The organism is Saccharothrix algeriensis, from assembly GCF_016907655.1.
Classification (GTDB): domain Bacteria; phylum Actinomycetota; class Actinomycetes; order Mycobacteriales; family Pseudonocardiaceae; genus Actinosynnema; species Actinosynnema algeriense.
Map to the genome: position 1 here is coordinate 5,808,607 of NZ_JAFBCL010000001.1, position 57,671 is coordinate 5,866,277.

Below are 57,671 nucleotides of genomic sequence, written 5' to 3' on the forward strand. Positions count from 1 at the left end.
GATCTCCTCCCGGTTCAGCTCGGTCACCCCGTACCGCGCCTCGCGCAGCAGTTCGGGATCGGCGTGCTCCGCGCCGTAGACCCGCCGGTAGCCGGACGGATCGGCGAACCGGAAGTCCGCGCCGAGGTCCACCACCCGCACCCCGCGGTCGACGTAGTGCCGGGCCCGGCGCATCGCCTCGCCGGACGGGGTGCAGAAGAAGACCACGTCCAACTCCTCGGCGCGGTCGGCCAACTGCTCCGCGGACCGGAAGTCCAGCCCGCTGCCGGCCAGGTTCGGGTGCACCTCCGCGAACGCGGCCCCGGAGCGCGCGGTGGGCAGGATCGTGCGGACCGCGGGGTGGCCGAGCAGCAGTCGGCACACCTCGCCGCCGGTGTGCCCGGTCCCGCCGACCACGCCCACGACCAACCCCTCGGAGCGCGTCATCGCTCTCCCCCTTCGCCTGCGCAGTGCAGCATGACCTTGCCGACGACACCCGGCCCGCGGTCGAGCACCCGCATCGCCTCGGCCGCGCGGGTCAGCGGGAACCGGTGCGTGATCAGCGGGACCGGGTCGATCGCACCCGAGGCCAACCGGCTGATGACCGCGGCGAAGTCGCTCGCGGTGGACAGCGCCGAGAACCGCACGGTCAGCTCGGCGGAGACCATCGGGTTCACCGAGCAGGTCTGCGGACCGGAGAAGTAGCTCACCACGACCACTTCGCCTCCCGGCCGGGTGACCGCGCACGCCTCGTCGAGCACCCCGGGGTGCCCGGACGCCACGAACGTGACGTCGGCGCCGCCGGGCAGGTGCGACAGCACACCGCGCACCGCACCACCGCCCGCCGCGTCCACGTACCCGTCCGCGCCCGCGTGCGCGGCGAGCACCGCCTTGCCCGGCCCCAGGTCCGTGCACACCACCCGGCGCGCGGAGCGCTGCCGGGCGACGAGCGCGCAGGACAGCCCGATGGAGCCCGAACCGAGCACCGCGACGGAGCGCCCGCGCAGGTCGCCCGGCAGGCAGGCGGCGTGCCAGGCGATCGACAGCGGCTCCACCATGGCGCCGGCCTCGGGGTCGATGTCGTCGGGTAGCGCGAAGACCATGTTGCGGCGCAGGACGACGTACTCGGCGAACGAGCCGTCCCAGCCCCGGTGGCACAGGTTCGCCTTGTCCCGGCACAGGTTCACCGCGCCCGTGCGGCACGCGGCGCAGGCGCCGCACGGGGAGAACGCGGCCGAGCACACGCGCTGACCCGGGCGCAGGTCCGTGACGCCCTGGCCGACCGCCTCGACGACCCCGCACAGCTCGTGCCCGAGCACGATCGGCGCCGTCTTGTACGGGTGCGTGCCGTGGAAGGTCGCGAGGTCGGAGCCGCAGATACCGGTGGTGAGCACCCGGACGAGCAGGTCGGTCGGCCCGATGCCCGGGCCGGTGACCGTGCGGACCTCGATGGTGCGCACGGCGTCGAGGACGGCCGCCACGTGGTTCCGCATGGTCAGCACACCCGGTTCGGCACGTCGCCGCCGTCGAGCGCGAGGACGAGCGAGTCGACCACGACGTGCCCGATCGCGCGCTGGGCGTCGGCGGACATGGCCCCGATGTGCGGGGTCAGCACCACGTTGTCGAGCCGGGTCAGCGGGCTGGTGCTGCCCTCGTCCACGTGGACGTCGAGCGCGGCGCCCCGGATGACACCGCCTCGCAGCGCGGCGAGCAGCGCGGTTTCGTCCACGACCCCGCCGCGCGAGACGTTCACCAGGTAGGCGGTCGGCTTCATGGCGCCGAGCTGGGCCGCGCCGATCATCGAGCGCGTCCGGTCGGTCAGCGGGACGGCTGCGCACACCACGTCCGAGTCCGCCAGCAGCCGGGGCAGGTCGACCAGCTCCACGCCCCGGTCGGCGAGCTCGGTGCGACGGGACTCCGAGAGGCGCCGCGCGGTGGCGAGGATCCTCGGCGAGAAGCCGGAGGCGATCCGGGCGATCCGCGAGCCGATGTTGCCGAACCCGATGATGCCCAGGGTCTTGCCGGCCAGGCCGTCGCCCTCCAGCGCGTGCTTGTTCCACACGTCCGCGCGGACCTGGCGGTCCGCCAACGAGATCCGGCGCATCACGTTGAGCGCCAAGCCGATGGCCAGCTCGGCGACGGCGCCGGCCGACCCGCCGGGGACGTTGAAGACCTGCACCCCGGCTCGCCGGGCGGCGTCCTGGTCGATGTTGTCGACCCCGGAACCGGCCCGGGCCACCACCTTCAGCCGGCGGGCGCGCTCGAACACCTCGGCCGGCAGCCGCGCCCCGCTGCGCAACACCACCGCGTCCACGTCGGACACCAGGTCCGGCAGGAGGTCCGGTGGGGGCTGGAGCCGGATGACGACGTCGAAGTCGGCGCGCATCCGGTCGACCGCCTCCGCGTGGATCGGGTCGAGCACGAGCACCTTAGGTCTGGCACGCCTGGCGCGGTCCACAGTCTCCCCTCGGGCCGTGAATCGAAGGCGCGGCAGGATTCCCCGGTGTCCGGGTCCGCGCCGCCCGGTGGCGATGTTAACCGACGTTCTCGGGCGTGTCACCATTTGCGCGTGCTTGCCGGAGGGGCTGGCAGGGAATTGGCCGGAGCTCGCGCGGATCTTACTGGAGGAACCCCGCGCGGCTTCCCCTCCGGTGTTCGATCAATGCGGTTCCACGAGCCTCCGTTGATCGTCTCGGGTGGTGGACGCCCTGGTCACGGTGCTCTGTTGACGCTTCATTGGTCCCTGCGTAACCTCGGATTCACGGCCGATGGGCCCGGCTGGTAGCCGTAGGGCAATGGGCCGGGACATTGGGGGACGTGGTGCTTGGGATTCTTCTTGTCCGGTCGCGGTACCGGTCGCGACCCTTTGTCCAAGTGACGATTTCGGGTGCGTTCGAGCCCGCCGGCTGCCGCCTTGGTGGGCTCGCTGGCCGATGACAACTTTGGGATGCCGATGCAGAAAGCAAGCTATCCTTCGTTTCGTTCGGTGCTCGCCGGGAGCGGGGTCGTCCGCATCGCCGGGGCGCACGACGCACTCGGTGGCGTGCTGGCCCAGGAGTCGGGCTTCCAGGGCGTGTGGTCGTCGAGCCTGGAGGTGTCGGCGGCCCGGTGCCTGCCCGACGCGAGCCTGTTGACGATGACCGAGTACCTGCAGGCCGCCGCGAACATGCAGAAGGCGCTGAGCATCCCCGTGGTGGCGGACTGCGACACCGGCTACGGCAACGCGATGAACGTGGCCCACATGGTGCACGAGTACCAGGCCGCCGGGATCACCGCCGTGAGCATGGAGGACAAGCTGTTCCCCAAGATGAACAGCTTCGTCGCCGGTGGCCAGGCGCTGCTGCCGGCCGAGGACTTCGCGCACAAGATCGAGACCGCGAAGAACTCCCAGCAGGGCGACGACTTCTTCGTCATCGCGCGGACCGAGGCGCTGATCAGCGGGCAGACCGTGGCGGAGGCGCTGGAGCGCTGCCACCGCTACGTCGACGCCGGCGCCGACGCGGTGCTGATCCACTCCAAGGCGCGCACCAACGAGCAGGTCCTGGAGTTCCTGGCGGCTTGGCGGGGGCGCAGGCCCGTCGTGATCGTGCCCACCACGTACCCGGGTTGGCACTTCGAGGACGCCGCCCGCGCGGGGGTCTCCGTGGTGATCTACGCGAACCAGGGGCTGCGCGCCGTGATCGCGTCGCTGCGCGCCACGTTCCGGTCGATCTACGAGCACGGCGAGTCGACGGCGCTGGAGGACGGCATCGCGTCGGTCTCCGACATCTTCTCGCTGCAACGGTTGTCCGACTGGCGCAAGCTCGAGGTCTGAGGTGGCGCGGGCCGGCGAGGGGCGGGTCGGCGCGGCGCCCGGAGCCGGGGGATCGGGATCGCCCGGAGAGGTCGGCGAGCGGGCGCCGGTCGGGGCACCGGACCCCGGGCCGTGCCGGTGCGGCCCTGGGCACGCCTCCCGGTCGCCACGTCGCTCCCCGCCGACCCGCCGCGGAGTGGCGGGGGACGGCGGCCGCGTCCGGGCGCCGGCCGAGGTCGGGAACCGGCTGCCGGTGATCGTCGTCAGCGGGCGACGCGCCGGGTGATCGACTCAGCGGGCGACGCGCCGGGTGATCGACGGGGTGCGCCGGCTGCGCGCCGCCGCAGGGCGCGATGACGCGCACGCCGGCGCGCTGCCGTTCGCGGGCGGGGCGGCGACGAGGACGCCTTCGCCGCGCCGTCCGGCTGAACGCCGGGCTTCGGGAACCACCATCCCAAGTGGACTGACAGGCGGCGGGCGCACGTGCCGGCCGTGACGCCGATCCGCTACCGGCGCCCCGATCGGCGCCTCCGCCACGCCGGCCGACCGCCGCCACCCCGTCCGCACCGGGCGCCGACCGCTCGGCGCACCGAACACGGGCGCCGGGTTCCCGAAGTCCACGACCGGACCGGCCGCGCGGCGCCGGGCCGGTGTGCAACCCGGGAAATTCCTCGGTTGCACAGTGCTCCCACGCCCGCCCCGGCCGGGCGGCACCGCCCTGCGGGCTGCCTTCGCGGGCCGCTTCCCGGATCGTCCGCCACAGCGCCGCAGCTGCTCGGGAGAACGGGCCGCCGCGGATCCTACGGCTGCTCCTCCGAGGTGTCCACCTCGTGGCGCGGGGCAGGTGAACCCCGTTCAACGGCAGGGTGTCGGTGACGTTGACGTGCGGATTCGGGCGGTGCTAAGAAGATTGCGGGCCTGGGTTCGACCGGGGGAGCGCGGCATCGCCGGAGCCCGCGCTCCCATCGTGGCGGTGCCGTCGGTGGCGGTTCGACGCAATCGTTTCCGGCGCCGACCGCGCTATCGGAATCCGAGGACAGACATGGCCGATCTCGGTGTGCTGGAACACTGGCGATTGTTGGAGCTCGCGAGCGTCAGCGACGAGGTCCTCGGTGGGAGCGGGGACCACGACGACCTCGACCTGGACGACCTCGTCGCCGGGGTGGACTGGGACCAGGCGGTGCAAGCGGCGCTGAAGCACCGCCTGGTGCCGAGGCTGGCGGACTTCCTCATCCGCTCCGGGCGCCTGTCGGCGGTGCCGAAGCAACTGCGCCGGGTGCTGGTGCAAGCCCTGCACGACAACAGGTACAAGACCTCGCTGGCCTCGCGGGAGGCCGCCCGGGTCGTCGCCGCGCTGGTCGCGGAGGGCGTCGTGGTGGCGTGCACCAAGGGCATCACCTTCCAGTCCACTTTGTACGGGGGGTTCGGCGGCCGGACGTTCGACGACATCGACCTCATGGTCCACGAGGAGAGCCGGGGCAAGGTGTCCGAGGTGCTCCAGGGGCTCGGCTACCTCCCGAACATGGCGCACGACCTGGACACCGACCGGCTCGTCCCGCGCGACCGCCGGGAAGTGGCGATGTACCGCGTGTACCCGGACCACCTCCCGCACTTCATGCGGCCGTTGACCGGGCAGGCCGTCCCGTACTTCGTGGTCGACGTCTGCTTCAACATCACCTGGTACGGCGCGAAGTGGCAGGTCCCGATGGGAGAAGTGCTCGCCGAGCTGGGCCGCGTCCGGGTCCCGGTGGTGATCGACGGGGTGGAGGGCGCGGTGGAGCTGCCCGCGCTCACCACCCCCTACGACTTCGTCTTCACGGCCATGCACCTGTTCCGGGAGGGCTGGTTCGAGCGGACCGAGGCGTTCGAGCACCTGCGGTTGGGGCAGTTCGCCGACCTCCTGAGGCAGTGGCGGCGCCTCGGCCCGGCGGACGGGGCGGCGTTGACCGAGGTCATCCGCAGGCACGAGATCGGTCCTCCGATCGCCTGGGCGTGCCACCACGTCGACCAGGTCTTCACGAGCTCGATCACCGAGGGGCTGGGGCTCGAGGAGTTCCGCGACGACGCGTGGCTGCACAGCGCGAGCGGGGTGGACGGCTCGTACCTCTCGTGGTCCGGTGGGATGCGGGACCGCCTCCGGCTTGGCCGGCGGCCACAGGTCGAACCGGCGCCGGCGCCCCCGTTCGCCGCCGACGCGCGAGTCGGTCGGCGATGAGCGGGACCGCGCCCCGGCACACGTCCCCCGCACCGGACCTGGGCGGGCTGCCGGCCGCCCTGGCGACCGGCTCACCGGACAAAGTCGTGCTGGCGGACCCGGCCGGCCCGGTGAGCCGCGCCGGGCTGGCCCGGCTGACCGCCGCCGCGGCGGGGTGGCTGGCGGACCGGGGCGTGCGGCGCGGGGACCGGGTGCTCGTGCGGGCGAGCGCCGACCGGGTGACGGTGGCGACCCTGTTCGGCTGCCTGCGGATCGGCGCGGTGTTCGTCCCGTACGGCACGGACACGACGCCCTACCAGCTGGACCACCTCCTGGCCGACGCCGACCCGGCGCTCCTGCTCACCGGCGACCCGAGCGACCTGGACCGGGCCCCGGACGTGCGCGGCGCCACGCACGAGGAGGTGGCGGCCGAGGCCGCGACGGCGCCCGACGCGCCCGACGCGCGGGTCGAACCGGACGACCTGGCGCTCCTGCTCTACACCTCCGGGAGCACCGCCCGGCCCAAGGCGGTGATGTGCACCCACGCCCAGGTCTCGTTCGCTGCGCGGGCGGTGGCGTCCGCGGTGCGCTACGACGCCGACGACGTGGTGTTCTGCCGGCTCCCGCTGTCCTTCGACTACGGCCTGTACCAGACGTTCCTGACCCTCCTGGCGGGCGGCACGCTGGTGCTGTCGGACGCCTCCCGCGACTCCCGGTTGCTGGTCGACCTCGCGGCGCACGGGGTGACGGTGGTGCCCGTCGTGCCGTCGCTCGCGATGATGCTCCTCCGGCTCGCCCGGCGCCGGGCGGGTGCGCCCGCGCTGCCGCGGCTGCGCTTGTTCACCAACACCGGTGAGCACCTGTCGCCGGGCACGGCGGCGGAGTTGCGCCGGGTCTTCCCGGGCGCCGGGGTGCAGCTGATGTTCGGCACCACCGAGTGCAAGCGCACCACCGTGCTGGAGGTCGACGGCGACCTGGACCGCCCCGGCTCGGTGGGCCGGCCGCTCCCCGGCACCGGCGTGCGCGTCGTGGACCGCGACGGCCGCGAGCTCCCGCCGGGCCGGACCGGGGAGATCACCGTGCGGGGGCCGCACCTGATGGCGGGCTACTGGCGGGCGCCCGAGCTCACCGCGCAGCGCTACCGGGTGGACGCCGCCGGCGAGCGGTTCCTGCTCACCGGTGACTACGGCCACCTGGACGCGGACGGGTACCTGTACTTCGAGGGCAGGCGGGACCACCTGTTCAAGTCCCGGGGCGTGCGGACCTCCGCGGTGGAGATCGAGGAGGCCGCCGCCACCCTGTCCGCGGTGACCCAGGCGGCCGTCCTGCCGCCGACCCCCGAACGGGGCGCGGTGCTGTGCGCGGTCGCCTCCACCACACCCGAGGACGTGCTGACCGGGCTGAGGCAGCGCCTCGGGCCCGCCAAGACGCCGGCCGACTGCCGCGTGGTCGACTCCCTGCCCCTGACCGGGAACGGCAAGGTGGACCGGCGCGCGCTGCGCCTGCTCGTGGACGGCGGTGCGGAGTGAGCGACCTGGTCGGCGCGGAGGGCGCCCGGAGCCTCGCGGAGCGGTACGGCACCCCGCTCTACCTGTACGAGCTGGACGAGGTCGACGCGGCCGTCGCGGAGCTGCGGCGCGCGCTGCCCGACCCGGCGGTGCTCTACTACTCGCTCAAGGCCAACCCGCACCCGCTGCTCGCCCGCGTGCTCCGGGACGCCGGGTGCCAGGCGGAGATCAGCTCCACCGGCGAGCTCGCCGCCGCGCGCGAGGCGGGGTTCGCCGGCGCCGACTGCCTGTACACCGGACCCGCCAAGACCGAGCAGGAGGTCGCTGCGGCGCTCGCCGCCGGGGTGCGCCGGTTCTCCGTGGAGTCGGAGACCGACTACCACCGGGTCGCCGCGCTCGCCGCCCGGGCCGGTGTGCGGGCGGACTGCCTGGTGCGGGTCAACACGATGCGGGCGAACGGCGCGAGCAGCCTGCGGATGAGCGGCGCGGCGACGCAGTTCGGGGTGGACGTCGCGGACTTGGCCGAGCGGCCCGCCGCGTTCGCGGCCCGACCGGGGGCACGGGTGGTCGGCCTGCACTTCTTCGCGGTCAGCAACGCCTCCGGCGAGGAGGTCGTCGCGGAGGAGGTGTCGGCGGGCATCGCCGCCGCCGCCCGGCTGCGCGACGAGGCCGGGATCGACCTGCGGGTGCTGGACCTCGGTGGCGGGTTCGCCGCGCCGTACGCGCGGGAGGGCGACCGGCCGGGCTACGGCGGGCTGCGCGCCGCGGTCGAGCGCGGGCTCGACGAGCACCTGCCGGGTTGGCGTGCCGGTGAACCCGCCGTCGCCTTCGAGTCGGGGCGCTTCCTCGTCGGGTCGTGCGGCCGGCTGCTGGTCCGCGTGGCCGACGTCAAGCGCGGCCGGGGTCGCACCTTCGTCGTGCTGGACGGCGGGATCAACCACCTCGGCGGGCTGTCCGGCCTCGGCAGGCTGCTGCCGGTGGCCGCCCGCGTGCTGCCGACCGGGGAAGCGGGGGCCGGGGCCGCCGTCGAGGAGCGGGCGACCGTGGTGGGACCGCTGTGCACCCCGGCCGACGTGCTCGCGCGGGACGCCGCGCTCAGCTCGCCGACCGGCGGCGACCTCCTGGTGATCCCCAACGTCGGCGCCTACGGCCTGACCGCGAGCCTGATCGGTTTCCTCAGCCGGCCGGTCGCCGCCGAGGTCGTGCTGCGCGGCGGCCACCCCGTGGACGCCTCACGGGTGGAACTGCGCCGGGTCCCGATCCGGGCGCGCGCCGCCGAAGCGGACGTGCGCCCGCCCGAGCTGTCAGGGAGCGTGTGAGGTGCGGACGGGATCCGGTGTCGCGACGGCCGTGGCGGAGGTGCTGCCGGTCCTGCGCGAGCACGCCGCGCGGGTGGACGAGGACGCCGCCTTCCCCGAGGCCGGGCTCGGCGCGTTGGCCCGGAGCGGGCTGCTCGGCCTGCTCGTGCCCGTGGAGCACGGCGGGATGGGCGGCGATCTGGTCGACCTGGTGGAGGTCGCCCAGGAGCTGGCCGCCGCCTGCACGTCCACGGCGCTGATCTGGGCGATGCACTGCCAGCAGACCGACTCGCTGGTCCGCCACGGCACGCCGTGGTCGGACGAGCACGTCCTGCCCCGCGTCGCGCGCGGGGAGGTCTACCTCGCGTCCGTCACCACCGAGCCGGGCAAGGGGGGCCACCTGCTCACCGGGGTGGCCCCGCTCCGGCCGACCGACGACGGGCTCCGGCTGGACCGGGACGCGCCGGTCGTCACCGGGGGGCTGCGCGCACAGGGCTTCCTGATCACGATGCGGGCCTCGGACGACGCGGCGGGCAACCGGCTCACGCTGGTCTACGCCGACCGGGACCAGCTGGACGTGACGCCGACCGCGGGTTGGGACGCGCTGGGGATGCGCGGCACCGAGAGCGTCGGGCTGACGATCTCCGGGACGGTCCCCGCGCACCAGGTGATCGGCGAACCCGGCGGCTTCCGCGCGGTGGCGGTGGAGAGCATGGCGCCGGTCGGCCACCTCGGCTGGGCCGCCTGCTGGCTCGGCACCGCGCGGGGCGCGTTCGGCGAACTGGTGGGCCGGCTGCGGTCCGGCAAGCGGCCCGCGGGGACCGACGTGACCTCCGAGCTCGGGGCGGAGCGGATCGCCCGCGTCCGGATGGACCTGGAGCTCGTCAGCGGGTACCTGCACCGGGTCACCGACGAGGTGGTCGCGTTGCGGGCGGCGGGGAGGCCGCTGTCCGCCAACGAGGTGCAGATCCACCTCAACACGCTCAAGGTGGCCGCGGCCGAGCTCACCTTCCGCGCCGTGGACCGCATGGTGCAGCTCGCCGGTCTCGGCACCGGGTACCGCCGGGACTCGCCGCTGCCGCTGGAGCGGCACCTCCGCGACCTCCGGTCAGCCGGCCTCAACTACGCCAACGACCGCCTCCTGGTGTCGACGGGCGCGCTGACCCTGATGGACCGCGCCGTCCGCCTCGCCTGACCACCGCGAGCGGGAGACCGGGAACGGGAAGGAGACCACATGACCGGTTCCGACTGGCCCGAGGAGTTCGACGAGTTGCTGCGGGCCTACCTGCCGCTGCTGCGCGACGACGCCCCGCTCGCGCAGGGGACGCCGCTCGCCGACCTGGGGCTGGACTCGTTGTCCACGGTGGGTCTGCTGGTCGACGTGGAGGACGCCTTCGGCGTGCAGTTCCCCGACGACGCGCTGGTGCCGGACACGTTCGCGACGGCGTCGTCGCTGTGGTCGGCGGTGGCGCGGCAGCGCGAGCTGGCGGAGGGGTGACCGGGGTCGGCGAGGTCCTGCGGGAGCGGTGGCGGCTGCTGTCCCTCCTGCCGGGCGCGGGGCGCGGACTGCTGGCCGCGCTGCTGGCGGCGCACCTGGTGACGGCGGTCGCCACCGCCCTGACGGCGGTCGTCACCGGTCGGCTGCTGGACCGCGCGCTCGCCGGGTCGCAGGTCGGGGACGTCCTGCTCCCGCTCGGCGCGGTCGCGGCGCTGGTGCTGGCGGGGCAGTGCGCAGAGATCGCGCGGGAGCCGCTGGACCTGCTGGCCGCGCGGCGGATCGTCGGGGCGCTCCGGGCACGGGTGCGCGCCCGCGTCGCCGAGCCCGAGGGCATCGCGCACCTCGGCGACGACGCCTACGGCACGGACCTGGCGCGGGTCTCCGAGTCGGGCGGTTGGCGGACCCGGACGCCGGGCACCGGAGCCGTGGGGCAACTGGTCCTGCTCGGGCGGCTCACCGGCGCCGTGCTGTGCGCCGCCGTCCTGGCCTGGCACGCTCCGCTGCTCGCTGCGTGGCTGCTCGCGGTCACCCTCCTGATGCGCGCCACCATCCGCCGGCAGTGGGTGCGGCTGAGCGCCACGTGGGACGACCACGCCGGTGACCGGCGGCGGATGGAGTACTGGGCGGACACCCTCGGCGAGGTCCCGGCGGCGAAGGAGGTCCGCCTCTTCGGCCTCGGCGCCTGGCTGACCGACCGGTACCGGCGCCAGGCCGAGGGGTGGCTCGACGTGATCTGGCGACAGCGCCGCGGCATCCTGCGCCGCCAGTGGTGGACCTTCCTCCTCGCGCTGGTGACCGGCTTCGCCGCGCTCCACGTGCCCGGCGCGGCGCTGGCGGCGGGCGAGCTGGGCCACGGCGAGCTCGTCACGATGGTGCTCGCCGCCTGGGGCGTCTTCGCCGTCGGGGCCATGGGCCACGAGGCGTTCGACATCGAGTACGCCACCGGCGCCGTGCGCGCCTTCGACCGGCTCGACCGGGCTCCGACCGGGTCCGCCGCCCGGGGCGGCGCGCCCGCGCCCGGGGCGGCGCCGCACCTCCGCTTCGACCGGGTCGGCTTCCGCTACCCCGGAACCGACCGGCCCGTCCTGGACGGCTTGGACCTGACCGTCCGCCCCGGCGAGGTGCTGGCGGTGGTCGGGCGCAACGGCGCCGGCAAGACCACGCTGATCAAGTTGCTGACCGGCCTGCTCCGACCGGCTGAGGGGCGGATCACCCTGGACGGCGCCGACCTGGCCGACTTCGACGTCGCCTCCTGGCGGCGGCGGGTCACCGCCGTCTTCCAGGACTTCGTGCGCTACCCGCTGACCCTGCGCGAGAACGTCGCGCTCGGCGCCCCCGAGGTCGACGCGGCCGACGACGCGATCCGGCGCGCGGTCGAGGCGGCGGGCGGCCCCGGCTTCCTCGACCGGCTCCCCGACGGGCTGGGGACCCTGCTCACCAGGGAGCACTCGGGCGGGGTCGACCTGTCCGGCGGGCAGTGGCAGCGGATCGCGATCGCCAGGGCGCTGTTCGCCCTCGCGCACGGCCGGCAGGTGCTGGTCCTCGACGAGCCGACCGCCCACCTCGACGTCCGCGCGGAGGCGGAGTTCCACGAGCGCGTGATCGCGGCGGTCCCCGGTGCGACCGTCATCCTGATCTCCCACCGCCTGTCCGCGGTGCGCCGCGCGGACCGCATCGTCGTGCTCGACGGCGGCCGGATCACCGAGTCGGGCAGCCACGTCGAGCTCATGGCCCGGGACGGTGAGTACGCCGGCCTGTACCGCCTCCAGGCCGGCCGGTTCGCGGCGGACCGCGCCGAGGGGGTGTCGACGTGACCGGGCGCGGCCGGGCCGGGGGCCAGGTCGTCCTCACCATGCTGCGCCTCGCGTACGCGGCCGACCCCCGCGCCACGGTCACCGCGCTGGTGCTCGCCTCGGTCAACGCCCTGGCAGTGGCCGGGATGGGGCTCGGCGTGCGCGAGGTCGCGGGCTCGGCGGGGTCCGGCCCGACCGGGTTGCTGCTCGCGGCGGCGGTCGGCGCGGTGGCGTACGCGGTGATCGCGGCGGTGCAGCGGGTGCAGCACAACATCCAGGTCGACCTGACCGAGCGCGTGGACGTGGCGCTCTCCAGCCGCCTGTTCGCGCTGACCTCGGCGATCCCCACGCTGGAGCACCTGGAGCGCGCGGACTTCCTCGACCGGCTGCGCCAGGTCCGGACCGGCACCGAAACCCTCGCCGGCGCCTGCTGGGGCGCGGCCGGCGCGGTCTCGTCGCTGCTGAGCCTCGGGCTCAGCACGTGGCTGCTGGTCGGGGTCCACCCCGCGCTCGTGCTGCTGGTGCTGCCGGCCGTGCCGCCGCTGGTCTTCTCCCGGCGCGCGTCGGCGGCCCTCGGCCGCGCCAGGGACCGGACCGCCGACGCCGACCGCCGGGAGGCGCGCCTGCACCGGCTGGCGACCGACGCGGAGGCCGCCAAGGAGTTGCGGATCAGCGGGAGCGACCGCGTGGTGGGCGAACGCGCCACCGCGTACTGGGAGAAGGTCACGACCGGCCTGGTGCACGGGCAGGTCCGCGCCGCCGCGTGGCGGGCGGCGGGTTGGGTCTGCTTCGCCGCGGGGTACCTGGCCGCGCTGGCGTTCGTCGCGCACCTGGTCGCGCAGGGGCGCAGCGGACCGGGCGACCTGCTGATGGTCGCGAGCCTGTCCGGTTACCTCCGGGCACAGCTGCAGGCCACCGTCGCCGGGGCGACCCACCTCGCCGAGGGCCGGCACACGATGGGGCACCTCCGCCGGCTGGAGGAGCACGCGGCCACCGCCCGGCACCCCGGCACCGAGCCGCCACCGGCGCGACTGCGCACCGGGATCTCGTTGCGCGGGATCCGCTTCACCTACCCGGGGACCGACGACCCGGTGCTGGACGGGGTGGACCTCGACCTGCCGGCGGGCGCGGCGGTGGCGCTGGTGGGGGTCAACGGGGCGGGCAAGACCACCCTGGTGAAGCTGCTGACCGGGATGCACGAACCGTCAGCCGGGGAGGTCCTGGTCGACGGCGTGCCGCTGCGGCGGCTGGACCTCGGGCTGTGGCGGGCCCGGATCACCGCCTCGTTCCAGGACTTCGTCAAGTTCCAGGTCACGGCCGGGCACGCGGTGGGGCTCGGCGACCTGCCGCGCGCCGACGACCGGGACGCCGTGGCGCGGGCCATCGACCTCGCCGACGCCCGCGCGGTCGTCGACCGGCTCCCGCGCGGGGTGGACAGCCGGCTCGGGCGGGTCTTCGACGGCGCGGAGCTGTCCCACGGCCAGTGGCAGCGCCTGGCGCTGGGCCGCGCGGTGATGCGGCGCGCGCCGCTGCTGTCGGTGCTGGACGAGCCGACCGCCGCGCTCGACCCGCAGGCAGAGCACGACCTCTACGAGCGGTTCGTGGGCGTGGGGCGGGACCGGCGCGCCACCGCCGGCGCCATCACCCTGTTGGTCTCCCACCGCTTCTCCACCGTCCGGATGGCCGACCTCATCGTGGTGCTCGCGGAGGGGCGGGTCGCCGAACGCGGTACGCACGAGGCCCTCATGGCGCTCGGCGGCCGGTACGCCGAGCTCTACGGCACGCAGAGCGACGCCTACACCGCCCACCCGGACCCGAACCCACCTGGAGCGCTGCGATGAAGCACCTTCCCGACCGGGCTCGGATCGGCGGCGCCGGATGAGCGCCCCCGGTCCGCTGTGCTTCGGTCAGATGTCCGTCTGGCGGGCGATCGGGACCAACCCGCTGGTGGACGGGGTCCGGTCGCAGCTCACCAGCGTCCGGCCCGTCCCGGCGGGTGCCACCGAGCAACGGGTCCGGGCCGTGGTGGACGCGCTGTGGCGGCGCCACGAGAGCCTGCGCACCACCTTCGACCAGGTCGACGGCCAGGCGCGCCAAGTCGTGCACCAGCGCCCGCGCGACGTCTTCGAGGTCCGTTCGCTGGACGCGGTGGAGGACCTGGCGCCGTGCGCCGCGGAGCTGTTCGCCGGACGGCTCGCCCTCTCCGGGGGGTTCGCCTGGCGGGTACGGCTGATGCTGGTCGCGGACGGGACCGCGGCCGTCGCGGTCGCGGTGCACCACATCCTCGCCGACGGCTGGGCGTTGCGGTTGCTGCTGGCCGAACTCGACCTGGGCCTCACCGACCCCGCCGCCGCCCGGGCGGTGCTCGGGTCCCCGGCGCCGGCGCCGGCCGCGCTCGCCCGCCGGCAGTGGTCCGCAGCCTGGGCCGCCCGCCGGTCGGCCGCGCGGGCTCACTGGACCCGGGTCACCGAGGAGTTCGGGCCGCCCGCCCCGGCGGCCGGCCCGCCGGGCGAGCGGATCTGCGCGTCGCTCGACCTGGGCGCCGCCGGCGGCGCCGTGGCCGAGCTCGTCGACCGGCACCGGGTCACCGCGCAGACGATCGTGCTCGCCCTGTACGCCCTCGGTGTCCGGGCGACCACGGGGCGGCAGCGGCTGGTGGTGCACCTGATGGCGGCCAACCGCCTGCGCCCGGAGTGGCACGACCTGGTGACGTCGATGAACCAGCTCGTGCCGGCCGGGATCGTGGTGGACGACGAGGGCGGCGTCGCCGACCTGCTGCGCCACGCGCAGACCGCCGGCCTGGCGGCGATGCGCAACGGCTGCCACGACGAGGACGAGGTCGCCGCGATCACCGGGCAGCCGCCGGGGTCGCCGGTCGACCACGTCCTCAACTACATGCCGCGGTCCTGGCCCCGCCCCGCCCCGCCGGCGCGCGGCCCCCGGCCGCCCGTGCGCGTCGGGCCCTCGACCCGACCGGCCATCGCGGGGGTCTACGGACTGGTGACCGGCGGCGAGAGCCCGGCGCTGGAGCTGCACGCGGACTCCGGCAGCTGGCCGGAGGCCCGGCTGCGCCGGTTCCTCGGCGGCACGGAGAAGGCGCTGCGGCGGCTGGCGACCCGCCAGGACGCCCGGGTCGCGGACCTGGTGGCACTGTACTGAGGAGGTGACCGGTGCTCTCCCTGTCCTTCGCGCAGCGACGGCTGTGGTTCCTGGAACGCCTCGCCGGCGCGAGCGCGACGTACAACCTGCCGCTCGTGCTGCGCTTGACGGGCGCGGTGGACGTCGAGGCGCTGCGCGCCGCGCTGACCGACGTGGTGGTGCGGCACGAGTCGTTGCGCACGGTCTTCCCCGAGCGGGACGGCGAGCCCCACCAGCGAATCCTGCACCCGCGCGAAGCCGCGCCGCGACTGGCCGTGGTCCCCGTGCCGGAGCGGGACCTCGACGCCGCCCTGCGCGTCGCAGCCTCGGCGCCGTTCGACATCACGACCCGCCCGCCGCTGCGGGCGGTGCTGTTCGTGCCGGGCGCGGGCGAGGCCGTCCTGCTGCTGGTCGTGCACCACGTCGCCACCGACGGCTGGTCCACGGCCCCGCTGGTCCGCGACCTGTCGACGGCGTACCGGGCCCGTTCGGCGCACGGGTCCGCGCCGTCCTGGGCGGAGCTCCCCGTCCAGTACGCCGACTACGCGGCCTGGCAGGTGGAAGTGCTCGGCGACGCCGACGACCCGGACAGCGTGCTGTCCCGGCAGCTGGCGTACTGGTCACGCGCGCTGCACGGCCTCCCGGAGACGATCGCGCTGCCCACCGACCGACCTCGGCCCGCGGTCGCGAGCCGGCGCGGCGCGGCGGTCCCGGTCGACCTGGGCCGCCACCGGCACCGCGCCCTGCTGGACCTGGCCCGGCGGCACGACTGCACGGTGTTCATGGTGCTCCACGCGGCGCTGGCGGTGCTGCTCACCCGGTTGGGCGCGGGCACCGACATCCCGATCGGCTCGGTCGTCGCCGGCCGGACCGACCCGGACCTGGACGACCTGGTCGGCCTGTTCGTCAACACCCTCGTGCTGCGCGTCGACACCGGCGGCGAGCCGGAGTTCCGGGAGGTGCTGCGGCGGGTGCGCGCGGTGGACCTGGCGGCGCTGGCCCACCAGGACCTGCCCTTCGACGTCCTGGTGGAGGCGGTCAACCCGCCGCGGAGCCTGGCCCACCCCCCGCTGTTCCAGGTGCTGCTGGCGTTCGGGAACGCGCCGGGGGCGGAGCCGGACTTCGGCCCCGTCCGCGCCGTCCTGCAGGAGCTGGACGTCCCGGCCGCCAAGGTCGACCTCACGCTGCAGCTCCGGGACCACCACGGCGCCGACGGCGAGCCGCTGGGCATCGACGGTGTCCTGGAGTACGCCACCGACCTGTTCGACCGGCGGACCGCCGACACGATCGCGGCCCGGCTGGTCCGGGTGCTGGACGCGGCCGTGGCGGCGCCGGACGTGCCGATCGGCGAGATCGACCTGCTCTCGGCCGAGGAGCACCGACAGGTGCTCGTGGGGTGGAACGACACCGACCGCGACCTGCCGCGCACGACCCTGCACGAGGAGGTCGTCCGCCAGGCGTCGCGTTCGCCCGACGCGCTCGCCGTGGTCCTCGGTGAGCAGCGGATCACCTACGCGGACCTCGTCGACCGCTCGGCCGCGCTGGCCCGGCACCTGGTGGGATTGGGCGTCCGACCGGGCGCCGCGGTCGGGGTGGCGCTGCCCCGCTCACCCGACCTCGTGGTGGCGCTGCTCGCGATCCTGCTGGCCGGCGGCGCGTACCTCCCGCTCGACCCGGACCACCCGGCCCGGCGCCTGGCGCACGTCCTGGACGACGCCCGCCCGCTCGCGGTGGTCACCGACCGCGCCGGGCCGCCCCTGCCCGGGGTGGCGCTGGTCGACGTCGGCCTGCCCCGGCCGCCGGCCGCGGCGAGCTTCCCGGTCCCGGACCACCGCCACCCCGCGTACGTCATCCACACCTCGGGTTCCACCGGCCGGCCCAAGGGCGTGGTGGTCTCCCACGGCGCGATCGACAACCGGCTCCGCTGGATGCAGGCGGACTGCCCGCTCACCTCCGCCGACCGGGTCCTGCACAAGACCCCGATCGGGTTCGACGTCTCGGTCTGGGAGCTGTTCTGGCCGTTGCGGGTGGGCGCCACGCTGGTGCTCGCCCCGCCGGGCGCCCACCGCGACCCGGCGCTGCTGGCGTCCACCATGGACCGGCAGCACGTCACCGTCGCCCACTTCGTGCCGTCGATGCTGCGGCTGTTCCTCGCCGACCCGGCGGTCGTCGCCGCCCCGCCGGCGGCGCTGCGGCGGGTGTACTCCAGCGGCGAGGAGCTGCCCCGGGAGACGGCGGAGGAGTTCCACCGCGTCTTCCCCGCCACGGACCTGGTCAACCTGTACGGCCCGACCGAAGCGGCGGTCGACGTCACCGCGCACTGGAGCGCGCCGGGTGAGGCCGGGCCGGTGCCGATCGGCCGACCGGTCTGGAACACCCGGGTCCGGGTGCTGGACGCCCGCCTCCGCCCGTGCCCGGTGGGGGTGGCGGGGGAGTTGTACCTGGCGGGGGCCCAGCTCGCCGAGGGTTACCTGAACCGCCCGGCGCTGACGGCCGGCCGGTTCGTCGCCGACCCCTACGGCGCGGGCGGGGATCGGATGTACCGCACCGGCGACCTCGTCCGGTGGCGGCACGACGGTGAACTGGTCTTCCTCGGCCGCACCGACCACCAGGTCAAGCTGCGCGGGCAGCGCGTCGAGCTCGGCGAGGTCGAGAGCGCGTTGCGCACCGCCGCCGACGTGGGGTCCGCGTGCGCGGTGGTGCGCCGGGACGGCCACGGCGAACAGGTCCTCGCCGCCTACGTCTCGCCGGCGCCCGGCGCCCGCCCCGACCCGGCGGCACTGCGCCGGCTGCTCGCCGACCGGCTCCCCGCGGCCGCCGTGCCGGCCACCGTCACCGTGGTGCCGGAGCTCCCCCTGGGCCCCAACGGGAAGCTCGACCGCGCCGCGCTGCCCGAACCGACGATCACGCCCTCGGGCGGGCGGCCCCCGGGCAGCCCGGTCGAGCGCGGGCTCGCCCGCTTGGTCGAGGAGGTCCTCGGGGTCACCGGCGTGGGGCTCGACGACGACTTCTTCGCGCTGGGCGGCCACTCCATGCTCGTGGTGCCCTTCGTCCGGCGCATCCGGCAGGAGTTCGGCGTGGAGGTGCCGATCCACGAGGTCTTCCGCTCGCCGACCGTCGCCGCGCTGCTGCGCCGGCTGACGGCCGCCGCCGGGCAGGGCGCCGGGCAGGGCGGGTTCGGACCGGTGCTCCGGCTGCGCCCCGGCGGCAGCGGCGCGCCGCTGTTCTTCGTGCACCCGGCCGCCGGGCTGAGCTGGTGCTACACGAGGGTGCTCCGGCACATCGGCGCGGACCGCCCGGTGTACGGCCTCCAGGCGCGGACGGCGGACCTGCCCGGCTCGGTGGGCGAGATGGCGGACGACTACCTCGCGCGGATCCGGCGCCTCCAGCCCGAGGGGCCGTACCACCTGCTCGGCTGGTCGTTCGGCGGCAACGTCGCCCACGCCGTGGCGGTGCGGCTGCGAGCGGCGGGGGAGCGCGTGGCGCTGCTCGTGCTGTTCGACAGCTACCCGAACCAGGCCGACCGGGACCGCCCCGTCCCGGACGAGCGCGAACTCCGCTCGACGGCGCTGTGGAACCTGCTCGGCCGACCGCCCGCCCCCGCCGACGAGGCGGACGTCCCCGGCGCGGTGCGGCGGGAGTGCCCGCCACTGTCCGGAGCGGACGGGGAGCAGGTCGAGGCGGTGCTCCGGGTGGGCATGAACAACGTGGCGCTGCTGGCCTCCTCGACGCCGGAGGTCTACGACGGTGACCTGACGGTGGTGGTCGCCGGCCGATCGGGGCCGTCCGGGGCGCTCCCGGTCGACGCCTGGCGCGTGTTCGCGACCGGGCGCGTCGACGTCGTCACCATCGACTCCGGCCACCACGAGATGTTCACCACCGCCGCTCCGGCGACCGGGGCGGCGTTGTCCGCGATCCTGCGGGACGCCGAGTCCGCACCGACCCCCGGGGGGTGGTCATGACCAACCCGTTCGACGACGCGGAAGCGTCCTTCCACGTGCTCGTCAACGACGAGGGGCAGCACTCGCTGTGGCCGGAGCAGGTCCCCGTGCCCGCCGGCTGGGCCGTCGTGCTGCGCGACCGCCCCCGGGCGGAGTGCGTCGCGCACGTGGAGGCGGAGTGGACCGACCTGCGTCCGCGCAGCCTCGCCGCGGCGACCGACGGCCCGGCGCCCACCGAGGAGGGCCGATGACGCCCCCCGCGCCGGCCCCGCGATCGGAACCGCGCCGCGACCGGCGTGGTGGCAGGGGAGCGGTGGGCGCCGCGCGCGGCCGGCACGCGCACCGCGTGCTCGTCGACGGCCCGGCCGACCCCGAAGGGGGACGGCAGCCGACCTCCGCCCGGCGACGACCCCGTCGCCCTCCCGCTCCCGGCACGGGGCGGGCGGCGGGCGGAGGCGGGCCGACCGGCCGTCGAGCGGTCGCCGGCCGGTGCCCTGCGGCGGGTCCCGCCGCCACCGGTCCGCGGCTCCGGGCGGACCGGGCGCGGCGGCGTCGCCGAGGGGCGACCGCACCGGGCGGCCGTCCCGACCTCCGCCCGGTTCCCACCACCGGCCCCCTTCGGGGACCTGCGCGGAAGGAGGAGCACCGATGACCGCGCCCACCCTGCTGGAGGCGTTCGAGCACCAGGTGCGCCGGACACCCGACCACGTCGCCGTGGAGTGCGACGGCCGCACCACCACCTACGCCGAGCTGAACGCCAGGGCCAACCGGCTGGCCCGGCTGCTGATCGGCGTCGGCGCGGGACCGGAGGAGGCGGTCGCGCTGGTGCTGCCCCGGTCGGTGGAGCTGCTGGTCGCGCTGATCGCCGTCGTCAAGACGGGCGCGGCCTACGTCCCCCTCGACCCGGCGCACCCGGCCGGCCGCAACCGGCTCATCCTCGGCGAGGCCCGACCGGTGGTGGTCGTCGGCTGCTCCGGGGCGGTCGCGGACCTCGGCGTCGACGCCGGGCTGCTGCTGCTGGTCGACGCCCTCCCGCCGGGCGGCGCCACCTCGGGCGGGAACGTCGACGACACCGAACGCCTTCGTCCCCCGCACCCCGGCGACCTCGCCTACGTGCTGTTCACCTCGGGGTCCACCGGGACGCCGAAGGGCGTCGCGGTCACCCACGAGAGCTTCGCCAACCTGTTGCAGGAGTTCGCCTCCCGCCTCGACCTGTCCACATCGGACGGATTCCTCGCGCTGACCACCGCGGGGTTCGACATCGCCGGGATCGAGCTGTTCGTGCCGCTGATCAGCGGCGCGCGGGTGGTCCTCGCCACCGGGGACGAGCAGCGGGACCCGGTGCGCCTGGCCCGGATGCTCGGGCGCGACGACATCACCGCGGCGCAGGCCACTCCCGCGTCGTGGCAGTTCCTGCTGGACACCGGCCAGGTGGACCTCACCGGCGTGTCGGTGCTGGTCGGCGGCGACGCCCTGAGCCCGCGCCTGGCCGCGAGCCTGCTGGCCACCGCGCGCGAGGTGACCAACTGCTACGGCCCGACCGAGACGACCGTCTACTCCACGGTGAAGGCGGTGCGCGTCGCGGGGGACGCGGCCTCGATCGGCGCCCCGGTCCGGGCGACCGGTGCGCACGTGCTGGACGGGTCGCTGCGCCCGGTCGCGCCCGGCGAGCTCGGCGAGCTGTACATCGGGGGCGCCGGAGTGGCGCGCGGCTACCTCAACCGGCCCGCGCTGACCGCCGAGCGGTTCGTCGCCGACCCGTTCGGCCCACCGGGCGCGCGCATGTACCGCACCGGCGACCTGGTGCGGCCCGGGCCGGACGGCGAGCTCGCCTACGTCGGTCGCGCGGACTCCCAGGTCAAGATCCGGGGTCACCGGGTGGAGGCGGGGGAGGTCGAGGTCGCGGCCGGCGCGCTCCCCCCGGTGACCGGGGCGGCGGCCGTCGTGCGGGAGGACGAGGTCGGCGGTCGGCGGCTCGTGCTGTACGTCGTGCTCGCGCAGGGCGCCGACGCCGACCCCGCGGCACTGCGCGGTGCGCTCGCCGAGCGCCTGCCCGACTACATGGTGCCCTCGGCCGTGGTGGTCCTGGACCGCTTCCCCCTCAACCCCAACGGAAAGCTCGACCGCGCCGCGCTGCCCGCGCCGGACTACGGACCGGCGCCGGGCGGGGACGCGCCGCGGGACGAGCGCGAGGCGGCCCTGTGCCGGCTGTTCGCCGAGGTGCTCGGCGTCACCCGGGTCGGCGCCACGGACAGCTTCCTCGACCTGGGCGGCCACTCCCTGATGGCGAACCGGCTCATCGGCCGGCTCCGCGCCGACCTGGGCGTGGAGCTGTCCCTCCACGACTTCTTCGCCGGGCCCACCGCCCGCGAGGTCGCCGGCCGGCCCGGGCGCCCGGCCACCCCCGGCCCCGCGCCCACCCGGCGCCCGCGCCCGGACCGGGTTCCCCTGTCCCACGCGCAGCGCCGGATGTGGTTCCTCAACCAGTTGGAGGGGCACGGCGCGGTCTACAACATCCCCCTGGTGCTGCGCCTGCGCGGGCCTTTGGACGTCGATGCGCTGAGGGCCGCCCTGGCCGACGTGGTGACCCGGCACGAGACCTTGCGCACGGTGTTCCCGCAGGCCGAGACCGGTGAGCCCTGGCAGCGGGTGCTGACCGCCGACGAGGTCGACACCCGGCTGCCCGTGGTGCGCTGCGCCGGCCCCGCCGACGTCGAGCGGGTCCGCCACACCTTCCTGCGGCAGGGCTTCGACCTCGCCGCGGACCAGCCGGTGCGGGCGCAGGTCGTGGTGACCGGCCGCGACGAGCACCTGCTGCTCCTGGTGGTGCACCACATCGCGGCGGACGGCTGGTCGACGGCGCCGCTCGCGGCGGACCTGTTCCACGCGTACGCGGCCCGGCGAGCCGGGCGGGAGCCGGTGTTCGCGGAACTGCCGGTGCAGTACGCGGACTTCACGCTCTGGCAGCGCGGGCGGCTCGGCGCGCCCGACGACCCCGGCAGCCGCCACGCGCTCCTGCTCGACCACTGGACGGCGGCGCTGGCGGACCTGCCGGAGCAACTGGACCTGCCCCATGACCGCGCCCGGCCGGCACGGGCCTCCTACCGCGGCGACACCGTGGGCCTGGCGATCGACGCGCGGTCGCACCGGGAACTCGTGCGGCTGGCGCGGGAGGAGCGGGCGACCGTCTTCATGGCGGTGCACGCCGTGCTCGCCGCCCTGCTGACCAGGCTCGGCGCGGGGACGGACGTCGTGGTCGGCAGCGCGGTCGCCGGTCGGGACGACGACGCGCTGCGGGACCTGGTCGGCTTCTTCGTCAACACCGTCGTCCTGCGGACCGACACCTCCGGCGACCCGGGGTTCCGCGAGCTGCTGCGCCGGGTGCGCGACGCCGACCTCGACGCGTTCACCCACCGGGAGTTGCCGTTCGAGTCCCTGGTGGAGGCGGTGAACCCGGCTCGCTCCCTCGCGCGGCAACCGCTGTTCCAAGTGCTGCTCGTGGCTCAGAACACCGAGGCGGAGCGGTTCGCCCTGGACGGCCTGGAGGTGTCGGCGGAGGAGCCGGGGATCGGTGTCGCCAAGTTCGACCTGACGTTCAGCTTCACCGAACGGACGACGGCGGACGGCGCCCCGGCGGGCATCGACGTGGTGGTGGAGTTCGCGACGGACCTGTTCGACCGGGCGACGGCGGAGCGCGTCGCCGGGTACTTCGCCCGGTTGCTCGGCACGGCCCTCGCCGACCCCGACGAACCGGTGGGCCGGCTGCCGATGATGACCGACGACGAGCGGCGGCTGGTCCTGGAGACGTGGAACGACACGGCCCGGCACGTCGCGCCGCTGACCCTGCCCGAGCTCTTGGTGGCGCAGGCGGCGCGCACCCCGGACGCCGTGGCCGTCCGGTACGAGGGCGAGGCGGTCACCTACGCCGACCTGGACGCGCGGTCCAACCGGATGGCGCGGCTGCTCGTCGGGATGGGCGCTGGGCCGGAGGAGACGGTCGCGCTGTTCGCGCCGCGGTCGGTCGCGCTGGTCGTGGCGATGCTGGGGGTGGTGAAGGCCGGTGCGGCCTACCTGCCGGTGGACCCGGACTACCCCGACGACCGCGTCGGGTTCATGCTGCGGGACAGCGAGCCCGTGTGCGTGCTCACCACGACCGCCACGGCGCCGAGGGCGCCGGTCGGGGCCCGCCAGGTCGTGCTCGACGGCGACGACGTGGCCCGGCGGCTGGCCGCGCAGTCCGACGCCGAGGTGACCGACGCGACGCGCACCAGGCCGCTGCTCCCCGATCACCCGGTCTACGTCATCTACACGTCCGGCTCGACCGGCCGGCCGAAGGGGGTCGTGCTGCCGGCGCGGGCCGTGGTCAACCTGCTGGCCTGGCACGCCGAGGTGGTGGGCGGCGGGCCGGGCACCACGACCGCGCAGTTCGCCTCGCTGAGCTTCGACGCCGCTGCGCAGGAGATCCTCTCCGCGCTGACCTCGGGGAAGACCCTCGCCGTCCCGCGCGAGGACGTGCGCAAGGACGCCCAGCAGCTCGCCCGCTGGATGGCGCGGCACCGGGTCAACGAGCTGTTCGCGCCGACGCCCGTGGTCGAGAGCCTCAGCGAGGCCGCCCGGGAGTTGGACCTCGACCTGCCGGACCTGCTGGAGATCGCGCAGGCGGGGGAGGCGCTGACCCTGCACCGGTCGATCCGCGAGTTCTGCGCGCGGCAGCCGGACCGGCGGGTGCACAACTACTACGGCCCGACGGAGACCCACGTGGTGACCGGGTTCACCGTGCCGCCGGCGGCGCTGGCGGCGGGGGAGCCGCCGCCGATCGGCGGCCCGATCTGGAACACCCGCGCCTACGTGCTGGACCACGCGCTGCGCGTGGTGCCGGTCGGGGTCGCCGGCGAGCTCTACCTCGCCGGGGTGCAGACCGCGCGCGGCTACCTGAACCGGCCGGGGCTCACGGCCGAGCGGTTCGTCGCGGACCCGTACGGCGATCCCGGGTCGCGGATGTACCGGACCGGCGACCTGGCGCGCTGGCGGGCGGACGGCACGCTCGACTTCCTGGGGCGCCGGGACTTCCAGGTGAAGATCCGGGGGTTCCGCGTCGAGCCGGGCGAGGTCGAGGACGTCCTGGCGCGGCTGCCGGACGTGGCGAGGGTGCTGGTCGTCGCCCGGGAGGACCGGGCGGGGGACAAGCGGCTGGTGGCCTACGTCGTGCCCGAGGGGGCACGACGCCCGGACCCCGGCGCGCTGCGCCGGGCCTCGGCGAAGGTGCTGCCCGAGTACATGGTGCCCGCCGCGGTCGTGGTGCTGGAGACCTTCCCGTTGACGCCCAACGGGAAGGTCGACCGCAGGGCGCTGCCCGCACCGGACTACGCGAGCGCGTCGCGCGGCGTCGCCCCGCGCACCGAGCGGGAGAAGACGCTCTGCCGGCTGTTCGCCGACGTCCTCGGCGTGCCGCAGGTCGGGGCGGACGACAACTTCTTCGACCTCGGCGGGCACTCGCTCCTCGCGACCCGGCTCGTCAGCCGGATCCGGGCGGAGACGAGGTGCGAACTGGGCATCACCGACCTGTTCGACAGCCCGACCGTGCAGGGCGTGGCCGAGCGCATGGAGGAGGCGCCCCGGGCGCGGCCGGCCCTGCGGAGGGCGTCACGACGATGAAGGAGGATGCGATGCGGGCCCTGGAGACGAACGTGGCCGAGGTCGTGGAGGCGTACCGGCGGCAGGGTTGGGCCGTGCTCGCGCACGGGATCGACCCGCTGCTGCTGGCCGACCTGCGCGCGACCGTCAGCCGCATCTGCGGCATGGTCCGGCCCGAGGTCGTCCACGAGGAGGACGGCGAGACGGTGCGCGCCCTGCACGGCTGCCACCGCTTCGACGACGTGTGCGAGCGGCTGGTCCGCCACCCGCTGTTCGTGGACCTGGCGGAGGCCGCCGTGGGCGACTCGGTCTACGTCTACCAATTCAAGATCAACATCAAGTCGCCGCGCGAGGGGAAGCGGTGGCCCTGGCACCAGGACTTCGCGTTCTGGGCGGTGGAGGACGGGATGCCGGAGCCCGACGCGGTGAACATCGCGATCAACCTGGACGAGGTGCACGAGCGCAACGGCCCGCTCACGGTGCTGACCGGGTCGCACCGCCTGGGCCTGGTCGGCCCGCCCGCCGGGAGCGGGTCCGCCCCGTCGACGGGCTGGCAGGACCACGTGTCGGCGAACCTGACGCACAGCGTCGACGACGCGGTGGTCCGGGAGCTGGCGGCCGAGCACCCGCCGACCAGGCTCCTCGGCCCCGCCGGGACGATCAGCCTCTTCCACCCGAGCATCGTCCACTCGTCGTCGGACAACCTGTCCGACGACCGGCGCACGATGCTGTTCATCACGTACAACTCCGTGCGCAACGCACCGCGGCACGTCACCCGGCCCAGCTTCCTCGTGGACCCGGACACCACCGCGGTGACCAGGCTCGGCGCCTGACGGGCGGGGGCGCGACCCGGTCAGTCGCCGAACTCGATCGTCCCGGTGCGCCTGCCGCTCTCCGCGAACCGGCGGAAGGACAGCGCCGCCACGCCGAACCACCCGGCCGCGACGCACAGCTCCACCGCGGCCGGACCCAGCACCGCGCCGGTGGGCCCGCCCGCCAGCAGCGACCGCACCGCCTCCAGCCCGTGGGTCACCGGCAGGACCTGGGCCACCGCGTGCAGCGGCTCCGGCCAGAACGACGACGGCACCTGCACCCCGCACAGCACCATCAGCGCCAGCCCGCCCAGGTTCCCCACCAGGTTGCGCAGTTCCACCCGCCGCAGCGCCAGCCCCGCCAGCACCAGGCCGAAGCAGTACGTCGACACCGACACCAGCGCGATCAGCGGCACCGCCGCCAGGGCGGTCGGCATCGGCATCGGCACGCCGAACAGCGGGCCCAGCACGAACAGCGCGATCGACGCGCACGCCGTCCCGTCCAGCAGCCACTGCGCGCTGCGGCCGACGAACAGCGTGAAGGGGCTGCTCGGCGCGGCCACCAGCAGCGGCAGCGTGCCCAGCTGCCGTTCCCACGCCGTCGACGCGCACACGAACATCGACACCAGCGCCGCGATGTAGACGGCGTTGCCCACCAACAGGAAGTGCGTGCGCTCCTCCGAACCCAACAGCCGGCCGATCACCGCGAAGAACGCGACCTGGCACAGGATCCTGGAAAGCCACGCGAACGACCACGTCCGCCACGTGTAGATGGCCTTGAGGTCGGCGCGCGCGCTCGCGACCGCAGCCGCCAGCACGCGGGCCTCGTCCCGCATCACGCGAACACCACCGCCCCCGTCGTGCGCACCCGGCGCAGCACCACCGCCAACATCAGGACCCCGCCCAGGTAGCCCAGCGACCCCAGGCCGAGCACGACCGCCAACCGGGCCGCCACGTCCGGCACCGGCGCGGCGCGCAACGTGTCCCGCACCAGGTCCGTGGACCAGGACAGGAACACCGCCCGGCTCACCGGCTGCAACCACGACGGCAGCAGGTCCGTCGGCACGACCGCGCCGCTGAGCAGGTAGAAGGGGTAGGACAGCGCGTTCTGGAAGGTCCGCGCCGACCGGGCGAGCACGAACACGCCCGCCATCGCGGTCGCCGTGCCCACCATCGCCACCACGGTCACCGCCAGGGTCGCCACCAGCACGCCGACGTGCCGGGAGTCGACGACCACGCCGAACGCCAGCCACGCGACGGCCAGGCTCTCCAGCAGCGCCACCGTGCTGATCACGGTCACCGTCGCGGTGCGCCCCAGCACCACCACCGCCAGCGGCGCCGGGGTGCCGATCACCGCCTCCAGGGTGCCGTTCGCGCGGTCGGAGTCGATGATGTCGCCGGACACCACCATCGCCATGCTCCACACCGCGATCACCGTCGAGCCGACCACCGCGTACGGCGCCAGGTCCGACCGGCCCGCGTGCTGCATGATCGCCAGCAGCGCCAGCGTGAACAGCGGCGTGTTGAACAGCGCCGCCAGGTCGGCCGGCCCGCGCAGCAGCAGCGCCTGGAACCACGCCGCGGACAGGAAGACGCGGATCACCGCACCGCGCTCCCGCGATCGCCGATCACGTGCAGGTACACGTCGGCCAGCGACGGCCTGCCGGTCGACATCGTGGTGACGCCCGCCCCCGCCAGCACCTGCACCGCCGCGCCCGCCGCGCCCTGCGCGTCGGTCTCCACCACCGTCGTCCGGTCCTGGGTGGACACCGCGCGCACGCCGGGCACCGCGCGCAGCGACCTCACCGCGTCCGGCGGCACGTCCTCGGCCACCACCCGCTCGTACTTGGTTAGCCAGCCGCCGATGGTGCGCGGGTCCTCGGTGGCGAGCAGCCTGCCGCCGTCCACCAGGGACACCCGGTCGCACACGTCCTCGGCCTCGGCCATGTCGTGCGTCGTGATCAGGACGGTGCGCCCCTCCTCGCGCAGTTCCCGCACCAGCGAGCGGAAGTCGCGGGCCGCCACCGGGTCCATGCCCACGGTCGGTTCGTCCAGGATCAGCAGGCCGGGGTCGCCGACCAGGCCGCGCGCCAGGTGCAGCCGCTGCTTCATGCCGCGCGAGAAGGTCTCCACCCGCTCGTCCGCCCGGTCGGCCAACCCCAGCCGCTCCAGCAGCCGGTCGGTCCGCGCCCGGCCCACCGCGCGCGGCTGCCGGTACAGCGCCGACCAGTAGCGCAGGTTCTGCCGTGCGGTGAGCCTGCCGTACAGACCGCGCTCACCGCCGAAGACGATGCCCACCAGCGGTCGCACGGACTTGGTCCCGGTCACCACGTCGTGACCGAACACCCGTGCCGTGCCCGAGGTCGGCAGCAGCACCGTCGACAGGATCTTGCACAGCGTGGTCTTGCCCGCGCCGTTCGGGCCGAGCAGGCCGTGCACCTCGCCCACCGGCACGGTCAGGTCGAACCCCGACAGCGCCGTGCGCGGCGGTTGCCGCCTGCGCGCGTACTCCCGGCCCAGGCCGATGACCTCCACCGCGTCCACGGCTCACCCCTCGTCCAGCAGTGGCAGCCGCGCCACCGCCTCGTCGTACTGGTCCTGGGTCACCAGCGGCTGGTCGACCAACAGGTAGTCGCCGACCGGGCTGGCCAGCAGCGCGCCGCCGGGGTAGGCGCGCACGACGGAGGAACGGCGCGGCGCGGGCGGTTCCCGCAGCAGCAGCCCGCCCACCGGCCTGCCCTCGACCAGCGCCCGGGTCATCGCGTCGGCGCCGGCCGGAGCGGACGGCGGCGTCCACGCGCCCCGCCGCTCCCGCTCCCGCTCGGCGGCGGCGCCCAGCGGCTCGACCAGGCCGCCGAGGCAGCCCGGGTCCACCAGGGCGGTGGTGAACTCCAGCAACTCCAGCAGCTCGGGGGCGACCCGCCAGCGCTCGGCGGCGGCCACCAGGTCGGCGGCCACGGCCGCGCACGCCGGCAACCCGCCCAACACCGCGGTGTCCACCGCGTCCTTGAGGCCGTACGGCCGCTGGAAGCGCTCCTCGGCCAGCGCCAGCAGGTCCGCCACCACGGGGTCCTCCGGCAGCTCCGCCCGCACCCGCACCGGGCCGACCCCGCCCGCGAACGCCGCCGTCGACAGCTCCACGGAGTGGTGCCGGTCGAGCAGCGGGTCGTCGCCGGGCCACGTCAGCTGCACCAGCAGGTGCCGGTCGGGGTGGCCGTACAGGGACACGTGCATGTCGGCCACCGGCGCCGCGCCGCGCACCGCGCGCACCGCGCGCCACAGCTCGTCCTCGTCGGCCACCACCACGTCCAGGTCGCCGACCGGGCGCAGCAGGCCGGGCGGGTAGTGCCCGGCCAGCGACGGGCCCTTGAGCACCCGTGCGCCGGTCTCGGCGGCGAGCGCGGCGACCACCCGGCCGTAGGCGTCGCGCCGCCGTCGCGCGCGCCGCAGCTCGTCGCGCGCGCCGCTGCCCAGCACGTGCCCGTCCCGCTCGTACAGCGACAGCAGGAGCATGGGCAGGGTCCAGCCGCGGCAGCGGGCGGCGGCCAGCAGGACATCCGGGTCCCCGTCCTCGTCGACGCCCAGCGCCCGCGCGCACAGCCGCAGGTCGATCCCGGTGCGGGTGGTGGTCATCTCCGCCGTCCTTCCGGTCGCACCACGGTGATCAGGTCGGCCGACACCGCCCGCGCCGCCTCGGCCACGCCGTCCGCCGACACGGCGCGCGTCGCCGCCAGCAGCGCTTCCGGCGACCACGGCGCGGTGCCGGCGCGGGTGCGCACCCCCAGCGACCGCGCCGCCTCCAACGGGTCCTCGGTGTCCACCAGCGTCCGCACCTCCAGGCCGCGCTTGGCCGCGCCCAGGTCGTCCTCGGTCGGCCCGCGCTCGGCCAGGTCCGCCAGCAGACCGCGCACCACGTCCACCACTCGCGTGCCGTCGCCCTCGTCGACGCCGACCAGCACCCGCCACGCGCCGGCCTCGGTGTAGGCGCGGTCCCACGCCTCGAACGCGTAGCCCAGGCCCAGTTCGTCGCGCAGCCGCCGGTACAGCAGCGACGACGGGCTGGACCCGAGCAGCGCCGCCAGCACGTCGTAGTCGGGTCGGCGCGGGTCGCCCGCGCCCGGCGACCGCGCGCCCAGGCACACCCACGCGAAGCCCGCCGGCCAGCGGGGGTCCTCGTGGGCGGTCGGCGGCAGCGGCTCCGGTCGGACGTGCGGCGCGGTGGCGCCGGGCGGTGGGCCGGAGCCGCGCGGCAGCTCCGGCGGGCGCGGCCCGACCACCGCGAGGTGGGCGGGCGCGCCCCGGAACCGGGTCGCGTGGTGGGCGCGCACGGCGTCCGGGCCCGCCGTGCGGATGCCGGCCGGGGTGCCGCCGACCGGCCGGCCCAGCGGGTGGCCCGGGAACAGCGCGGCCAGCACCGCGTCCTGCACGACCTCGTTCGGGTCGGCCGCCGACGTGACGAGCTCGCGCCGCACCACCGCCTTCTCCGCCGCCACGGCCGCCTCGGACAGGTCCGGCGCGAACGCCGCCCGCAGCAGCAGGGCGATCACCTCGTCGGCGTCCTCGGCGCGCACCCGCGCGTAGAACTGCTGCTCCTCCAACCCGGTGTGCGCGTTCACGCTGCCGCCCAACCACTCGGCGCGCGCGCCGAACGACCGGCCGTCCACCGGGGCGGACATCACCAGGTGCTCCAGCAAGTGGGTCAGGCCACCCAGGCCCGGGGGGTCCGCGCGGGAGCCCAGCGCCACGGTGAGGCAGATCCCGGTGGTGCGCAGGCCCGGTCGGACCTCCGAGGTCACGGTGAGCGCGGGGTCAGCCACCGGCGGACCGCCCCTCGTCCAGCGGCAGCGACCAGTACGTCGTGTCGCGCCGCCACCCGTTCGCGGTCAGCTTCGCCAGCACCCGCGCGGCGTTGTCGTCGTGGCCGGACACGTACCCGCGCAGCGGCAGGCCCAGCCCCCGCGCGTGCCGCACCACCGCCGAGGTCAGCAGCGCCGAGGCGCGGGACCCCCGGCGGGCGGGCAGCACGAAGGTGTCGAACAGCTCCAGCCTCGGCCGGCCGGTCAGCTCGTCCTCGTCGGGCACCACCGTGGCGTGCCCGGCGAAACCGCCGCCGTCGTGGGCGACGAACACCGCGCCCTCGGCCAGGGCCTGCCCGAACACCCGTTCCGCGTGCTCGCGCAGCGCGGCGGTGGCCACCGGGCTGCCCGCGCCCCGGTACCCGTCGGCCATCGCCTGCACCAGCAGCGGCACCACGTCGGGCGCGTCGTGGCCGTCCGCGCGGCGCACCACCCACCCCGGCTCGGGGTCGGCGGGCGCCAGCGCGTCGGTGGCCAGCACGTAGCGCATGTAGGCCCGCCCGGTGGCCGGTTCCGGCGCACCCGCCGGCAGCACCAGCACCACCGCCTCGGCCCCGGGGTGGCGCTCCCGGACCAGGTCGACCAGCGGTGGCGTCGGCACCGGGCCGCCCAGCGGGGTCGCCAGCACGCGCGGGCTGCCGGTGACCGGGTCGGCGTCCGGCGCCAGCACCACCGGCTCACCGGCCACCCGCACCAGCAGGTCGCTCCCGACCAGCTCGGCGGCCAGCTCCGCGCGCACGCCGCGACCGACGAGGTCCGCGACCGGGTCAGGAGGCGACGACACAGGTGTAGCTCCCCAGCACTCGGGACGCGGCGGCGCGCACGTCGGCGTGCGCCACGTCGGCCAGCAGGCGCCGGGCGCGGTCGACCGGCGGTTCGGCGGGTTCGTGGTGCGCGGACCACGTGCTGTTCAAGTGGGCCAGCGCCACCGGGTCCTCGTGGTCGAGCAGCACCGCGCCGACGGCCTGCCGCCGCGCGGCGGCGAAGCCGGCGTCGCCCAGCGCGCCGTCCGCGACCTCGCGCAGGCAGTCCCGGATGGTCTTCTCCACCCGCTCGACCTCGGCGGGCGGCGTGCCGGCCACCACCGACCAGACGCCGACGTCGTCGTACGCGGTGTGGGTGGACCGGAGCTGGTAGCTGACGCCGAGTTCGCCGCGCAGGCGCTCGTAGAGCACCGAGCCGGGCGTGCCGCCGACCGCCGCGGCGAGCACCTCGGTCGCGGCCCACCGCGGGTCCGCGCGGCCGGCGCCCTCGCCGCCGGCGACCAGGTAGGCGTACTCCGCGCCCGGCGCGACCCCGGCGCCCGGCGCCCCGCCGGACCCGCGGGGGACGACCGGCCGGGGTTCGCGGCGCACGGCGGCGAGCCCGCCCGCGCGCAGCGCGGCCAGCACCTCACCCAACAGGGCGGCCGGCCCGACCAGGGAGATCCCGAGCGGGGCGGACCGCAGGTTGGCCCGGTGCGCCCGCAGCACGTCCGCCGCGCCGAACTCCGGGAACGGCACCGGACCACCCACCGGGCGCGCCAGCGGGCGGCCGGCGAACAGCGCGCCGTAGAACGCCTCGTGCGCCACGTCGACCGGGTCGTCCGCGGCGGCCAGCAGCTCCTGCACGACGACCTGGCTCTCCGCCGCGCACAGCGCGTCGGTGACCGCGGGCGCGGTCAGCGCGGCGTCGAACCGGAGAGCGCACTCGACGGCGGCCTCCGGCGGCACCCTCGTCCAGAAGAACAGCGACTCGTGCGAGGTGGACGCGTTGGACTGGCCGCCGGCCGAGTCGACCCACTTGCTCAGCGAGTCGCCACCCGCGCCGGGCGCCGCCATCACCAGGTGCTCCAGCAGGTGCGCCAGTCCGGGCGCGTCGAGGTCATCGGTGCGCGAGCCCGCGCCGACCACCGCGCACGTGGTCACGCTGCGGACGCCGAGCGACCCGTCCAGCACGACGCGCACGCCGTTGTCCAACATCTCGACCGCGAACACCGCTGCCCCTCCTCGATGGGCGACGCGGGGGTGGGCCCGGCCCACCCCCGCACCGGATCACTTGCCCTTGCCCTTCACGACCAGCTTCGGCCGCAGGTTCGCGGTGTGCTTGCGCGTCATCTCAACCTCCCTCCGGGTGGTCCGGGAGCCCGTTTCCGGGCGCGCAGTGAATTCGGACGACAAGGGGAATTGAGCGGGCCGGACCGCCGACACGTGTTCCCCCGGTTCACGTCCGGTGTCGAGCGGTAATCGCCTCGGCGCCGCCACTCCAGTAATACCCGGACTCGTCGGTGCCGGCAAGGGAAAGGACCGGGGGTGCGCTGCGGTTGTCGCCGGCGCCGCGAGCTGATCCGATGCCCGCGTGATACCCGGTCGACAGCGTGCCGTCAACCAGGTGTTCGACTGATTCGGGCGGCCGGCCGAGCAGCGTCGGGATCGAATCCGAAAAGTTTCCGGGGGTGGGTGTGCAACTGTGGAGCGGTTCGTTGACAAAGCTCGCGGAGGGCTGGGAGTTTCGGTTGTCCCGGGCAGTGCGACCGCGCTGCGAAATGGAGTCGGAAATGGTGGGCGACGAGTGCGGGGCGGTGTGCGGGCCGTCGGCGGTGACCGGACCCGGCACGTTCGCGGAGGGGGCCGGTGCGCCGGTTCGAGGAGCGGTCCCGCCGGGGCGAACCGGCCCTCGCCGTCGCGCGGCGCCTCGCGGCGGCAGGCGGCGCCCTCCGCCGCGGCTCCGGTCGACCGGTGATCCCGTTGCCGGTCAGCCGCGCCGGCGCCTCGCCGCCCGGCGGTGTCGTGGTCCCCGCCGATCCCGCGCGGACCGCCGGCCGGCCCGGTGCGCCGCGCCTGCCGCGAGGGGCCTGCCCGGTTCGCCCACCGGCCTCGCCACCCCCACCGCGCTGGGCCGTGACCGCCGTCGGCCGGCGACCTCGCGCCACCTCGCCGCGTCCGGCGCGTTGCTCCGGTTCGCCGGTCGCGGCGGCGACCGGGTCGCCCGGCGCGCGCCCACCCGTCCGGGCTGCTGAGCGAACCCCGTGCGGGGTTGATGTGCCGGCCGGGTTTCGCCGGTCCCCGACCACCGTGCTGCCGCGAAGGAAGAGGAGTCGGCGCCACCCGGCGCACCGGCGTCCGCAGGCCCCCGTTCGCCGCGCCGCGCGGGTGGAGGTCGACGGGTGCCGGACCCGCCGGGGAACCCGACCACCACCCGTTCCGGTCGTGGATCTCAACGGGTGACAGGCGTTGCCCCGCGGTCGGAAGCCTTGTTACATTGGCCGATAGTCACCATTTCGTTGCGTTACGCAGTTTGTGCGGGTGCAGGGCTTGCCGGTACGCACGTGGGGCTTCATCGGCGGACGTTGTCCGCCCGGCCTGCTTCCGGCTCGGATCACCCGGCCCGCGTACGACACGGCAACACCTGGGGGGAAGTAGTGGCGGAAGGGGTGGCCCCGCTCGTGCGGGCCGCAGGAGAAGGGCGTCTCGCGGACCTCGACCAGCACCTCGCGCGGTGCACGCCCGGCCGGGTGCCGCTGGACGAGCTCGTCGTCGGCGAGTCGCCGAGGATCGTCGGGGTGGATCCCGAGTACGCGCGCGCCCTGGTCGAGGTGGACGACCGGTTGCCGGCGATCGTCGTGAACCAGCGCACCATGGAGATCATCGACGGCCGGCACCGGCTGCACGCGGCGCGGCTGCGCGGCGAGCAGGTGATCGACGTGCTGTTCTTCGACGGGACGGCCGACGAGGCGTTCCTGCTCGCGGTGCGGCTCAACGCCGTGCACGGGCTGCCGCTGAGCCAGGCCGACCGCAACGCGGCCGCGCGGCGGATCATCGCCGCGCACGGCGCGTGGTCCGACCGGGCGATCGCCGGCGTCGTCGGCCTGTCGGCCAAGACCGTGGGGGCGCTGCGCCGCGTGGTGCCCGCCGGTGGCGCGCCGGTCCGGCTCGGCCGCGACGGCAGGGTGCGCCCGCTCAACACCGCGGAGGCGCGCCGCCGCGTCGGGCAGCTGCTGGTGGAGCTGCCCGAGGCGAGCCTGCGGGAGGTCGCCCGGCGGGCCGACGTCTCCGTCGGCACGGTTCGCGACGTGCGCCGCCGCCTGCGCGTCGGCGCCGACCCGGTGCCCGTGCGGCAGCGGCGGGCCGAGCGCGCCGGCACTCCGCCCCGCCCGGTCGGCGAACCGTGCCCGCCGCCGGACCTGGGTTCGCTCAAGCGCGACCCCTCCATGAGGTTCAGCGAAATCGGCCGGGGCATCCTGCGGATGCTCGACGTGGGCACCTTCGGCGCGGAGCAGTGGCAGCGCTACACCGACATGGTGCCCGCGCACGCGATCGGCGCGCTGGCCGACGCGGCCCGCCGCTGCGCCGAGTCGTGGGAGCTGTTCGCCCGGCAGTTGGAGGAGCGCGAGCGCCGCAACTCGGACACCTGGATGGCGCTGTGAGCGTGCCGCCCGTCCCGGTGGCGCGCCACGCGCGAGTTCCCCGGGGGGCGCGAGCCGTGCCCGCCGCCCGGCCGGCGCGCTCGGCCGCGCTCCAGCGCCGGTGAGCCGTTGGCGCAGCCGGGGGCGTGACAGGGGGACCCCGTCGCCGGTTCTCCGGCAGGGCGTTCCGCGACGACGAACCGAGCGCCTCACCTCCCGGCTGAGCCGGCTCAGCCGGCCGACCGGTTGCGCAGGGTGCCCCTCGCCCACCCGGTGAAGGTCGTCGTCGGCACACCCATGCGCGCGGCGAACTGCGGGCGCGCCGGCGCGGGGTGGGCGCTCATGTGCTGCTGTGCTTGGAAGAACGCCCTGAGGGGGCCCTCCGCTGGGACGTGCTCGGGACCGGGGGGCAGTTCGATGTCGGTCCCGAGTGCCCGGGACAGGGCCTGTGCGGCCTCGCGGAAGCTCAGGACGTCTCCGGCCAGTTCCAGTTCGACGCCGTGGAAGCGCTCCGGTTCTGCGAACGCCGCGGCGGCAGCGGCTCCGATGTCGTCCACCGCGACGAAGGGGTGTGCGACGTCGAGGTCGACGGCGACGACAAGCCGGTTCGAGGTCATGTCGGCGAAGTAGGGCGATGGTCGGACGAAGTTCTCCATGAACGTGGCCGGCCTGAGGATCGTCCACCGCGGAAAGCCCGCGGTCCGCACCAGGTCCTCGACTGCGGCCTTGCTGCGGTAGTAGTGCCGCACGAAGGAGCCCCAGCGCTGCTCGTCGAAGTGCTCGACGTCGATCGTGCCGACGCCCGAGACCGAAGTGTGCACCACGTGCCCGACCTGCGCCCGTCGGGCGGCCTCGACCAGGTTGTGGCCGTGGCGGACTTCGGGGTCGCCCGGCAGGCCGGTGATGTCGGGCACCTGCACCGAGAACACCGCGCGGGCGTTGTCGAGGGCCGCTTCCAACGACGGGACGTCGTCCAGGTCTCCTCGCACGAGGACGGCTCCGAGTTCGCGCAGGGCGGCGGCGCGCTCGGTGCCGGTGTCGCGCACCAGCGCCCGGACCGGGACGTCGGAGGCGAGCAGCGCGCGGACCACGGCGCCTCCCTGCTTGCCGGTCGCTCCGGTGACCAGCACGAACGGCTGTGACGAGGGCATGGCGTTCCTCCGCTCAGTAAGTGGGGTGGCACCCCGTTTTACCTGGGCTACGATATGGGGTGTCACTCCGTTTTGTCCAGCGAGAGGTCGTCCCGATGGCGAGCAGCGGGCCCAGGTCGCAGCGGGCGGACTGGCAGCGCAATCACGAGCGGCTCCTGGCGGCGGCCCGGCCCCTCGTCGCCCGCGACGGCGCCCGGGTCTCCTTCGAGGAGGTCGCCCGCGAGGCCGGCGTGGGTTCGGCCACCCTGCACCGGCACTTCCCGTCCCGGCGCGCGTTGCTCGACGAGGTCTTCCACGAGACCGTCGAGCACCTGCGCCGGCGAGGTGACGAGCTGGCCGGCGGTGACCCCGGCGCGGGCCTCTTCACGTGGCTGGAAGAACTGGTCGTGTCCGCTGTGGAGACCCGCGGCCTGACCGCCTCGTTGGAGGCCGACGTGACCGGGGGAGCGCCGTCCGCGGTGGACTGCCACGGCGTGGTGCGGGAGGCGACCGTGAACCTGCTGGACCGGGCGCTCGCGGTGGGCGCCGTGCGACCGGGGACCTCACCGGACGACCTGCTCACCCTCGGGACGGCCGTCTCCGTGGCCGCTGAAAGCGATCCGGCAGCGGCACGCCGCCTGCTCCACCTCGTCTTCGACGGCCTCCGGCCCTGATCCGGAGACAGGGGACCCCGCGTGCGCCCGCGGATCTTCCGGGTGGCCGCCGCTCGCAGTCGCACCAGCGGGACGCGGCGGTGGCCCGCGTCGGCGCGAGCCGGCGCTCACGGCCGGCTCGGCGCGCGCGGGTCTCACTCGGCGACGACCAGCCCCACCCGGTAGGCGAGGACCACCGCCTGCACGCGGTCGCGCAGGTCGAGTTTGGTCAGGATCCGGGAGACGTAGGTCTTCACGGTTTCCGTGGTGATGCACAGCCGCTCGGCGATCTCCGCGTTCGACAGGCCCGCGGCGATCTGCTCGAGCACTTCGAGTTCCCGGCGGGCGAGGGTCCGCCGGACGTGCTCCCGGGCCGGGTGGGTGGTGTCGGCGGGTCGCAGGCGCTCGGCGAAGTGGCCGATCAGGGCTCGGGTGACGGCCGGGGCCACCAGCGATTCCCCGGCGGCGACGGTGCGCACGCCCTTGACCAGTTCCGCCGGCGGCGCGTCCTTGAGCAGGAACCCGCCGGCGCCGGCCTTGAGCGCCTCGTAGACGTACTCGTCGACGTTGAAAGTGGTGACCACCAACACCTTCGCCGGGTTGTCCACGCCGGGCCCGGCCAGCCTGCGAGTGGCCTCGATACCGTCGAGGACGGGCATGCGGATGTCCATCACCACGACGTCCGGGCGCAACCGCAGCGCCTCCTCGACGGCCTGCCTGCCGTCCGCGGCCTCGCCGACCACCTCCATGTCCGGTTGCGCCGAGAAGATCGTGGTGTACCCGGTGCGCACCAGCTCCTGGTCCTCGCACACCAGAACCCGGATGGTCATGACTGCCTCCGTGACGGGATGAGCGCGTGCACCCGGAACCCGCCTTCGGGCCGGGCCGCGGCCACCAGTTCACCACCGAGCATCCGCACCCGCTCCCGCAGCCCGCTCAGACCGCGCCCGCCCGACCCGACCGCGGGCGTGCCCGCGGACGTCCCGTCCGTCGTCACCTCGATCTCGATCCGGTCGTCGTGATCGCCGATCTCGACCCGGGTCCGGCGCCCCGCCGCGTGCTTCATCGCGTTGGTCAGCGCCTCCTGCACCACCCGGTACGCCGCCAGCTCGACGTCGACGGCGTGCTCGCGCCGGTCGCCCCGCCTGGTCAGCTCGACCGGCTGACCGGACAACCGGGCCTGCTCGACGAGGTCGCCGACCCGGCCCAGGGCCGGCGACCGGTCGGCCCTCGCCGAGTCGCCCGTCGCCTCCAGCACGCCGAGCAGGTGGCGCAGCTCCGTCAACGCCCGGCGGCCCGTGGCGCTGATGGCGTCGAGCCCTTGCCCCACGCGTTCCGGCGACCCGTCGAGCAGGAACTGCGCCGCGTCCGCCTGGACGACCATCGCGGTCACGTGGTGGGTCACCACGTCGTGCAGGTCCCGGGCGATGCGGGCCCGCTCCGCGGCGGTCGCCACCTCGACACCCAGCCGGCGGTTCTCCGCCTCCTCGGCGCGCCACCGGCGCATCGCGGCCCCGGCCATCCACATCACCACCAGGTTCAGGTAGAAGACGACGAGCACCTGGGGGCGGCTGGGCGAACCCAGCAGGTGCAACGTGATCGCCAGCCCGGTGTAGCCCGCGGTCGCCACCGCCGCGGTGACCCGGCGATGCCGGACCTGGTGCGCCCCGACCGCGAAGAGCGCCAGGTAGAGCCCGATGCCGGCGATGGTGTCCGGGTAGCCGAACGCCTGGTGCAGCGCGAAGGCGGCGCCGGTGACCGCCAGGCAGCCGGCCGGTCGGCGCCGCCTGACCGCCAGCGGCGCGGCTTGCGCGATGACCAGCACGAGCGCGAGCGCGTCGACCGGGCGCTTCGGCAAGTCCCCGAGCTGAGGGCCGATGGTCGACACGGTCGGCACGAACGCCAGGGCCGTGAGAGCCAGCGCGAACAAACCGTCCTTAATGGACGGGGACAGTCTCTGCCACCCTGGGAGCACCGCGCGAGCGTACTGGTCAAGCCGCGGCTTCGGCACGGCGCCGGATCCGATCGGTGCGGGCGGCGCGGCGCAGCAGGACGGCGGTGGGCACGACGCAGACCAGCAGCGCGATCAGGCTCGCCTCGGGCCCGAAGGCGCCACCGGTCAGCGCGGCAGGACCGGACAGCGTGGTCCGCAGCAGCCCGTGCGGCGCCTCGGCCGAGCCGGACAACGCGACGCCGAAGATGCCGGCGTGGGTGAAGTTCCAGGCGAAGTGCAGGCCGATCGGCAGCCACAGCGAACGGGTCGCGACGTAGGCGGCGGTCGTCAGCACCCCGCCGGTCAGGGCGATCGACAGCACGCCCCAGAGCGTCGCTTCGGCGTTGACCGAGTGCGTCAGACCGAAGATCAGCGACGACAGGACCAGCGCGACCGCGGTCCCGGCGCGTTCCTCCGTGATCCGGAACAGCACGCCGCGGAACAGCACCTCTTCGGTGACCGCGACGCTCGCCGTCAGCCCGGCGGTGCCGAGGCAGCCCCCGATCGAACCCCACGAGACGTCCTGCCGGCCGCCGAACACCCCGATCAGCAGGATCAGCGCGACGAACAGCCCGGACCCGAGCACCGCCCCGCGCCACAGCTGGGACCACACCCGCACCGCGGCGAGTTCGGGGATGTCCGCCCGCTGCTCCACGACCTGCGACAGCTTGCGGTAACCGGCCACGACAGCGATGGCGGAGGCGGCCCCCAACGGCAGGGCGAGCAGCACAACGGGCGACACCAGCCGCATGACGACCGCGTTCGCCAGCATCACGACGGTGAACGCGACCAGCAGCACGGGGAGCCGATACCTGCGCAGCCGCCCGGTTCCCTTCGATCGAACCATTGCCCTCGTCCTCCCTGTGGCGATCTCCTTGTGCGACACAGAGATTAGGAATCCGGACCGGCCGTGGAATCCCGCTGGGAACGACAACCCGGGTAGCTCTCAGGGGGGACAACGGGCCTTACCCCGGGTGTCGCGGCGACCAGTCCGACGCGGTCCAGGTGCTCGGTGAGCTTCCCCCGACAGCTCGGAGGCTTCCCGGACGTGGTCCGGTGGGGCCTGCTGGGAGTCGTCCGGGTGCGACGGGTCGAGCTGGCGTGGCGGTGCGACGGTTCCCCCGCGCTCCGGCAGTCTGTACCGCCATGGGAACGTTGACCTACGGCATGAACGTCTCGGTGGACGGCTACACCGTCGACGCGAACGGCGACCTCGGCTGGAGCACGCCGGACGACGAGCTGCACCAGTACTGGAACGACCGGACCGGGCAGATCGCGCTGTCGCTGTACGGGCGCAGGCTGTACGAGCTGATGGCGGCCCACTGGCCGACCGCCGGCCAGGCGCCCGACGTGCCCCCGGTGGAGGCCGAGTACGCCCGGCTGTGGCTTGCGATGCCGAAGGTGGTCTTCTCCCGGACCCTGGAATCGGTCGGTTGGAACTCCCGGCTGGAACGGGGTGACGTGGTCGAGACCACCAGGAGGCTCAAGGCCGGGACCGACGGCCTGATGGAGGTGGGCGGCGCCACGCTCGCCGCGCCCCTGGTCCGGGCCGGCCTCGTGGACGAGTTCCACGTGCTGGTCACGCCGGTCGCGATCGGCGGCGGCACACCGTTCCTCCCGTCGCTGAACAGGTGGTTGAAGCTGGAGCTGGTGGAGAACCGCACCTTCGGGTCTGGTGCGGTCCTCCTGCGCTACAAGTCCGTCCGCGACTAGCGGACGCCGACGACCGGCCCCCGGCGGGCGCCGCGCCCCGAACGGCCGGGCACGCGGACGTTCGCGCTGTCCCGGCCGATCCGGGGCGCCGCCTGGCCGCCCCGGACCCCGTTCGGCCCGGTCGCGGTCACCGGCTGCGGTTGGTGACCGGGGCTACTGGCCGTAGCCCTTCGCGGTCCAGCCGAGCGCGCCGAGCGAGCCGCCCTTGATGTCCGAGCCGATCCGGTCACGCTGGTCGGCGTCGAAGTACACCGAGGCACTCCCGGCCGGGGTGATGCCCAGGAGCACCCGGCCGGCCGGGTGCTCCTCGCACCACCCGGTGCTCACGCTGCCGAACCCGGACCAGCCGCTCGACCGCAGGGTGGTCGAGCCGATCGTCGTGGGCGTGGCCTGGTTGACCCGCCACTCCGCGAGCGCGCCGTTGGTCTTCGTCCCCAGCAGCACGTCGACCGCCGCGCCGCCGGTTCCCTCGGTGCGCGCGTAGGTCAGCGTCTTGACCTGGTCCCACCCGGTCGTGCGCAGCGTCAGCGGTGCGGAGACGGTGTACCGGCCGTTCGTGTAGGACCTGGTGTAGCGGTAGAGGGAGCTGCCGGCAACGCGGTACAGGTAGTCAACGCCATCGACCAGGATCCGGGTGTCGGCGAAGCCCGGGGCCATCCGCGTCGCGGTGTTCCCGGTCATCCTCCACACGCCGTCGACCTGCTCACCCCGGCGCTGGATGTCGTACAGGTACCCGTCGGTCGGGTGCGTGGCGATCTCGCTGCTCATGAACACGTAAGGGTCGCCGGCCGCGCCGATCTGCTGCCAGGCGGACGGCACCCAGGCCAGCGTGTCGCCCGGGTACGACGTGACGCTGGTCTTGCCGGCGGCGTACCCGTAGGAGACCCGCTGGCCGTCCGGGTGATAGGCGGTCGTGAACGTCGAGCAGTCCGCCGGCACGTCGCTGACCGCGGCGTTGGCCGGCAGAGCGGCGCCGGCCGCACCGAGGGCGAGCACGGCGGCGACGGCGAGAGTTCTGCGCATGGGTGGTGGTTCCTCCGTGAGGTTGGGCACAGCCCGCCCGTGTCGACGCCCGCGACCGCGCGGACGATTCCGTCCGGCGGCCGGAGTTCCGACCGGGTGGGCGCGGCGGCTCGACGTCCACCGCGACGGCCTCCCGGCGGCAGGCGTCGGAACAGCGGTCGGCTGTGTCGGTTCTGGTCAGAGCGTTGCTTCGGCGGGTGGAGAGGCGATCGGCCGGTAAGGGCGCCCGCCACGCTGGACTTCCGCGCGTTGGGACGACCGGCGTTCTTCCGGCGCCCGCTGTCGGGAGGCCGGGGACAGGGCCGCGGCGGGTGCCGCCGACGCTGCCGCTCCGGCTTTGTCCGTGATGCGCTCCCCAGGTCGATCCGGACTGACACCGGACAACGTTAGAGGTGTGGGGGCAGCGGCGAATGGGTTGTTCAACCGACAGCCGAACGAGTGATACCAAAGATTGAACGGGTGGAACGTGCCAGCCTGGCCATCGCTGTCGGTACCTCATGAAGATCACCGGCACGCCGCCGCTCCCGCCGCACGACCGCGTCCCGCACAGGGTGCGGTCGGGTCGTGCGGCGGGCACGGTGAGCCGGGTGATCATGCCGTCGGTCGCTCCCGCGGCGGACCCACCACGAGGGTCCGCCGCGCCTGAACCCTGACGGCGGTGTCGACCCCGGCGCCGCGTCAACCACCGTGCCAGGACCGCCACAGGCCGCTGTAGACGCCACCCGCGGCGACCAGTTCGTCGTGCGGCCCCAGTTCGATGAGCCTGCCCGCTTCCATCACGGCCACGCGGTCCGCGTCGTGCGCGGTCTGGAGCCGGTGGGCGATGGCGATCACGGTGCGGTTGGCGAGGACCGCGGCCAGGGAGCGCTCGGTGGCCCGCGCGGTCGTGGGGTCCAGGAGGGCCGTCGCCTCGTCGAGGATGACGGTGTGGGGGTTGGCGAGCACCACCCTGGCGAGGGAGAGCTGCTGCGCCTGGGCGCCGTCGAGCTTGACCTGCGCGCCGAGCACCGTGTCCAGACCTTCCGGCAGGTCGTGGAGCCAGTTCGCGCCCACGGCGGCCATCGCCTGCTCGAGGTCGGCGTCGGTGGCGGTGGGCAGGACGATGAGCAGGTTGTCCCGCAGGGACTCCTGGAACACGTGGTGGTCCTGGGTCACCAGCACCACCTGTTCGCGCAGGCGGTCGGGGGGCAGGTCGGCGACGGGCACGCCGCCCACCGTCACCGAGCCGGACCGGGGCCGGTCCACGCCGGCGATGAGCCGCCCGAGGGTCGACTTCCCCGCGCCGGAGGCGCCCACGATCGCGAGCCGTTCTCCCGGCCGCACCGTGAGGTCGACCCCGAGCAGGACGTCCCGGCCGCTGTCGTAGGCGAAGCGCACGTCGTCGACGACGATCCTGTCGTCACGCGCGGTGGTGGTGGTCGCCGCCCGCGCGGCCGGGATCTCCGCGACCCCCTCGACCCGGGCGTAGGACGCCACCGCTCCCTGGATCTGCTCCACCCAGGTCATCAGGGTGTCGAGCGGGCCGACGAGCTGCCGCAGGTAGACGGTCGCCGCGATGACGGCGCCGAGGCTGACCGCGTCCTGCTCGATGAGCGCCGCGCCGATCAGCAGCACCGCGACCACCGGGAGCATGGAGGAGATGTCGAGGGACGGGAACAGCACCGTGCGCAGCCGGAGCGTCCTCAACCGGGCTTCGCGGGCCTGCTCGATCGCGCTGTCCGCCGTCCGCGCCCGTTCGTCGTGGAGGCCGAGCGCTTCCACGGTGCGCGCGCCCTTCGCGGTGCTGGTGACGACGTCGGCCAACCGGGCACCGGTGGCGGCCTCGTGCAGGTAGGCCGGGCGCGCGCGGCGCAGGTACCACCGCAGCGCGATCCCGATCCCGGCCAGCGAGGCCAGCCCGCACAGGCCGAGGACCGGGTCGACGACGAGCACCGCGGCGATCAGGAACAGCGCCTGGACCGAGGCGATCAGCACCTCGGGGATCGCGCGGCGCAGCGAGTTCGCGACCATCGCCGCGTCGGTGGTGCCCCGCACCGCGAAGTCGCCGACCGGCACGCGGTCCACGACGGCAGCCGGCACGGACAGCGCCCGCTGCAGGAAGCGCTCCCGGATGTTGCCCGCCGCCCGCTCGCCGAAGCGGTAGCCGACCAGGAGCGCCCAGCGCGCGAACAGCACCTGGACGACGGTGGACACGACGATCAGGAGGGCGGGCACGTCGATCGCCTCGCGCAGGTCGGACCCGGCGCCCGCCTTCACCGCGTCGACGATGCCCCCCAGCAGCCACGGGCCGACCAGCCCCGCGCCGGCGGCCAGCGCGTTGAGCACCAGCAGCGCGGCCAAGGCGCCCCGGGCCGCCCTGACCTCGGCCCAGGCCGCGGCCACGACCTGCCCGGTCGTCGCGATCGGCAGGGTGCGCTCACCGCTCATCGGCTCGTCACTCCGTCCTGCTCCCGTCCTTCGGTGCGCAAGACCACGTCCCGGTAGGCCGGGCAGGACACCAGCAGGTCGGCGTGCTTGCCGACCCGCGCGACCACCCCGTCCACGAGGAGGACGACCCGGTCCGCCGTGTCGAGCACCAGTGGCGACGTCGTGGTCACCACCGTCGTCCGACCGCTTCGCGCGGCGGCGAGGCGGGCGGCCATCACCGCCTCGGTGTGGGCGTCCACCGCCGAGGTCGGCTCGACGGCGAGCAGCACGTCCGGGTCGGCGTACAGGGCCCGCGCCATCCGCAGCCGCTGCTTCTGGCCGCCCGAGAGGGTGGCGGCCCCCGACACCACCGCCGAGTCCAGCCCCTGCGGCAACGCCTCGACGATGTCGTCCGCCACGGAATCGCGCAACGCCGCCCGGATCGCGGCGTCGTCCGGTTCCCGGCGACCCGCGACGGCGCTGCGCACGGTGCCGGCGAAGAACTCCGCGTCGTTGTCGGCGACCAGGACCCGTTCGCGCAGGAGGTCGACGTCGATCCCGTCCACCCGGACGTCCCCCCACGTCGCGTCGGTGTCGCTGAAGCGCCCGAGGCGCTCCACCACCGCGATCGCGTCGGCGGGCCGGGCGCTCACCAGGGCGGTGAACTTCCCGGGCTCGACCACCACGCCGGAACCCGGCTCGACCAGTGCCGCCTGCCCCGCCGGGCCGGTCCCCCCGGCGGGGTCGGCGTCCCGGTGCTCCGGCTGCATCCCGAGCAGGCGCGTCACCTGACGCGCCGAGACCAGCGCCCGCGCGATGTCCCCACCGCCTTCGATGAAGAAGGCGACCGGGACGACCAGCACCGCCACGTACCCGTGGACGGCGATCAGGTCGCCGATCGATATCTCCCCGGCGGCGGCCATGCGCGCGGCGACCCAGACGACCACGGCGAGGAACAGCGCGGGCAGGCCCGTGGCGAGCGCGACGACCCAGCTGGCCGGGTGCCCGACCTGGAAGCCCTTCTCGACCAGTTCCCGCGACTGCTGCCGGTAGCGGTCGAGGTGGGCGTCCTTGCCGCCGAGGCCGTTGAGCACCCGCAGCCCGCCGATCACGTCCACGAGGCGCGCGGTCAGCCGCCCCTGCAGTTCGCGGTACCCGGTGGCGGTCTGCTCGATCCGGCGCAGCAGCGGGCCGATGAAGACGGCCAGGAGGGGGACCCCGGCCAGCACGACGACCGCGAGCAGCGCCGAGATGTCGAACATGACCACCGCGATGCACGCGTACGCGACCACCGCCCCGAACCCGGGCCCGGTCACCGTCATCGCCTGCGCGACGGTCTGGACGTCGCTGATGCCGATCGCGGTGACCTCACCGCTGTTCAGCCGCTTGGCCAGGGTCGAGCCGAGCCGGGCCGAGTGCCGCACGGTCGCCCGCACGGTCCGGAACGAGGCGTCCATCCTGATCCGGGTCATCGTGCGGTGCCGGGCGATGGCGAGGACCGCGATGAGCACCGACGCGGCCAGCAGCGCGCCGGCCCACCGGAACAGGGCCTGCCGGTCGCCGGGGATGAGCCCGCGGTCGACGGCCCGGGAGAGGACGAAGGGCGGCAGGGCCAGGCTGATCATCCAGGAGCTGCCCAGCGCCATCCCGGCGGCGATGCGCGCCCGTTGCGAGCGGACCAGCCAGAACAGGAACCGGCCGGGCCCGCTGATGTCGCGCGGGGTCGGCGGGCGGTAGGGCTCGGCCGTGCCGGTCTCATGCCGGTCCACTCCCGGTCACCTCCCTTCCGCCTTCTGGGTCCCCGGTGTGGTGGTGGTCGTTGTGCTGCAAGGGGGTGGCGCTCCTGCCGGCCGGGGGACGGGTGATCGGACGCGGTGCTCCCCGGCGGCCGGCGGCCCGGCCGCGCAGGGCTCCGGCGTGGCCGCCGGAGGGGGCGGGGCGGTTCACCGGTCGGGGTGCAGACCGCTGAAGAAGGACGGGACGACCGTGGCCGAGCCCGCCGCGGTGGCCCGGTCGAGGACGACCTCGGCCAGCGCGAGGTCGAGCACGCCCAGGCCGAAGGGGGAGAAGACGACCGGGCGGTCCCCGGGCGGGGTGAACCGGCCGGTGAGGACGTCGGCGATGGTGGCGTGCACGTGGTCCCGGTTGCCCGTCAGCTGTTCGGCGAGGTGCGGCGAGGTGTCGGCCTGCAGGCAGTGCTCCACGTCGTCGACGACGTTGGTGGCGCCGAGCACGATCTGCGGGCTCAGGTCGCGCAGCGAGATGTGCAGCACGACCGGCCGGTGGGAGAACCAGTCCGCCTCGGTGACGTGCGGGACGCGCGCGGTGGTGGCGAACACGACCAGGTCGGACTCGCGGACGGCCTGCTCGGCGGTGCCCGCGACGTCGGCCCGCTCGATCCGCCGGGCCAGCCGCGCGGCGCGGTCGGGGTCGCGGTCGTGCAGCAGCACGCGGTCGGCCGCGACACCGACCGCGGCGAGGAAGTCGGCGATGCGCGCGGCGATCAGCCCCGTGCCGATGAAGCCCACCCGGCGAGCGGAACCGGCCAGGGCCCTGGCGGCGAGCGCGGCCGACGCGGCCGTCCGCGTCGCGCTGATCACCGACGCCTCCAGGCACGCCACGGGAAAACCGGTGCGCCGGTCGTTGAGGATGAGCACGGCGGAGGCGCGCGGCAGACCGCGGTCGAGGTTGCCGGGGAAGCTGGAGATCCACTTCAGCCCGGCGACACCGGGATCGCCGTCGAGCGCCGCGGGCAGCGCGATGATGCGCGCCGCCGGGTCCTCCGGGAACCGCAGGAAGTACGACGGCGGGTTGACCGTGCCGCCGGCGTGGTGGCGCAGGTAGGTGCGCTCGACGAGGTCGACGACGCCCTGGTGGTCGGCGTCGAGGATCGCGCGCGCGGTGTCGGCGGAGACGACGGAGAAGGCGGGTCCCACGGGTTTTCCTCTGCTGTGCGGGTCAGGGGAGCTGGCTGTCGATCGCCTTCCACAGGTTCCCCGGGGTGGCGAAGGTGTTCGTGGTGAGCAGTTCGTCGGGGAAGGTGAAGGAGAAGCGGTCCTCCAGGTCCACCATCAGCCCGATCACGGTGACCGAGTCGACCCCCGCCCCCTCCAGGTCGAGGTCGGGCGCCAGCGCGCCGGGGGCGGGCCGCTCGACCAGGTGCGCGCCCAGCACCTCCTCGAACTCGGCGGGCCACGGCACGCGGTTCGGCTGCACTCGGCTTCCTCCTCACCGGGCCGGCGGCCCGTCGACGCCTTCTGCTCCGACACCGGGGAAGCGCCGTCCACCCGGCCCCAGTCTTCGCCGGTCCATCGTGGACCGTCAAGAGTGGACCGGGGTGATCCTCCCGGTTCGTCGGGTCCGCACCCTTGCTGCAGAAGGGAAACGTCAGGATACTGGCGTCCCGGTAGTTCACGGGTCGCGAGGGGGAACGGTGATCGTACTCGGCTTGAGCGGCCTGCCGCACGCGCAGGAGGACCACCTCAGGCAGCACCCCGGCGTCGAGCCGATCGACCGCCGCATCTGCCAGGGCATGGACAGCGCGGCCTGCCTGGTGCGCGACGGCGTGATCGTCGCCGCGGCGGCCGAGGAGCGGTTCACCGGGGCCAAGGGCACGGGCGCGCTGCCCCGGGAGGCGATCGCCTTCTGCCTGGCGGAAGCCGGGATCGGGCCGGACGACGTCGACCTCATCGCCCACGGCTTCGACCACGACCGGTTCCGCCGCTACTTCCACACCACGCCCGACTACTTCGACCGCGTGCTGAGCAACCGCACCGTGGTCGACGCGCTCACCGCGATCGGCTGGCGGGACGTGGAACGGCGGTTCCGCCCGGTCGAGCACCACGTCGCGCACGCCGCGTCGGCCTTCCACCCCAGCGGTTTCGACGACGCGCTGTCGATCGTGTCCGACGGGATGGGCGAGATCGTCTCGCTCAGCGTGCAGCGCTGCTCGCCGTCGGGGATCGAGGTGCTGCACAGCCAGGGCCTCAAGACCTCCCTGGGCCTGCTGTACTCCATCTTCACCCGCTTCCTGGGCTACACCTTCAACAACGACGAGTACAAGGTGATGGGCCTGTCGGCCTACGGGGACCCGCGGCGCTTCGCCGGGTTCTTCGCGGGTTTCCTGCGCCACGACGGCGGTCGGGTCCACGTGGGCTGGCCCCACGACGCGCTGGAGCGCGGGGCGGAGGGCTACCCGAAGGCGATGGCGTTCCTGGAGCGCGAACTCGGCGTGCCGCCGCGGCGCCCCGCGGACGGGGTCGACCCGGTCCACGGCGACATCGCCGCCGCGCTGCAGGCCCGGTTCACCGCCGTGCTCACCGACTTCACCCGGCACTGGCTCGACCGCACCGGGCTCGACGCGCTGTGCCTGTCCGGCGGCTCGTTCCTCAACTGCCTCGCCAACGAGTCCATCGCGCGGATCCCCGGGCTGCGCTCGCTGTTCATCCCGCCCGGCGCGAGCGACGACGGCACGGCGGTCGGCGCGGCGCTGCACGTCGCGGGCGGCTTCCGCGGGCGCTACACCGCCTACACGGGCCCCGGCTACTCCCGGGGCGAGGTGGCGGAGGCGCTCACCACCGCGCGCGGCGGCGGTGCGGCCGTCGAGTGGGACGACCTCGGGTTCACCGACGAGTACTACGACCGCGCCGCCGACGACCTGGCCGCCGACCGGATGATCGCCTGGTTCGCCGGCCGGATGGAGTTCGGGCCGCGGGCGCTGGGCAACCGCTCGATCCTGGCGCTGCCCAACGGGGTCGACATCAAGGCCCGGCTCAACCACGTGGTCAAGCTGCGCGAGGGGTTCCGCCCGTTCGCCCCGGCCATCCTCGCCGAGGACTACGCCGAGGTGTTCGAGAACGACCCGGTCGACCCGGCGCGGTACATGCTCTGCACCGCCCGGGTCCGCCCCGGCCAGGAGTCCCGCGTCGACGGCGCGGTGCACCTCGACGGCACGGCGCGCGTGCAGGTCGTGCGCAAGGAGGACAACGAGCCCTTCTGGACGCTGCTGACCCGGGTCAAGGAGCGCACCGGCCTCGGCTGCGTCATCAACACCTCGTTCAACGTCAAGGACCAGCCGATCATCGCCGCCCCGGGGACGGCGGTGGCCGGGTTCGCCCGGATGTCGCTGGACCGCCTCTACATCGAGGGCTTCCGGGTGAGCCCGTCCGGTCGGGGCTGAGCGCGGGTTCACAGGGGCCGCACCGGGGTCAGGTCGAGATCGGCCACGGTGCGGGCCTGCCCGCCGGCGAGCCGGATCAGCCCCGCTTCCACGCCCGCCGCCACGGTGGCGGGCAGCGCGCCGGGCAGGTAGTCCTCGCTGGCCCCGACCCCGATCAGCAAGCCGCTGCCGACCGCGACCGCCAGGTGCAGGTTGGGCCCGGTGCGCTGCGCCGACCCGCGCCAGGCGACGGAGGTGCGCAGCGGGGACGCGGCGTCGGGTTCGGCGTCGACCGCGCCGAGGAAGTTGAAGTGCTTGGCGAACGCCGTGGGGTCCGGGTCGGGCGAGCCCGCCTCGGCCAGGGCGGCGGTCAGCGCGTCGACGTCGTAGGAGCCGTGCAGGTAGGCCGTCAGGCACTGCGGGTACACACGGGTCAGGTACTCGTCGGGGGGCAGGTCCCCGTCGACGGCGATCGTCACCGGGCTGTACTGGTTGAGCGAGGCGACCATCCCGGCCCAGCGCCGGTCGAGCCGGTTGGCCGCCATCAGCGCGAACGTCACCCGGTCACGCCGTTCGTGCCGGGCGAGGGCGAGCGCGCCGACCGCGAGCAGGATCGACTGCGGGGAGACCCGCAGCCGCTCGGAGAGCGCGGTGGTCGCGGCGAGCGCGGCCGGGCTGTAGAGCGAGGCGCGGCGGCGGGGGCTGCGGTCGCCGGGTTCGCGGTCGGCGGCCTCCAGCGCGGGCCACGCCCCGGTCCAGTGCGCCAGCGCCCGCCGGTCGGTCTTCGCCCGCTGGTGCTCGGCCAGCTCGGCGGGCTGCGCGTCCGCGGTGACCTCCGCGCCGTCGAGCGCGGCGAGGAACTGCGCCGCCAGGACGCGCAGGGCGTCGTTGTCCGCGGCGGCGTGGTGCACCACGGCCACCAGGTGCACCGGGTCGCCCTGCTCGACGGCCACCACCGCGCGCCAGGGCTGCTCCCGCTCGACGTCGATCGGCGCGGCGGCCAGCTCGGCGGCGATCCGCAGGGCGGCCTCCGGGGAGCCGTCGGTCGACTCCACCACGGGCAGGGGCGCGGGGCTGAAGGGGTGCACCCGCTGCTCCAGCCCGCCGTCGTCGGTGGCGTGCAGGGTCGTGCGCAGCGACTCGTGCGCGGCGACCAGCCGCAGCCAGGCGTCCATCACCTGGGCGACGTCCGGGCCGGGCGGGATCTCCCAGGCGCTGACCAGGTTGGCCACGCCCCGCCCGGCGGGCCCGTGCGCCGCCAGGGACCGCACGACCGACAGCTGGCCGTGGGTGGCGGGCGCGCTGCGCGGGGCGCTCATCGCGCGCCCACCCTGGCCGCGTACTGCCCGAGCAGGACCTGCTGGATCTGCGTGGTGCCCTCGATGATCTCCAGCACCTTGGCGTCGCGGTAGTGCCGCTGCACCGCGCCCTCCCCGACCCCGTTCGCCCCGTGCAGCTGGACGGCGTCCGAAGCGGCCCGCACCGCCACGGTGGAGGCGCGGTACTTGGCCATCAGCGTGTGGTTGACCGCCTCCACCGAGCCCCGCTCCCGGCTCAGGCCCGCCCGGTGGCAGAGCAGCCGGGCCGCGGTGGTGTCGGTGACCAGGTCGGCCAGCACCGCCTGGACCAGCTGGTGGTTGCGGATCTCGGTGCCGTGCTGGGTGCGCTCGCCCGCGTAGGTCGCGCAGGCCCGCAGGCACGCCTCGGCCAGGCCGACGGCGCCGCACGCGGTGCTGTAGCGGCCGAGGTCCAGCGCGCCGGAGGCGACGAACGCCAGCCCCAGCCCCGGCCCGCCCACGATGCCGTCGCCCGGCACGGCGCAGCCGTCGAGGGTGATGTCGCCGAGCAGCGAGCCGCGCAGGCCCAGCAGCCCGGTGACGGGCGCGACGGACAGGCCCGGGGTGTCGCGCTCGACCAGGAACGCGGTGTGCTTGCCGCCGAGGTCGGCGAAGACCAGGAACACGTCGGCGATCTGCGCGAAGCTGATCCACTTCTTCGCGCCGTCGATGCGGTAGCCGCCCCCGTCGGGGCGCGCGGTGGTCTTCACCGCGCCCGCGTCGCTGCCCGCGGTCGGCTCGGTCAGCGCGAACGCGGCGACCGCGGCGCCGCCCAGCAGCGGCCCGAGCCAGCGCTCCCGGTGCGCGTCGGAGCCCCACCGCAGCAGCGAGTGGATCACCATGTCCTCGACGGCGACGAAGTTGCGCACCGACTGGCACGCCCGGCCGATCTCCTCGGCGAGCAGGCCGTAGGCGACCATGCCCAGCCCGCCGCCGCCGTGCTCGGCGGGCACCGCCGAGCCCAGGTAGCCGTGCTCGGCCAGCGCGGCGATCGACTCGCGGGAGATGGCCTGCTCGGCGTCGAACCGGGCGGCGTGCGGGGCCAGCTCCCGGTCGGCGAAGGCGCGGAACTCCTCGCCCCGCTCGGTCTGGGCGGGTGTGAGGTGCCCGGGGGTCATGCCGATCCTCCTGCGGTGGTGTCGGGTCCGGTGAAGTCGGGTCCGGTGAAGTCGCGTCCGGTGAGGACGGCGAGGGCCACCTCGTCGGGGTCGAGCCGGCCGGCCGCGGCCTCGGCGCGCAGCGCGGCGACGGTGGCCGCCGACGAGTGGCAGACGTCCAGGCCCTCCAGCTCGGCGAGCATCGCCTTGGCGGTGACCAGCTCGTCCTGCGGCACGGCGACGATGGCGCCGCCGCCGGCGCGGGCGATCCCGTGCAGGTACGGGTAGGTCGCGCGGCCGTCGCCGAGCAGGATCGCCCTGGCCAGCCCGCGGGGGTCGGCCACCACGTCGGCGTCGGTCAGCTCGGCGCGGCCCTCGGCCCACGCCCGGGCCATCGGCGCGCAGGTGTCCTGCTGGGCCATCAGGAACCGGGGGCGCGCGGGCAGCCTGCCCAGGGCCAGGTACTCCTCGGTGCCCTTGTGCGCGGCCACGACCCCCATCCCGCTGCTGATCGCCTGGACGACGACGCCCGGGGCGGTCCCGGCCGCGCGCATCGCGTCGTAGGCTTCCAGGTAGGTCAGCTTCAGGCCCTCGCGCCTGGCCCAGTTGAAGAACCCGCCCTCCCACGTCAGGCCGCGGTCCCCGGCGAAGCGCACCGCGACCGCGCTGGCCGTGGCGTAGCAGCCGTCGACGCAGGTGAGCGAGACCCGCTCGCCGGGGGAGAAGCGCTGGTCGCCGAGGAAGTCGGCGCCGCAGAAGAAGTGCGCGCGCATCGTGGCGTCGCCGCTGACGGCGCGGGCGAGCGCGGTGGAGCTGTTGCCGGTGCTGGAGGCCACCCACTCGGTGATGCCGAAGCGCCGGAACACCGCGAGCACGACCGCGGCGAAGCGGTCCTTGGTGGTGCCCGTCGGCTGGCGCGACTCGTCCTTGACCCACAGGCCCGGCACGCCGATGGCCTCGCCCAGCCGGGGCGCGGGCCTGCACGGGGTCGCGACGCTCAGCGCCGCGTCGGGCAGGTCGGCCGCGTCGACCGGGAGGAAGTCCAGGTAGGCCAGCTCGGGCCGGTGGTGCTCGCGCGGTGCGGCCCCGGTCAGGTCGAGCACCGGTTCCAGCGCGCCCGAGCAGGACGGGCAGCGCAGCAGGAAGCGGGGTCCGGTCCGCCAGTCGCAGCGCACGCACCGCAAGTGGAACGTGGTCGGCCCGCTCGCGGGGGTGCGCGGGTCGGTCGTGGTCTGCATCGGTGCCCTGGCCTCTCGCTTCAGCTCGCTCGTCCTCGGTCGGTCAGCGCGGCCAGCGCCGCCCGCGGGCCCGCGCTGTCGTCGTCGCCGTTGCGCATGGTGGCGACCACGTCGACCGGCGTGCCCGCCGCGCACTGCAGCAGCGCGGGCGCCAGCACCGGGTGGGCGCTGACCTCCACCAGCACGTCGTGGTCGGGCAGCAGGCGGGCCACCGCCTCGGACAGCCGCACGGTCTGGCGCAGGTTCCTGGCGAAGTACGCCGCGTCCGCGGCGCGCCAGTCCAGTTCGGCGCCGGTGACCGACGAGACCACCGGCACCCGGCCCGGCTTCGGCCGCAGCGGCCCGACGGCGCGCACCAGGTCGTCCATGATCGGGTCGATGGCGGCGCTGTGCGCGGCCAGGTCCACGCGGACCATCGCGCACAGCACGTCGTCGGCCCGCAGCGCCGCGACCAGCTCGGCCAGCTCGGCGGCGGGCCCGGCCAGCACGGTGGTGCGCGGGCCGTTGTGCGCGGCGACGCCGAGGGGGCTGCCGGCCGGCAGGCGGGCGCGCAGGTCGTCGGCGGACAGCTCGGCGACGGCCATGCCGTGCCCGGGACCGGCGACCCGGCGCTGCTGGTCGCTGTAGTGGTGGACGAGGCGGACCGCGTCGGGCAGGTCGAGGACGCCCGCGACCGCGCAGGCCGCGATCTCGCCGACGCTGTGCCCGACCACCGAGGACGGCCGCACCCCGTGCGCCTCCAACCAGCGCGCGATGCCGACCTGCACGGCGAACACCACCGGCTGCATCACCCCGACGTCGTCGGTGCGGGCGGCGGGCTCGTCGAGGAACAACTCGTCCACGAGGGACCACCCGGTGTGCTCGGCCAGGGCGGACGCGCACTGCTCCAGCGCGGCCCGGAACACGGGCTCGGTGCGGAACATCGTGCGACCCATGCCCACCCACTGCTGGCCGTAGGGGGAGAAGACGAACGCCGCCCGCCCCCTGGTCTTCGCCGCCGCCACCGGCGGCGGCAGCCCGGCCACCCGCCGCGCGCCCGCGCCCAGGGCGCTGATCGGCAGGTCGGGCCGCGCCGCCGCGGCGGCGACGAGGTCGGTGAACCGGTCGAGCAGGGCCGCGGCGTCGGCCCGGGTGACCAGGTCGAGCGCGTAGGTCAGGCCGACGGCGATCCCGGCGCCCGCGCCGACCGGGCGTTCGACCAGCTCGAAGCGCAGGTCGAAGCGGGTGATGTGCTCCTCGACCGGCACCGGGGCCACCACGAGGCCGGGCATCGCCAGCTCGGCGGGCGCGGTGTTCTGGTAGGCCAGCACCACCTGGACGAGCGGGTGCCACGCGGGCGAGCGGACCGGGTTCACCACCTGCACCAGGTGGTCGAACGGCACGTCCTGGTTGGCGAAGGCGGCCAGGTCGGTGGTGCGCACGCGGTTGACCAGCTCGGTGAACGAGGGGTCGCCGTCGGTGCGGGTGCGCAGCACCAGCGTGGTGACGAAGAAGCCCACCAGGTCGTCCAGCGCGGCGTCGGACCGGCCCGCCGACGGGATGCCGATGGCGATGTCCGTGCCCGCCCCCGCCAGGGTCAGCGCGGTCGCCAGCGCGGCCTGGGCGAGCATGAACACGCTGGCGCCGGTCTCCTTGGCCAGCCGGACCAGCGCCGCGTGCACCTCGCCGGGGATGACCCCGTCCACCCGGCCGCCCCGGTGGGACAGCACCGGCGGGCGCTCGCGCAGGCAGTCCAGGCGCAGCCGCTCGGGCATCCCGGCCAGCTCGCCGCGCCAGAACCGGCTCTGGCGGCTGAGCACGCTGTCCGGGTCGTCGGCCCGGCCGAGGACCTCGTGCTGCCACAGGGCGTAGTCGGCGTACTGCACCGGCAGCGGTTCCCAGTCCGGGGCCGCGCCGGCCCGCCGCGCGGCGTAGGCGGCGCCGAGGTCGCGCAGCAGCGGGGCCAGCGACCAGCCGTCGCAGGCGATGTGGTGCACCACGAGCAGCAGCACGTGGTCGTCGTCGGCCAGCCGCAGCAGCCGCGCGCGCAACGGCGTCTCCTCGGTGAGGTCGAACGGGTACCCGGCCGCCTCGGTCAGCGCCGCGGCCAGCCCGGCCCCGCTCACGGGCTCGACGGCCGGTTCGACCGGCGCCTCGTCGGGCTCCAGCACGACCTGCTGGGCGACGCCGTCCCAGTCCGGGTACGCGGTGCGCAGCACCTCGTGCCTGGCCACCAGGTCCCGCAGCGCGGCGGCGAGGGCCGCGGTGTCCAGCGGGCCGGTCAGCCGGTGGGCGATCGGCATGTTGTAGTGCGCGGCGTCGCCGTGCAGCCGGTTGAGGAACCACAGCCGTGCCTGCGCGGCCGACAGCGGCACCGCGTCCGGCCGGGCGGCCGGGACCAGCGGCGGGCGCCGCTCCCCGCCCTCGGCCAAGCGCTCGGACAGCCGGGCGACGGTGGGCGCCTCGAACACCGCGCGCAGCCCGATGTCCACGCCCAGCGCGGCGCGCACCCGGGCGATCAGCCGGGTGGCCAGCAGCGAGTGCCCGCCCAGCTCAAAGAACGAGTCGTCGACGCCGACCTCGGCCACGCCCAGCGTCTCGGCGAACACCGCGCGCAGCAGCCGCTGCCGGTCGTCGGCGGGTTCCCGGCCCGCCATCAGCGCGCCTCCCGCAGCCCGGCCCGCACCCGCTCGGGCCACCGCGCCCGGTCCAGGCCGTACTGGCAGAGGAAGGCGTAGGTCAGCCGCTCCAGGCCGAAGCCGGCGCAACCGCTGCGCACGGCCTCCCGCGGCTCGCCCGCGCCGATGTCGAACGCCTTGCCGAACAGGTCGTCGTGGAAGTTGAACGAGGCCACGGCGACGTCCCGGTCGGGGGCGACCGGCAGCCGCAGCTCGTACTTGAGGCCCAGCAGCCGCTGGGACCAGATCCGGCCCGGGGTGTCCGCGCCGCCGAAGAACGGGTCGTTGCCCGTCTCGCACGTCCCGCCGAGCCCCAGGTCGTCCAGCGCGGCGAACACCCGGCCCATGAACGCCTCCCGGGCGGCGAGCACGTCGTCGCGGGGGCCGAGGAACACGACCTCCCGGATCGTGAAGTCCCACAGCCGTTCCAGCGTCGTGGCGTACCCGGCCTCGAACCGGAACGACTTGCCCCGCGCGGTGACCACGTGCAGACCCGGGCCGAGCGTGCGGCCCTCGTGCTGGTGGAAGGTGTGGTAGCACATCGTCGGGGGCAGGCAGTAGTCCACGTTGCCGCCCAGCGCCAGCACACCGGGGTCCAGGCCCGCGCCGTAGGCGCGGTGGAACTCCCGGTAGACGTCGACGTCGTTGCGCAGCCGGGTGACCAGCATGAGGTGGTGCGGGAAGCTGGTGAAGTAGCCCGCCTTGGCCAGCGCGCCGGCGCGGATCAGCGTCGGGTAGCGGTAGGCGGTGGCCGCGAAGTCCTCGGCGAGCACGTCGAGCACCAGGCGGTCGAAGAACTCCAGCAGCGACAGCAGCGGCTCGCCGACCGCGACCTGGCCCTCGCCCGCCTCGGTGACCGCGCCCGCCTCGGCCAGCGCCGGGAACACCGGCGTCGCGGCGCGCCGGCGCCGCGACGCCCACACCACGGCCGCCGGGTTGGGCGGCTGCGGGCGGACGTCGCTGTCCAGCAGGCGGTTGAGCTTCCCGGCGACGGCGTCGGCGTCCAGCGGGGCGTCGGAGTACAGCGTCACCCCGCGCAGGTCGCCGTCCTTGGCGGTGTCCAGGCGGTAGCCGGTGATCCCGGGGGAGACGAACAGCAGCCTGCGCCCCACCTCCTCGGCCAGCGCGGCGGGCACCGGCGGGTCGAGCGGGATCGTCGTGCCCACCCCGGCGGCGGCGCTCATGCCGCGGTGCCCACCAGTCGCACCAGCCCGTCGACGGTGCGGAAGTTGTCGAAGTCCATGTGCTCGGGCTTGAGCACGATCCCGAACTCCTCCTGCACGAACACCGCGAGCTGCATCGCGAACAGCGAGTTGACGTAGCCGAGGGCGAAGTAGTCGTCGGTGTCGGCGATCGCCTGGCCGCTCATGTGCGGGACGAGGAAGGCCCGGATGCGCGCGCGGGCGTCACCGGTCGTGGGCGTGTCGGTCGAGTCGGTCACTGCGGTGCTCCCCGTCGGCGGTCGGTCTGGTCGGTGTTCGGTCGGGTCGGTGGTCGGTCCGGTCAGTAGGTGTAGAAGCCCCGGCCGGTCTTGCGGCCCAGCAGACCCGCCTCCACCATCCGCACCAGCAGCGGCGCGGGCCGGTACTTGCTGTCGCGGTAGCTCTCGTGCAGCACGGTGATGGAGTTGAGGATCGTGTCGAGCCCGATGAGGTCGCCGGTCTGCAGCGGGCCCATGGGGTGGCCGAAGCAGCCGCGGAACATCCGGTCGACCTGCTCGGCGGTGGCGACCCCGTCCTGCACGCAGAAGATCGCCTCGTTGATGGTGGGCATCAGCACCCGGTTGGTGACGAAGCCGGGCGCGTCCTGCACGACGATCCCGGTCTTGCCGAGGGTTCCCAGCAGCGCCAGCGCCGTGTCCAGGGTGTCCTGGGAGGTGGCGGCGCCCCGCACGACCTCGACGGTGTCGAGCATCGGCACCGGGTTCATGAAGTGCAGGCCCAGCACGTCCGGCGCGCGCCCGGTGGCCGAGGCGACCCGGGCGATCGGGACGGCCGAGGTGTTCACGCCGAACACGACCCCAGGGCGGCAGACCCCGTCGATCTCCTCGTAGACGGCGCGTTTGACCGCCCAGTCCTCGGTGACGTTCTCGACCACGAAGTCGGCGTCGGCCAGCGCGGCGGTCGTGGTCGCGGTGCGGATGCGGGCGAGCACCCGCGCCGGGTCCTCGCCCCCGCCGCGCCCGGCCGCGCCGGGCAGCATGAGCAGCACCAGCAGGTCGCGCGCGATCTGCTCGGTGGCGCTGTCGAGCTGCCGCGCGGAGACGTCGACGAGCACCACGTCGTAGCCCGCCTGGGCGAAGGACTGGGCCACGCCCCGCCCGATCGTCCCGGCGCCGATCACGCCTACCGTCCTGATGGTCACGCGGTGTCCTCTCCCGCAGGCCCGTCCGCCGCGGTGGTCGACCCGTCCAGGTGCTCGGCCAGCTCGGCGACCGT

Annotated in this window: 44 protein-coding genes (2 of these 44 only partly in view); 17 read left to right on the forward strand and 27 right to left on the reverse strand. The window is 75.0% G+C overall.

Annotated features, from left to right (window positions below):
* The 3 genes in view from argC to JOE68_RS26510 are tightly spaced (at most 2 nt apart) and all read right to left on the reverse strand, a layout consistent with a single transcriptional unit that may run on beyond the window.
* A protein-coding gene (argC, locus tag JOE68_RS26500; RefSeq protein WP_204845032.1) for an N-acetyl-gamma-glutamyl-phosphate reductase crosses the window boundary here: on the reverse strand, positions 1 to 426 show its start. Its footprint begins 666 nt before the window's first position; 426 of the gene's 1,092 nt are visible here — the first part of the coding sequence; its start codon is at positions 424 to 426; the stop codon falls past the left edge of the window.
* Positions 423 to 1,472 (reverse strand): zinc-dependent alcohol dehydrogenase, encoded by a 1,050-nt coding sequence (locus JOE68_RS26505; protein ID WP_204845034.1) that lies wholly within the window; start codon positions 1,470 to 1,472, stop codon positions 423 to 425. The genes argC and JOE68_RS26505 overlap by 4 nt, the downstream gene beginning before the upstream one ends.
* A 2-nt stretch (positions 1,473 to 1,474) precedes the next feature.
* Positions 1,475 to 2,401, reverse strand: a complete 927-nt coding sequence (locus JOE68_RS26510) for a hydroxyacid dehydrogenase (protein WP_307819912.1) — start codon at positions 2,399 to 2,401, stop codon at positions 1,475 to 1,477.
* A gap of 564 nt (positions 2,402 to 2,965) precedes the next feature.
* Between JOE68_RS26510 and JOE68_RS26515 the strand changes: the two genes are divergently transcribed.
* From JOE68_RS26515 to JOE68_RS26575, 13 genes are all read left to right on the forward strand, one after another.
* Positions 2,966 to 3,793 (forward strand): isocitrate lyase/phosphoenolpyruvate mutase family protein, encoded by an 828-nt coding sequence (locus JOE68_RS26515; RefSeq protein WP_204845037.1) that lies wholly within the window; start codon positions 2,966 to 2,968, stop codon positions 3,791 to 3,793.
* A gap of 1,021 nt (positions 3,794 to 4,814) precedes the next feature.
* On the forward strand, positions 4,815 to 5,987 hold the full coding sequence (locus JOE68_RS26520) for a nucleotidyltransferase family protein (RefSeq protein ID WP_204845039.1): 1,173 nt from the start codon (positions 4,815 to 4,817) through the stop codon (positions 5,985 to 5,987).
* Positions 5,984 to 7,495 (forward strand): class I adenylate-forming enzyme family protein, encoded by a 1,512-nt coding sequence (locus JOE68_RS26525; protein ID WP_204845041.1) that lies wholly within the window; start codon positions 5,984 to 5,986, stop codon positions 7,493 to 7,495. Before JOE68_RS26520 ends, JOE68_RS26525 begins: the two co-directional genes overlap by 4 nt.
* Positions 7,492 to 8,793 carry a type III PLP-dependent enzyme domain-containing protein gene (locus JOE68_RS26530; protein ID WP_307819913.1) on the forward strand — a complete coding sequence of 434 codons (1,302 nt, stop codon included), beginning with the start codon at positions 7,492 to 7,494 and terminating at the stop codon, positions 8,791 to 8,793. Before JOE68_RS26525 ends, JOE68_RS26530 begins: the two co-directional genes overlap by 4 nt.
* A 1-nt stretch (position 8,794) precedes the next feature.
* A complete protein-coding gene (locus JOE68_RS26535) occupies positions 8,795 to 9,967 on the forward strand; it encodes an acyl-CoA dehydrogenase family protein (protein ID WP_204845043.1) in 1,173 nt (390 codons plus the stop codon).
* Between the two features lie 39 nt (positions 9,968 to 10,006).
* Entirely contained in the window at positions 10,007 to 10,270 is a 264-nt protein-coding gene (locus JOE68_RS26540; protein WP_204845045.1) for a phosphopantetheine-binding protein, read from the forward strand.
* On the forward strand, positions 10,267 to 12,084 hold the full coding sequence (locus tag JOE68_RS32290; RefSeq protein WP_204845047.1) for an ABC transporter ATP-binding protein: 1,818 nt from the start codon (positions 10,267 to 10,269) through the stop codon (positions 12,082 to 12,084). Before JOE68_RS26540 ends, JOE68_RS32290 begins: the two co-directional genes overlap by 4 nt.
* On the forward strand, positions 12,081 to 13,904 hold the full coding sequence (locus JOE68_RS32295) for an ABC transporter ATP-binding protein (protein ID WP_204845049.1): 1,824 nt from the start codon (positions 12,081 to 12,083) through the stop codon (positions 13,902 to 13,904). Before JOE68_RS32290 ends, JOE68_RS32295 begins: the two co-directional genes overlap by 4 nt.
* Positions 13,905 to 13,974: 70 nt before the next feature.
* Complete coding sequence (locus JOE68_RS26555; protein WP_204845051.1) at positions 13,975 to 15,222, forward strand: condensation domain-containing protein; 1,248 nt, start codon at positions 13,975 to 13,977, stop codon at positions 15,220 to 15,222.
* An 11-nt stretch (positions 15,223 to 15,233) separates the two neighbouring features.
* Positions 15,234 to 19,163 (forward strand): non-ribosomal peptide synthetase, encoded by a 3,930-nt coding sequence (locus tag JOE68_RS26560; protein WP_204845053.1) that lies wholly within the window; start codon positions 15,234 to 15,236, stop codon positions 19,161 to 19,163.
* Entirely contained in the window at positions 19,160 to 19,393 is a 234-nt protein-coding gene (locus JOE68_RS26565) for an MbtH family protein (protein ID WP_204845055.1), read from the forward strand. Before JOE68_RS26560 ends, JOE68_RS26565 begins: the two co-directional genes overlap by 4 nt.
* 397 nt (positions 19,394 to 19,790) lie before the next feature.
* Entirely contained in the window at positions 19,791 to 24,797 is a 5,007-nt protein-coding gene (locus tag JOE68_RS26570) for a non-ribosomal peptide synthetase (protein ID WP_204845057.1), read from the forward strand.
* A gap of 11 nt (positions 24,798 to 24,808) precedes the next feature.
* Complete coding sequence (locus tag JOE68_RS26575) at positions 24,809 to 25,609, forward strand: phytanoyl-CoA dioxygenase family protein (RefSeq protein ID WP_204845059.1); 801 nt, start codon at positions 24,809 to 24,811, stop codon at positions 25,607 to 25,609.
* Between the two features lie 20 nt (positions 25,610 to 25,629).
* Here the strand turns inward: JOE68_RS26575 and JOE68_RS26580 are convergent, their stop codons facing one another.
* Genes JOE68_RS26580 through JOE68_RS26610 form a run of 7 tightly spaced genes read right to left on the reverse strand, consistent with a single transcriptional unit; the run spans position 25,630 to position 32,420 of the window.
* Positions 25,630 to 26,424, reverse strand: coding sequence for an ABC transporter permease (locus tag JOE68_RS26580; RefSeq protein WP_239564852.1), 795 nt, complete (start codon positions 26,422 to 26,424; stop codon positions 25,630 to 25,632).
* Positions 26,424 to 27,191, reverse strand: coding sequence for an ABC transporter permease (locus JOE68_RS26585; protein WP_204845062.1), 768 nt, complete (start codon positions 27,189 to 27,191; stop codon positions 26,424 to 26,426). Before JOE68_RS26585 ends, JOE68_RS26580 begins: the two co-directional genes overlap by 1 nt.
* Positions 27,188 to 28,132, reverse strand: coding sequence for an ABC transporter ATP-binding protein (locus tag JOE68_RS26590; RefSeq protein ID WP_204845064.1), 945 nt, complete (start codon positions 28,130 to 28,132; stop codon positions 27,188 to 27,190). Before JOE68_RS26590 ends, JOE68_RS26585 begins: the two co-directional genes overlap by 4 nt.
* A gap of 3 nt (positions 28,133 to 28,135) precedes the next feature.
* Entirely contained in the window at positions 28,136 to 29,221 is a 1,086-nt protein-coding gene (locus JOE68_RS26595) for a nucleotidyltransferase family protein (RefSeq protein ID WP_204845066.1), read from the reverse strand.
* Positions 29,218 to 30,405: a M16 family metallopeptidase gene (locus tag JOE68_RS32300; protein WP_204845068.1), complete on the reverse strand. Its 1,188-nt coding sequence runs from the start codon at positions 30,403 to 30,405 to the stop codon at positions 29,218 to 29,220. Before JOE68_RS32300 ends, JOE68_RS26595 begins: the two co-directional genes overlap by 4 nt.
* Positions 30,398 to 31,228, reverse strand: coding sequence for a GNAT family N-acetyltransferase (locus JOE68_RS26605; RefSeq protein ID WP_204845070.1), 831 nt, complete (start codon positions 31,226 to 31,228; stop codon positions 30,398 to 30,400). Before JOE68_RS26605 ends, JOE68_RS32300 begins: the two co-directional genes overlap by 8 nt.
* Complete coding sequence (locus JOE68_RS26610; RefSeq protein ID WP_204845072.1) at positions 31,212 to 32,420, reverse strand: M16 family metallopeptidase; 1,209 nt, start codon at positions 32,418 to 32,420, stop codon at positions 31,212 to 31,214. Before JOE68_RS26610 ends, JOE68_RS26605 begins: the two co-directional genes overlap by 17 nt.
* A 1,436-nt stretch (positions 32,421 to 33,856) precedes the next feature.
* Between JOE68_RS26610 and JOE68_RS26615 the strand changes: the two genes are divergently transcribed.
* Complete coding sequence (locus tag JOE68_RS26615) at positions 33,857 to 34,849, forward strand: ParB/RepB/Spo0J family partition protein (protein ID WP_307819914.1); 993 nt, start codon at positions 33,857 to 33,859, stop codon at positions 34,847 to 34,849.
* 209 nt (positions 34,850 to 35,058) lie between these two features.
* On the opposite strand, the gene JOE68_RS26620 is transcribed toward JOE68_RS26615, so the two are convergent.
* The gene (locus JOE68_RS26620) at positions 35,059 to 35,979 is read right to left on the reverse strand and encodes an NmrA/HSCARG family protein (RefSeq protein ID WP_204845074.1); all 921 of its coding nucleotides are present in this window, start codon (positions 35,977 to 35,979) and stop codon (positions 35,059 to 35,061) included.
* Between the two features lie 95 nt (positions 35,980 to 36,074).
* On the opposite strand from JOE68_RS26620, the gene JOE68_RS26625 reads away from it, so the two are divergent.
* A complete protein-coding gene (locus JOE68_RS26625; protein ID WP_204845076.1) occupies positions 36,075 to 36,632 on the forward strand; it encodes a TetR/AcrR family transcriptional regulator in 558 nt (185 codons plus the stop codon).
* Positions 36,633 to 36,766: 134 nt separating this feature from the next.
* Here the strand turns inward: JOE68_RS26625 and JOE68_RS26630 are convergent, their stop codons facing one another.
* Genes JOE68_RS26630 through JOE68_RS26640 form a run of 3 tightly spaced genes read right to left on the reverse strand, consistent with a single transcriptional unit; the run spans position 36,767 to position 39,451 of the window.
* On the reverse strand, positions 36,767 to 37,441 hold the full coding sequence (locus JOE68_RS26630; protein WP_204845078.1) for a response regulator: 675 nt from the start codon (positions 37,439 to 37,441) through the stop codon (positions 36,767 to 36,769).
* Entirely contained in the window at positions 37,438 to 38,622 is a 1,185-nt protein-coding gene (locus JOE68_RS26635) for a sensor histidine kinase (RefSeq protein WP_443705451.1), read from the reverse strand. Before JOE68_RS26635 ends, JOE68_RS26630 begins: the two co-directional genes overlap by 4 nt.
* A complete protein-coding gene (locus JOE68_RS26640; protein ID WP_239562367.1) occupies positions 38,603 to 39,451 on the reverse strand; it encodes a CPBP family intramembrane glutamic endopeptidase in 849 nt (282 codons plus the stop codon). The genes JOE68_RS26635 and JOE68_RS26640 overlap by 20 nt, the downstream gene beginning before the upstream one ends.
* Before the next feature lie 299 nt (positions 39,452 to 39,750).
* Here JOE68_RS26640 and JOE68_RS26645 point away from each other — a divergent pair, with 299 nt between their 5' ends.
* Positions 39,751 to 40,317 (forward strand): dihydrofolate reductase family protein, encoded by a 567-nt coding sequence (locus JOE68_RS26645; RefSeq protein WP_204845082.1) that lies wholly within the window; start codon positions 39,751 to 39,753, stop codon positions 40,315 to 40,317.
* 153 nt (positions 40,318 to 40,470) lie between these two features.
* Here JOE68_RS26645 and JOE68_RS26650 read toward each other — a convergent pair whose 3' ends face one another.
* The 5 genes from JOE68_RS26650 to JOE68_RS26670 all read right to left on the reverse strand — a co-directional run bounded on the left by JOE68_RS26650 (position 40,471) and on the right by JOE68_RS26670 (position 46,962).
* Positions 40,471 to 41,340: a hypothetical protein gene (locus JOE68_RS26650; RefSeq protein WP_204845084.1), complete on the reverse strand. Its 870-nt coding sequence runs from the start codon at positions 41,338 to 41,340 to the stop codon at positions 40,471 to 40,473.
* A 678-nt stretch (positions 41,341 to 42,018) separates the two neighbouring features.
* Positions 42,019 to 43,767 (reverse strand): ABC transporter ATP-binding protein, encoded by a 1,749-nt coding sequence (locus JOE68_RS26655; RefSeq protein ID WP_204845086.1) that lies wholly within the window; start codon positions 43,765 to 43,767, stop codon positions 42,019 to 42,021.
* Positions 43,764 to 45,515 carry an ABC transporter ATP-binding protein gene (locus tag JOE68_RS26660; protein WP_204845088.1) on the reverse strand — a complete coding sequence of 584 codons (1,752 nt, stop codon included), beginning with the start codon at positions 45,513 to 45,515 and terminating at the stop codon, positions 43,764 to 43,766. The genes JOE68_RS26655 and JOE68_RS26660 overlap by 4 nt, the downstream gene beginning before the upstream one ends.
* Before the next feature lie 174 nt (positions 45,516 to 45,689).
* Positions 45,690 to 46,682 carry a 2,3-diaminopropionate biosynthesis protein SbnB gene (gene sbnB, locus JOE68_RS26665; protein WP_204845089.1) on the reverse strand — a complete coding sequence of 331 codons (993 nt, stop codon included), beginning with the start codon at positions 46,680 to 46,682 and terminating at the stop codon, positions 45,690 to 45,692.
* Between the two features lie 22 nt (positions 46,683 to 46,704).
* The gene (locus JOE68_RS26670; protein WP_204845091.1) at positions 46,705 to 46,962 is read right to left on the reverse strand and encodes a phosphopantetheine-binding protein; all 258 of its coding nucleotides are present in this window, start codon (positions 46,960 to 46,962) and stop codon (positions 46,705 to 46,707) included.
* Between the two features lie 217 nt (positions 46,963 to 47,179).
* Here JOE68_RS26670 and JOE68_RS26675 point away from each other — a divergent pair, with 217 nt between their 5' ends.
* Positions 47,180 to 48,925, forward strand: a complete 1,746-nt coding sequence (locus JOE68_RS26675) for a carbamoyltransferase family protein (RefSeq protein WP_204845093.1) — start codon at positions 47,180 to 47,182, stop codon at positions 48,923 to 48,925.
* Between the two features lie 8 nt (positions 48,926 to 48,933).
* Here JOE68_RS26675 and JOE68_RS26680 read toward each other — a convergent pair whose 3' ends face one another.
* The 8 genes from JOE68_RS26680 to JOE68_RS26715 all read right to left on the reverse strand — a co-directional run.
* Complete coding sequence (locus JOE68_RS26680) at positions 48,934 to 50,223, reverse strand: condensation domain-containing protein (protein ID WP_204845095.1); 1,290 nt, start codon at positions 50,221 to 50,223, stop codon at positions 48,934 to 48,936.
* Complete coding sequence (locus JOE68_RS26685; protein WP_204845097.1) at positions 50,220 to 51,359, reverse strand: acyl-CoA dehydrogenase family protein; 1,140 nt, start codon at positions 51,357 to 51,359, stop codon at positions 50,220 to 50,222. Before JOE68_RS26685 ends, JOE68_RS26680 begins: the two co-directional genes overlap by 4 nt.
* Complete coding sequence (locus JOE68_RS26690; protein ID WP_204845098.1) at positions 51,356 to 52,576, reverse strand: threonine synthase; 1,221 nt, start codon at positions 52,574 to 52,576, stop codon at positions 51,356 to 51,358. Before JOE68_RS26690 ends, JOE68_RS26685 begins: the two co-directional genes overlap by 4 nt.
* Positions 52,577 to 52,596: 20 nt before the next feature.
* Positions 52,597 to 55,212 (reverse strand): condensation domain-containing protein, encoded by a 2,616-nt coding sequence (locus tag JOE68_RS26695; protein WP_204845100.1) that lies wholly within the window; start codon positions 55,210 to 55,212, stop codon positions 52,597 to 52,599.
* Complete coding sequence (locus JOE68_RS26700; RefSeq protein WP_204845102.1) at positions 55,212 to 56,417, reverse strand: class-II aminoacyl-tRNA synthetase family protein; 1,206 nt, start codon at positions 56,415 to 56,417, stop codon at positions 55,212 to 55,214. Before JOE68_RS26700 ends, JOE68_RS26695 begins: the two co-directional genes overlap by 1 nt.
* A complete protein-coding gene (locus JOE68_RS26705) occupies positions 56,414 to 56,674 on the reverse strand; it encodes an acyl carrier protein (RefSeq protein ID WP_204845104.1) in 261 nt (86 codons plus the stop codon). Before JOE68_RS26705 ends, JOE68_RS26700 begins: the two co-directional genes overlap by 4 nt.
* A 62-nt stretch (positions 56,675 to 56,736) precedes the next feature.
* Complete coding sequence (locus JOE68_RS26710) at positions 56,737 to 57,597, reverse strand: 3-hydroxyacyl-CoA dehydrogenase family protein (RefSeq protein WP_307819915.1); 861 nt, start codon at positions 57,595 to 57,597, stop codon at positions 56,737 to 56,739.
* Positions 57,594 to 57,671, reverse strand: the 3' portion of a protein-coding gene (locus JOE68_RS26715) for a type I polyketide synthase (protein ID WP_204845106.1). 5,295 nt of this gene lie beyond the right edge of the window; only the last 78 of its 5,373 coding nucleotides appear in the window; its start codon lies off the right edge, out of view; it ends in the stop codon at positions 57,594 to 57,596. The genes JOE68_RS26710 and JOE68_RS26715 overlap by 4 nt, the downstream gene beginning before the upstream one ends.

Excerpts from the sequence above, each read along its gene's own strand:
- JOE68_RS26645 (WP_204845082.1), top strand. The coding sequence starts at position 39,751 with ATGGGAACGTTGACCTACGGCATGAACGTCTCGGTGGACGGCTACACC.
- JOE68_RS26700 (WP_204845102.1), bottom strand. The coding sequence starts at position 56,417 with ATGAGCGCCGCCGCCGGGGTGGGCACGACGATCCCGCTCGACCCGCCG.
- JOE68_RS26595 (WP_204845066.1), bottom strand. The coding sequence starts at position 29,221 with ATGACCACCACCCGCACCGGGATCGACCTGCGGCTGTGCGCGCGGGCG.
- JOE68_RS26570 (WP_204845057.1), top strand. The coding sequence starts at position 19,791 with ATGACCGCGCCCACCCTGCTGGAGGCGTTCGAGCACCAGGTGCGCCGG.
- JOE68_RS26620 (WP_204845074.1), bottom strand. The coding sequence starts at position 35,979 with ATGCCCTCGTCACAGCCGTTCGTGCTGGTCACCGGAGCGACCGGCAAG.
- JOE68_RS26520 (WP_204845039.1), top strand. The coding sequence starts at position 4,815 with ATGGCCGATCTCGGTGTGCTGGAACACTGGCGATTGTTGGAGCTCGCG.
- JOE68_RS26565 (WP_204845055.1), top strand. The coding sequence starts at position 19,160 with ATGACCAACCCGTTCGACGACGCGGAAGCGTCCTTCCACGTGCTCGTC.
- JOE68_RS26640 (WP_239562367.1), bottom strand. The coding sequence starts at position 39,451 with ATGGTTCGATCGAAGGGAACCGGGCGGCTGCGCAGGTATCGGCTCCCC.
- JOE68_RS26575 (WP_204845059.1), top strand. The coding sequence starts at position 24,809 with ATGCGGGCCCTGGAGACGAACGTGGCCGAGGTCGTGGAGGCGTACCGG.
- JOE68_RS26505 (WP_204845034.1), bottom strand. The coding sequence starts at position 1,472 with ATGCGGAACCACGTGGCGGCCGTCCTCGACGCCGTGCGCACCATCGAG.
- JOE68_RS26630 (WP_204845078.1), bottom strand. The coding sequence starts at position 37,441 with ATGACCATCCGGGTTCTGGTGTGCGAGGACCAGGAGCTGGTGCGCACC.
- JOE68_RS26690 (WP_204845098.1), bottom strand. The coding sequence starts at position 52,576 with ATGCAGACCACGACCGACCCGCGCACCCCCGCGAGCGGGCCGACCACG.
- JOE68_RS26555 (WP_204845051.1), top strand. The coding sequence starts at position 13,975 with ATGTCCGTCTGGCGGGCGATCGGGACCAACCCGCTGGTGGACGGGGTC.
- JOE68_RS26540 (WP_204845045.1), top strand. The coding sequence starts at position 10,007 with ATGACCGGTTCCGACTGGCCCGAGGAGTTCGACGAGTTGCTGCGGGCC.
- JOE68_RS26525 (WP_204845041.1), top strand. The coding sequence starts at position 5,984 with ATGAGCGGGACCGCGCCCCGGCACACGTCCCCCGCACCGGACCTGGGC.
- JOE68_RS26685 (WP_204845097.1), bottom strand. The coding sequence starts at position 51,359 with ATGACCCCCGGGCACCTCACACCCGCCCAGACCGAGCGGGGCGAGGAG.
- JOE68_RS26650 (WP_204845084.1), bottom strand. The coding sequence starts at position 41,340 with ATGCGCAGAACTCTCGCCGTCGCCGCCGTGCTCGCCCTCGGTGCGGCC.
- JOE68_RS26580 (WP_239564852.1), bottom strand. The coding sequence starts at position 26,424 with ATGCGGGACGAGGCCCGCGTGCTGGCGGCTGCGGTCGCGAGCGCGCGC.
- JOE68_RS26695 (WP_204845100.1), bottom strand. The coding sequence starts at position 55,212 with ATGGCGGGCCGGGAACCCGCCGACGACCGGCAGCGGCTGCTGCGCGCG.
- JOE68_RS26680 (WP_204845095.1), bottom strand. The coding sequence starts at position 50,223 with ATGAGCGCCCCGCGCAGCGCGCCCGCCACCCACGGCCAGCTGTCGGTC.
- JOE68_RS26655 (WP_204845086.1), bottom strand. The coding sequence starts at position 43,767 with ATGAGCGGTGAGCGCACCCTGCCGATCGCGACGACCGGGCAGGTCGTG.
- JOE68_RS26625 (WP_204845076.1), top strand. The coding sequence starts at position 36,075 with ATGGCGAGCAGCGGGCCCAGGTCGCAGCGGGCGGACTGGCAGCGCAAT.